46 protein-coding genes are annotated in these 53,951 nt (G+C 69.8%); 15 read left to right on the top strand and 31 right to left on the bottom strand.

The window, feature by feature from the left end:
- Positions 1-303: 303 nt before the first annotated feature.
- The 4 genes from tyrS to Q7C18_RS15600 form a co-directional block, all read right to left on the bottom strand.
- A complete protein-coding gene (gene tyrS / locus Q7C18_RS15615; RefSeq protein WP_085437567.1) occupies positions 304-1,632 on the bottom strand; it encodes a tyrosine--tRNA ligase in 1,329 nt (442 codons plus the stop codon).
- Between the two features lie 52 nt (positions 1,633-1,684).
- The gene (locus Q7C18_RS15610; RefSeq protein WP_311026161.1) at positions 1,685-3,958 is read right to left on the bottom strand and encodes an ATP-binding domain-containing protein; all 2,274 of its coding nucleotides are present in this window, start codon (positions 3,956-3,958) and stop codon (positions 1,685-1,687) included.
- A 173-nt stretch (positions 3,959-4,131) separates the two neighbouring features.
- Entirely contained in the window at positions 4,132-4,836 is a 705-nt protein-coding gene (locus tag Q7C18_RS15605; protein ID WP_083277365.1) for a DNA-3-methyladenine glycosylase, read from the bottom strand.
- Positions 4,837-4,861: 25 nt separating this feature from the next.
- Positions 4,862-5,917: a GTP-binding protein gene (locus tag Q7C18_RS15600; RefSeq protein ID WP_311026160.1), complete on the bottom strand. Its 1,056-nt coding sequence runs from the start codon at positions 5,915-5,917 to the stop codon at positions 4,862-4,864.
- A 67-nt stretch (positions 5,918-5,984) separates the two neighbouring features.
- Between Q7C18_RS15600 and ykgO the strand changes: the two genes are divergently transcribed.
- Positions 5,985-6,107, top strand: coding sequence for a type B 50S ribosomal protein L36 (gene ykgO / locus Q7C18_RS15595; protein WP_070159154.1), 123 nt, complete (start codon positions 5,985-5,987; stop codon positions 6,105-6,107).
- 4 nt (positions 6,108-6,111) lie between these two features.
- The gene (locus tag Q7C18_RS15590) at positions 6,112-6,876 is read left to right on the top strand and encodes a class I SAM-dependent methyltransferase (protein WP_311026159.1); all 765 of its coding nucleotides are present in this window, start codon (positions 6,112-6,114) and stop codon (positions 6,874-6,876) included.
- Here Q7C18_RS15590 and Q7C18_RS15585 read toward each other — a convergent pair.
- The 5 genes from Q7C18_RS15585 to Q7C18_RS15565 form a co-directional block, all read right to left on the bottom strand.
- Positions 6,830-7,636 (bottom strand): hypothetical protein, encoded by an 807-nt coding sequence (locus Q7C18_RS15585; RefSeq protein ID WP_311026158.1) that lies wholly within the window; start codon positions 7,634-7,636, stop codon positions 6,830-6,832. The two genes, Q7C18_RS15590 and Q7C18_RS15585, sit on opposite strands and share 47 nt — an antisense overlap.
- Before the next feature lie 24 nt (positions 7,637-7,660).
- On the bottom strand, positions 7,661-9,106 hold the full coding sequence (gene argH, locus Q7C18_RS15580) for an argininosuccinate lyase (RefSeq protein ID WP_311026157.1): 1,446 nt from the start codon (positions 9,104-9,106) through the stop codon (positions 7,661-7,663).
- Positions 9,107-9,117: 11 nt separating this feature from the next.
- Positions 9,118-10,353 (bottom strand): argininosuccinate synthase, encoded by a 1,236-nt coding sequence (locus tag Q7C18_RS15575; protein ID WP_070159150.1) that lies wholly within the window; start codon positions 10,351-10,353, stop codon positions 9,118-9,120.
- A gap of 144 nt (positions 10,354-10,497) precedes the next feature.
- The gene (locus Q7C18_RS15570) at positions 10,498-11,502 is read right to left on the bottom strand and encodes a bile acid:sodium symporter (protein ID WP_311026156.1); all 1,005 of its coding nucleotides are present in this window, start codon (positions 11,500-11,502) and stop codon (positions 10,498-10,500) included.
- Entirely contained in the window at positions 11,490-12,611 is a 1,122-nt protein-coding gene (locus Q7C18_RS15565) for an NAD(P)-binding domain-containing protein (RefSeq protein WP_311026155.1), read from the bottom strand. Before Q7C18_RS15565 ends, Q7C18_RS15570 begins: the two co-directional genes overlap by 13 nt.
- A gap of 122 nt (positions 12,612-12,733) precedes the next feature.
- Between Q7C18_RS15565 and Q7C18_RS15560 the strand changes: the two genes are divergently transcribed.
- Positions 12,734-13,195 carry an ankyrin repeat domain-containing protein gene (locus Q7C18_RS15560; protein WP_083277363.1) on the top strand — a complete coding sequence of 154 codons (462 nt, stop codon included), beginning with the start codon at positions 12,734-12,736 and terminating at the stop codon, positions 13,193-13,195.
- Between the two features lie 10 nt (positions 13,196-13,205).
- On the opposite strand, the gene Q7C18_RS15555 is transcribed toward Q7C18_RS15560, so the two are convergent.
- The 10 genes from Q7C18_RS15555 to argC form a co-directional block, all read right to left on the bottom strand.
- Entirely contained in the window at positions 13,206-14,510 is a 1,305-nt protein-coding gene (locus Q7C18_RS15555) for a guanine deaminase (protein WP_311026154.1), read from the bottom strand.
- Positions 14,507-15,337, bottom strand: a complete 831-nt coding sequence (gene xdhC / locus Q7C18_RS15550) for a xanthine dehydrogenase accessory protein XdhC (protein WP_311026153.1) — start codon at positions 15,335-15,337, stop codon at positions 14,507-14,509. The genes Q7C18_RS15555 and xdhC overlap by 4 nt, the downstream gene beginning before the upstream one ends.
- 2 nt (positions 15,338-15,339) lie before the next feature.
- Positions 15,340-17,736 (bottom strand): xanthine dehydrogenase molybdopterin binding subunit, encoded by a 2,397-nt coding sequence (xdhB, locus tag Q7C18_RS15545; RefSeq protein ID WP_311026152.1) that lies wholly within the window; start codon positions 17,734-17,736, stop codon positions 15,340-15,342.
- Positions 17,733-19,253, bottom strand: coding sequence for an FAD binding domain-containing protein (locus tag Q7C18_RS15540; RefSeq protein ID WP_311026151.1), 1,521 nt, complete (start codon positions 19,251-19,253; stop codon positions 17,733-17,735). The genes xdhB and Q7C18_RS15540 overlap by 4 nt, the downstream gene beginning before the upstream one ends.
- Positions 19,254-19,384: 131 nt before the next feature.
- Complete coding sequence (locus tag Q7C18_RS15535; protein WP_311026150.1) at positions 19,385-19,918, bottom strand: arginine repressor; 534 nt, start codon at positions 19,916-19,918, stop codon at positions 19,385-19,387.
- Positions 19,915-20,907, bottom strand: a complete 993-nt coding sequence (argF, locus tag Q7C18_RS15530; RefSeq protein WP_311026149.1) for an ornithine carbamoyltransferase — start codon at positions 20,905-20,907, stop codon at positions 19,915-19,917. The genes Q7C18_RS15535 and argF overlap by 4 nt, the downstream gene beginning before the upstream one ends.
- Positions 20,904-22,208, bottom strand: a complete 1,305-nt coding sequence (locus Q7C18_RS15525) for an acetylornithine transaminase (protein ID WP_311026148.1) — start codon at positions 22,206-22,208, stop codon at positions 20,904-20,906. Before Q7C18_RS15525 ends, argF begins: the two co-directional genes overlap by 4 nt.
- Entirely contained in the window at positions 22,205-23,149 is a 945-nt protein-coding gene (argB, locus tag Q7C18_RS15520) for an acetylglutamate kinase (protein WP_396954382.1), read from the bottom strand. Before argB ends, Q7C18_RS15525 begins: the two co-directional genes overlap by 4 nt.
- Positions 23,150-23,175: 26 nt before the next feature.
- Complete coding sequence (gene argJ / locus Q7C18_RS15515) at positions 23,176-24,342, bottom strand: bifunctional glutamate N-acetyltransferase/amino-acid acetyltransferase ArgJ (RefSeq protein WP_311026146.1); 1,167 nt, start codon at positions 24,340-24,342, stop codon at positions 23,176-23,178.
- The gene (gene argC, locus Q7C18_RS15510) at positions 24,339-25,370 is read right to left on the bottom strand and encodes an N-acetyl-gamma-glutamyl-phosphate reductase (RefSeq protein WP_311026145.1); all 1,032 of its coding nucleotides are present in this window, start codon (positions 25,368-25,370) and stop codon (positions 24,339-24,341) included. Before argC ends, argJ begins: the two co-directional genes overlap by 4 nt.
- A gap of 107 nt (positions 25,371-25,477) precedes the next feature.
- Here argC and Q7C18_RS15505 point away from each other — a divergent pair, with 107 nt between their 5' ends.
- A complete protein-coding gene (locus tag Q7C18_RS15505) occupies positions 25,478-26,485 on the top strand; it encodes a quinone oxidoreductase (protein WP_070159143.1) in 1,008 nt (335 codons plus the stop codon).
- 89 nt (positions 26,486-26,574) lie between these two features.
- Here the strand turns inward: Q7C18_RS15505 and pheT are convergent, their stop codons facing one another.
- The 3 genes from pheT to Q7C18_RS15490 all read right to left on the bottom strand — a co-directional run bounded on the left by pheT (position 26,575) and on the right by Q7C18_RS15490 (position 31,625).
- Positions 26,575-29,112 carry a phenylalanine--tRNA ligase subunit beta gene (gene pheT / locus Q7C18_RS15500; protein WP_311026144.1) on the bottom strand — a complete coding sequence of 846 codons (2,538 nt, stop codon included), beginning with the start codon at positions 29,110-29,112 and terminating at the stop codon, positions 26,575-26,577.
- A gap of 4 nt (positions 29,113-29,116) precedes the next feature.
- Entirely contained in the window at positions 29,117-30,217 is a 1,101-nt protein-coding gene (gene pheS, locus Q7C18_RS15495; protein ID WP_311026143.1) for a phenylalanine--tRNA ligase subunit alpha, read from the bottom strand.
- A gap of 250 nt (positions 30,218-30,467) precedes the next feature.
- A complete protein-coding gene (locus tag Q7C18_RS15490; RefSeq protein WP_311026142.1) occupies positions 30,468-31,625 on the bottom strand; it encodes a helix-turn-helix domain-containing protein in 1,158 nt (385 codons plus the stop codon).
- A 192-nt stretch (positions 31,626-31,817) separates the two neighbouring features.
- Between Q7C18_RS15490 and Q7C18_RS15485 the strand changes: the two genes are divergently transcribed.
- On the top strand, positions 31,818-33,239 hold the full coding sequence (locus Q7C18_RS15485) for a GntP family permease (protein WP_311026141.1): 1,422 nt from the start codon (positions 31,818-31,820) through the stop codon (positions 33,237-33,239).
- A 62-nt stretch (positions 33,240-33,301) separates the two neighbouring features.
- The gene (locus tag Q7C18_RS15480; RefSeq protein WP_311026140.1) at positions 33,302-34,798 is read left to right on the top strand and encodes a long-chain fatty acid--CoA ligase; all 1,497 of its coding nucleotides are present in this window, start codon (positions 33,302-33,304) and stop codon (positions 34,796-34,798) included.
- Between the two features lie 658 nt (positions 34,799-35,456).
- On the opposite strand, the gene Q7C18_RS15475 is transcribed toward Q7C18_RS15480, so the two are convergent.
- Positions 35,457-35,897 carry an NUDIX domain-containing protein gene (locus Q7C18_RS15475; protein ID WP_311026139.1) on the bottom strand — a complete coding sequence of 147 codons (441 nt, stop codon included), beginning with the start codon at positions 35,895-35,897 and terminating at the stop codon, positions 35,457-35,459.
- The gene (locus tag Q7C18_RS15470) at positions 35,894-36,445 is read right to left on the bottom strand and encodes an SRPBCC family protein (protein WP_139827711.1); all 552 of its coding nucleotides are present in this window, start codon (positions 36,443-36,445) and stop codon (positions 35,894-35,896) included. The genes Q7C18_RS15475 and Q7C18_RS15470 overlap by 4 nt, the downstream gene beginning before the upstream one ends.
- A gap of 41 nt (positions 36,446-36,486) precedes the next feature.
- Here Q7C18_RS15470 and Q7C18_RS15465 point away from each other — a divergent pair, with 41 nt between their 5' ends.
- The gene (locus Q7C18_RS15465; RefSeq protein WP_070159139.1) at positions 36,487-37,068 is read left to right on the top strand and encodes a GNAT family N-acetyltransferase; all 582 of its coding nucleotides are present in this window, start codon (positions 36,487-36,489) and stop codon (positions 37,066-37,068) included.
- A gap of 238 nt (positions 37,069-37,306) precedes the next feature.
- Positions 37,307-38,923, top strand: coding sequence for an ABC-F family ATP-binding cassette domain-containing protein (locus Q7C18_RS15460; protein WP_311026138.1), 1,617 nt, complete (start codon positions 37,307-37,309; stop codon positions 38,921-38,923).
- Positions 38,924-39,367: 444 nt separating this feature from the next.
- On the opposite strand, the gene Q7C18_RS15455 is transcribed toward Q7C18_RS15460, so the two are convergent.
- Positions 39,368-40,939 (bottom strand): cation:proton antiporter, encoded by a 1,572-nt coding sequence (locus tag Q7C18_RS15455; protein WP_311026137.1) that lies wholly within the window; start codon positions 40,937-40,939, stop codon positions 39,368-39,370.
- Between the two features lie 53 nt (positions 40,940-40,992).
- On the opposite strand from Q7C18_RS15455, the gene Q7C18_RS15450 reads away from it, so the two are divergent.
- On the top strand, positions 40,993-41,520 hold the full coding sequence (locus tag Q7C18_RS15450; protein ID WP_311026136.1) for an O-acetyl-ADP-ribose deacetylase: 528 nt from the start codon (positions 40,993-40,995) through the stop codon (positions 41,518-41,520).
- Between the two features lie 20 nt (positions 41,521-41,540).
- On the opposite strand, the gene Q7C18_RS15445 is transcribed toward Q7C18_RS15450, so the two are convergent.
- A complete protein-coding gene (locus Q7C18_RS15445) occupies positions 41,541-42,128 on the bottom strand; it encodes a DUF664 domain-containing protein (RefSeq protein ID WP_311026135.1) in 588 nt (195 codons plus the stop codon).
- Between the two features lie 85 nt (positions 42,129-42,213).
- Here Q7C18_RS15445 and Q7C18_RS15440 point away from each other — a divergent pair, with 85 nt between their 5' ends.
- From Q7C18_RS15440 to Q7C18_RS15425, 4 genes are read left to right on the top strand one after another with little or no spacing between them, the layout of a single operon-like run.
- On the top strand, positions 42,214-43,203 hold the full coding sequence (locus tag Q7C18_RS15440; RefSeq protein ID WP_311026134.1) for a YafY family protein: 990 nt from the start codon (positions 42,214-42,216) through the stop codon (positions 43,201-43,203).
- Positions 43,204-43,208: 5 nt separating this feature from the next.
- Positions 43,209-44,876: a phenylacetate--CoA ligase family protein gene (locus tag Q7C18_RS15435; protein WP_311026133.1), complete on the top strand. Its 1,668-nt coding sequence runs from the start codon at positions 43,209-43,211 to the stop codon at positions 44,874-44,876.
- A 2-nt stretch (positions 44,877-44,878) separates the two neighbouring features.
- A complete protein-coding gene (locus Q7C18_RS15430; RefSeq protein WP_311026132.1) occupies positions 44,879-45,439 on the top strand; it encodes a hypothetical protein in 561 nt (186 codons plus the stop codon).
- Positions 45,439-47,634 (top strand): hypothetical protein, encoded by a 2,196-nt coding sequence (locus Q7C18_RS15425; protein ID WP_311026131.1) that lies wholly within the window; start codon positions 45,439-45,441, stop codon positions 47,632-47,634. The genes Q7C18_RS15430 and Q7C18_RS15425 overlap by 1 nt, the downstream gene beginning before the upstream one ends.
- Here Q7C18_RS15425 and Q7C18_RS15420 read toward each other — a convergent pair.
- Entirely contained in the window at positions 47,518-48,093 is a 576-nt protein-coding gene (locus tag Q7C18_RS15420) for a protein-L-isoaspartate O-methyltransferase (protein WP_311026130.1), read from the bottom strand. The genes Q7C18_RS15425 and Q7C18_RS15420 overlap by 117 nt on opposite strands.
- Before the next feature lie 56 nt (positions 48,094-48,149).
- On the opposite strand from Q7C18_RS15420, the gene Q7C18_RS15415 reads away from it, so the two are divergent.
- Complete coding sequence (locus Q7C18_RS15415; RefSeq protein WP_311026129.1) at positions 48,150-48,974, top strand: aldo/keto reductase; 825 nt, start codon at positions 48,150-48,152, stop codon at positions 48,972-48,974.
- Positions 48,975-48,985: 11 nt separating this feature from the next.
- Here Q7C18_RS15415 and Q7C18_RS15410 read toward each other — a convergent pair whose 3' ends face one another.
- The 3 genes from Q7C18_RS15410 to Q7C18_RS15400 form a co-directional block, all read right to left on the bottom strand.
- Positions 48,986-49,921, bottom strand: a complete 936-nt coding sequence (locus Q7C18_RS15410; RefSeq protein WP_311026128.1) for an aldo/keto reductase — start codon at positions 49,919-49,921, stop codon at positions 48,986-48,988.
- 34 nt (positions 49,922-49,955) lie between these two features.
- A complete protein-coding gene (locus tag Q7C18_RS15405; RefSeq protein ID WP_311026127.1) occupies positions 49,956-51,548 on the bottom strand; it encodes an NAD-dependent epimerase/dehydratase family protein in 1,593 nt (530 codons plus the stop codon).
- Between the two features lie 106 nt (positions 51,549-51,654).
- A complete protein-coding gene (locus tag Q7C18_RS15400) occupies positions 51,655-52,389 on the bottom strand; it encodes a sulfite exporter TauE/SafE family protein (RefSeq protein ID WP_237090074.1) in 735 nt (244 codons plus the stop codon).
- A 95-nt stretch (positions 52,390-52,484) separates the two neighbouring features.
- On the opposite strand from Q7C18_RS15400, the gene Q7C18_RS15395 reads away from it, so the two are divergent.
- Positions 52,485-52,814: a VOC family protein gene (locus Q7C18_RS15395; RefSeq protein WP_311026126.1), complete on the top strand. Its 330-nt coding sequence runs from the start codon at positions 52,485-52,487 to the stop codon at positions 52,812-52,814.
- 4 nt (positions 52,815-52,818) lie between these two features.
- Here Q7C18_RS15395 and Q7C18_RS15390 read toward each other — a convergent pair whose 3' ends face one another.
- Positions 52,819-53,880 (bottom strand): zinc-dependent alcohol dehydrogenase family protein, encoded by a 1,062-nt coding sequence (locus tag Q7C18_RS15390; RefSeq protein WP_311026125.1) that lies wholly within the window; start codon positions 53,878-53,880, stop codon positions 52,819-52,821.
- Between the last annotated feature and the right edge of the window lie 71 nt (positions 53,881-53,951).

Here is a 53,951-nt window from a genome sequence, read left to right as displayed (position 1 = left end):
GTCTATCCTACCCTATCCGTCTGACCCGTGCAAACTCGGTGTCTCACCGAATGCTCTGGGCCATCCTCAAGGATGAGCGTCAAGAAGCCCTGTGACGTGACCGCCACAGTGTGCTCTGCACCGGGTTTCTGCCTTTCGGCTGTCTTCCCTGTGCCCTGAGCACGAGTAGAAACTTTACACAGCACCTCGCCCCCGCGCAAACCGGATCGGGGGTGATGTGCGTCTCAGACGAGAACAGCCGCGGCGCCGGCGTCCCAAGGGACGTCCGGGCCGCGGCTGCCGTGCCGGTCTGGGTCTCGGTGATCAGTCGCCGTTCCGGCGCACGATGGCCAGATTCTTCTTGCCGCGACGCACCACCAGGTACCGGCCATGGAGCCAGAGCTCCGAACCGGCCGGGGTCTCGCCGTCGTCGACCTTGGTGTTGTTCACGTAGGCACCGCCGTCCTTGACGGTGCGCCGTGCCTCGGACTTCGAGCTGACCAGACCGGTGGAGACCAGCGCCTCCACCACGGAGGCTGACTGCGGGTCGAGGTCTGCGACCGGCAGCTCAGCGGAGGCCGCGCGCAGGGTCGGTTCGTCGATCTCGGCGATCTCCCCCTTGCCGAAGAGCGCCTCAGAGGCTGCAATGACCTTTCGGGTCGCCTCCTCCCCATGGACCAGCGTGGTCACATCCCATGCCAGAGTCCGCTGCGCCTCCCGGGAGAAGGGGCGCTCCTCCACCTCGCGAGCCAGGGCGTCGATCTCTTCCCGACTGCGGAAGGTGAACACCTTCAGCCGCTCGATCACATCGGCGTCGGCCTGGTTGAGCCAGAACTGGTAGAAGGTGTACGGCGAGCACAGCTCGGCGTCGAGCCAGATCGCGTTGCCCTCCGACTTGCCGAACTTGGTGCCGTCCGAGTTCGTGATCAGCGGCGTGCCGAGGGCGTGCACCTGGGCATTCTCCACCCGCCGGACAAGCTCCGTTCCAGCGGTGATGTTCCCCCACTGGTCGGAACCCCCGAACTGGAGCGTGCAGTCGTAGTCGCGGTACAGCTGCAGGTAGTCCAGACCCTGGAGGATCTGGTAGCTGAACTCCGTGTAGGAGATTCCCTCATCAGAGTTCAGCCGCTTGGCCACCAGGTCCTTCTTGATCATGGTGCCCACACGGAAGTACTTGCCGATGTCCCGCAGGAACTCGATGGCGGTGATCCCCTGGGTCCAGTCCAGGTTGTTCACCATCTGCGCAGCGTTCTCCCCCTCGAAGGAGATGTAGGGGCGCACCTGGTCCTGGATGCTGCGCACCCAGCCGGCCACGGTCTCCGGAGTGTTGAGCACCCGCTCCCCCGACTCGCGGGGGTCGCCGATGAGGCCGGTGGAGCCGCCGACGAGCGCCAGGGGCCGGTGACCGGCCAGCTGGATGCGTCGCATCGTGAGCAGCTGCACCAGGTGACCCAGGTGCAGAGAAGCCGCCGTCGGATCGAATCCGCAGTAATAGGTGATGGGGTCCCCCGCGAGGGCCTCCTCCAGTGCAGACTCCTCCGTCGACACGTGCACCAGGCCGCGCCACTTCAGCTCCTGCCAGATGTTCTCGAAGCTGTCATCGTTGCGCTGGGTCTCCAGCGCCGCTGGGTTCTCCACGAGGTTCTTCTCCATCACAACTCGTACGGTAGCAGTGTCGGGCCCTGGTCCGGGGCCCGGTGTCGTCTCACCGCGCGTCGAACCCCGCCGGGAGCTCGCCCGAGTGCACGACGTGCAGCGACTGGGTGGGACGGGTGAGCGCCACATACAGGCTGCCGATCCTGCCCGCGGCCTCCTCGCGCAGCTCGGCGGGCTCAACCACCACCACGGCGTCGAACTCCAGACCCTTGGCGTCATCGGCGGTGAGGACCACGATGTCCTGGCTCAGTGAGCCCGCGCCGTCGCCGACCCGTTCGCCGAAGCGTTCCCGCAGGGCGCGCCGGGCGGACGCGTGGAGCCGCTCCGGGACGATGGCCGCCACCAGGCCGTCTCCGACCTTGCCGAACTCGGCGTCGACGGCCTCCACCACCGCCGGCACCACGGCATCGTCCGCCACCTGGTCCACTACGGGAGCATGGTCGCCCTCGCGGACCGTGCGCAGCGAGGTGATGTCCAGTCCTTCGGAGCGGGCCACGGCCTCGGCCAGATCCACGATCCGGCGCGGGGTCCGGTAGTTGACCGTGAGCTCCTCGACGCGCATCCGCTCGCCGACGAAAGGCTCCAGGGCGGCCTGCCAACTCGTCGCCGCCGACGCCGAGGAACCCTGGGCGATGTCGCCGACCACGGTGAAGGATTTCAGGGGGCACCGCCGCATGAGCACATGCCACTGCATGGGTGAGAGCTCCTGGGCCTCATCGACCACGACATGGCCGTAGGTCCAGGTGCGGTCCACCTGGGCGCGCTCAGCAGCACTGAGGCGGGCGGCGGTCTCCTCGTTGAGGCTCACCACGTCCTCCGCGCTCAGGAAGCCTTCGATGCCCATCTCGGCCATCGCGGGGGTGGCGTTCTCCACGGCCTTGCGGGCGTCCTCGAGCTGCCGCTCCCGGGCGGCCTTCTGCCGAGCCTCCTCCCGTCCGGCGGACTCGTCGAGGTCGCCCAGCAGCTCGGCGGCCTCGTCGAGCAGCGGGACGTCGGCGACGGTGAACGGCTCCCCGGGTTCCCGCCGCAGCAGGTCCCGCTCGGTCCGGGTCAGCATCGGTGCGGCCGCCTCCAGATAGGCCGGCCGGCTCCACAGGTCCTCCAGCAGATTCTGCGGCGTCCGCGGCAGCCAGCAGAGGTTCAGCAGCACGCGCACGTCGCGGGCGGTGCGGACGTCCTCCACCAGATAGGAGCGGTCCGCCTCGTTGCCCTCGGACCGCTTGGCCAGGATGCGCTCGAGCTTCTCCGCGATGTCCTTCACCACGACCTTCACGAAGGTCGTCCGCGCCTCGTTGTAGGGCTTGCCGGTAGCCCGGGCCCGTTCCCGGGCGCGGTTGATCATCGCCGGGGTGACCGAGACCTTGACGCCGTCGACGTCCACCTCTCGCGGCTCCGCGATGGTGCGTTGACGCTGGGCCACGGCCGCACCGATGACCTCCGCCATCTGCAGCCGCCCCTTGATCTCAGCGACCCGGGAGTCCTGCTCCTCGACGCCGCGCACCCCGGGGTACAGCTCAGCCACCGACGACATCACCACGCCGGTCTCGCCCAGCGAGGGCAGGACACGGTCGATGTAGGACATGAAGGTGGAGTTCGGCCCCACGATCAGCACCCCGGCGGACTTCAGCCGCTCCCGATGGCTGTACAGCAGATAGGCGGCCCGATGGAGGGCCACCGCAGTCTTCCCCGTCCCCGGCCCACCCTGGACCACCAGGACTCCCGGCAGGTCCGAGCGGATCACCCGGTCCTGCTCCGCCTGGATGGTGGCGACGATGTCGCCCATCTGACCGGTGCGCCGGGCGTTGAGCGCCGCGAGCAGAGCCCCGTCCCCGTGGTTCTCCGCCGTCTCCTCGAGCAGGTCTGGGTCCAGGACCTCATCCTCCACGCCCTGGACGTCCCGACGCCGCAGCATCAGGTGCCGGCGTCGTCGCACGCCCTGCCGATCGAAGGCGGTGGCCTGGTAGAAGACGCCGGACTCCGGGGCTCGCCAATCCAGCATGAGCCGCTGCCGCTCGGCGGTGGTCAGCCCGATGCGGCCGATGTACCGACAGTCGCCGCCGTCGAGATCCAGGCGCCCGAAGACGAGCCGATCGTCCACGGCGTTGAGCTGAGCCAGCCGATCCTCATACATGGTGGCGAAGGCGTCGCGCTCCGAGACGTTCTGCATGGTGCCCACCGCCCCGGTGCTGCGCACCTCGGAGAGCTGGGTCTCCTTCTCCTCGCGGAGCTCGTCGAGCCTGCGGTACAGCAGGCCCACGTACTCCCGCTCCTCCTCGACGCCGGCGTCGAGCGCCGGGACGGGGACCTCACCGTCGGTGGGCATGTCTCCGGAGGGCCCTCCGGAACGGCCGTTGCGCGCGGCCGGACGATCCGGGATGACCTCGGATGCGCTCGAGCTGGTCGTGTCACTCATCAAGCAGTACGGCTCTCGTGTCTGAAACAGATGACCACCTATCCTACCCGCAAGAGGGTGAACAGGACATGACGGCGTCGCCGTCAGCTCTGCCGACGCTCCAGCACCTCCCGAGCGGGCACATCCCGACCCGGCCGGTAGGCCGAGACACTGGCTTCACCGGCCAGCCAGCAGCGCCAGGGGAACTCCGGGCCTCCGCCGACACCGGAGACGCCCACCCGCGGGCCCCAGAGCCTCTCGCCGACCGGCTCCCCGGGCGGCGAGAGGAGGAAAGCGACGTCTTCGGGGTCCGGATCCGCAGGCTGCGGCGCCTCGGGCGGCACCAGTGTCACCGGCGCGGCGTCCATGGTGAGCGTGATGCCCAGCCCTTGACCCAGACGCCCGGGCCCCGAGAGCAGCTTCACCCCGGTGTCCCGCCCCCGGCGCTCGACTGCGAGGCCGCGTCCGGCGAGCACCTCGCCGGCGCGCAGCAGCACTCCCCCGGCCGTGCCCTCGGGTCCGCAGGCCAGGTTCAGACAGCGATGGATCCCGTAGTTCAGGTAGACGTAGGTGCGCCGCGGAGGCCCGAACAGGGAGTCATTGCGGGCCGTGCGGCCGCGGAAGCTGTGCGCTCCGGGGTCCTCGCCCTGGTCACCGTAGGCCTCGACCTCAGTCAGCCGGACGGTGACAGCACCCTGTACGGTCACCACGGTCAGGCGGCAGCCCAGCAGGGCCGGAGCGAGCGCCGTGGCGTGCCCGTCGAAGAGCGTGTCAAGCTGATGAAGGTCCACGGCCGACCATTCTTCCATCCCGCACCGGTGGGACTCACTGTGCTCACAGATTCGGTGCGGTGCGCCAGTCCGGGAAGGGATCGGGGAAGGTGGACCAGGCCATGGGACCGGCCGCGAGCTCGTCGTCGTCCAGAGCCGCCTCGTCCAGGGCCGCGGTGAGCCTCCGGGTGTCCAGACCGAGCCCGACGACGGCGACGTCCTGCCCGAAGGCCAGCACTTCGTCCTCCTCCCGTATCTGGTGGTCGAAGCTCACCGGCTCCAGGGCGAATCCGGCCCCCACATGGTCCCACTGGGCGGTGACATGTGGCCGGGTCGCCAGTCGGCAGAACCCGGCGGAGCGCAGCACCTGCCCGGCGCCGCGTTCGAAGAAGAAGGTCTCCAGGACTGCATGCAGCCGGCCCGGGTGGAAAGGTCGCAGCTGGTCGTACCGCATCACCGTGACGTCCTCGGTGGTCACTTCCGGGGCGAAGTCCCCGTTGAGCTGGCAGATCCACCCGGCCCTCGTCTGCTCCTGGGAGTACTCCGTGCTCCGCCGAGGCCATCCGTCCGCGACGCCACCGTCGCGTCGCACCGTGGCCCGCGGACTCAGCGCGCTCAGCAGCGCCTCGAGCGTGCGGAGCCGGTGAGCCGGAAGGCCGGAGGTGTTGACCAGCACGATGTCCGAGGCGTATTCGATCTGCTGGACCATCAGTTCCGCCCGGGCCGCGTGGTGGGCCCCGTCCTGCAGCGGCACGAAGTCCTCCGCCTCCAGATCGTCGAGCAGATGCGCGGCGTCCACCACGCAGACCACGGCGGAGAGCCGAGTGGCCATGGTGGGGTCGGCCAGAAGGCCGATGATCTCCATGGCCGGCGTCTCCAGCGGGTGCTCGACCACCAGGCCCTGCGCCGCACGCATCCGGCCCAGGAGCGTCACCGCCTGATCGAGCACCTCCGGCTCGGCGCGCATCCTGCGCGCAGGCAGCAGCACCCGGTTCTCGGCGCGGGCCAGGCGCGCCGCGAGCTCCTGCCGCTCCGGTGCGCAGGCTCCGACGACGGCGACGACGTCCGCCCGCCCTCCGATGCTCGCTCCCTGCGGCTCGTCCTCCGGCGTGATCTCCATTCGCGTCCTTCCAGGGTTGAAGCGTATGATCACTGCTAATGCTACTCATTATCACTAGGAGGATGCCATGAAGGTCCGCAAGTCCCTGCGCTCGCTGAAGAACAAGCCCGGCTCCCAGGTGGTGCGCCGCCGCGGCAAGACCTACGTCATCAACAAGAAGAACCCCCGCCTCAAGGCCCGCCAGGGCTGACAGCATGCCTAGGTCCCAGCTCGACGAGTACGAGCTCATCGGTGAGCTCCATGATCTCTTCCTGAGCGAGGAGACGTGGAGCCCCATCAGGCCTGTTCTCCAGGAGCTCTTCGGAGAGCTGGGAGACAGCGCCGTGGTGATGGACATCGGCGCCGGCACGGGGCTGGGAGTCGACGCCCTGTCCCGGGTGTTCGACGGCCGCATCACCGCCGTCGAGCCTTCGGCCATGATGCGGGCCGGCCTGCTGACCAGGATCTCGACCGACGAGGACCTGGCCGGGCGCGTCCGCATCATCGCCGAACCTGCACCCGCGGCCTTCGCCCAGCTCACCGGGCCCATCGACGGCTTCCTCTGCACGCATATGCTGGGCCACCTCAGCAGCCACCAGCGCCGGGAGATGTTCGCGCAGCTGGAACAGCGTATGGCGCCCGGAGCGTCCGGACTCGTCACCGCCGACCGGCACCTCGCACCGCCGTCGGGTCGGTCCGTGGAGCAGCATCGGCGCCTCGGCGGACTGGACTACGTGGCGCGCTTCCTCCCCCAGCCGGACGGCCTAGTGCAGCGCTACGAGGTCCGCGACGGCGGCACGGTGCTGCGCAGCGTGGAGGCTGTGAGCCGATGGCAGCCCGTCACACAGGCCGCGCTCGCCGCGGAGGCGGCGCCGGCCGGCTTCGAGCTGGTGAGCCGGGGCGACGGGCTCGCCACCCTCAGAAGGAGCCCGTTCAGAACGCCCCCGCGTACCGCTCAGCCCACCGGGCGACGTCATTGATGTAGGGCACTGAGCGGTTGTAGGCCCCCACCGCGGTGGCGAAACCCTCATCCTGCGTCAGCGGCCCACCACGCTCACACAGATAGACCGCGGCGGTCAGCGCGGCGTCATCGATGTTCTGCGGGTCCGGGCCCTCTTCGCGTGCCCCGGCAGAGCCGTCCTGAGCGTAGAGCCCCCAGGTGGTCGGGATGAACTGCATCGGTCCGACGGCTCTGTCCCACTCATCGTCGCCGTCGAGCTCGCCGCCGTCGGTGTCCCGGATCTCCGCCACACCCTCACCGCCGTCCAGGGCGATGCCGATGATCGGCGGTGAGGCCGTGCCGTCTTCCTCCAGGCTCGAGCCTGCGTAGGTGCCGTGCAGGGACTCCACCTGCCCGATCCCCGCCAGGGTGTTCCAGCCCACACCGCATCCGGGCCTCTCGGCACGCTGCCGCAGGGCGGCACCCGCATAGGCCTCCAGCGCGCGCGGCGGAATCTCCTCCGACTCGGCCGTCGCGGCGACCCAGTCCGGGTCGGCGATCTCGCGCACGGGAAGATCCGCCAGCGAGGCCGCCTCACGCGCCTGCGCGGAGAACGGGGCCTGCCGCTGGACCGGAGCCTCCGGCAGCTCGGCGGACGTCTGATCGTCAGGCTCCTCCGGAGCTCCCCCGCAGGAGGTCAGGAGCACGACGACGCAGGCGGCCGCCCCGAGGAGTCGGGGCCGCCGCCTGCGCTGCGTCGTGGGATCTGAGATCGAGCGTCCGGAGGCCATCTCAGTCATCTGCGTCGCGCCGACCGCCGATGGTCAGCCTCCCAGCGCCGCGCGGCGCCGTGCCGACTCGGCGGCGGCCGCCTCGAGCTGCTCGGCGACCCGCACCGGAGCGGTGCCGCCGACGGCGTCACGGGAGGCCAGGGAGCCCTCCACGCTGAGCACGTGACGCACCTCGGGCGTGAGAGCCGGGTGGATGGCGGCCAGCTCCTCATCGGTGAGCTCGTGCAGCTCCTTGACGGGCGCATGCTGCTCACAGGCCCGCACACATTCTCCGGCCACCTCATGGGCCACCCGGAACGGCACACCCTGCCGGACCAGCCACTCCGCGACGTCCGTGGCCAGGGAGAACCCCTGCGGGGCCAACTCGGCGAGTCGCTCGGGGTGGAACTCGAGCGTGGCGATCATCCCGGAGACCGCCGGAAGGAGCAGCTCGAGGGTGTCGACGGCGTCGAAGGCCGGCTCCTTGTCCTCCTGCAGATCCCGGTTGTAGGCCAGCGGCAGCGCCTTGAGCGTCGCCAGCAGACCGGTGAGGTCACCGATGAGCCGGCCGGCCTTGCCGCGGGCCAGCTCCGCGATGTCCGGGTTCTTCTTCTGCGGCATGATCGAGCTGCCCGTGGAGTACGCGTCGTCGAGCGTGACGAAGCCGAACTCCTTGGTGGCCCAGAAGATGACCTCCTCGCTGATCCGGGAGAGGTCCACCCCGATCATCGCGGTCACCCAGGTGAACTCCGCCACCAGGTCCCGCGAGGCGGTGCCGTCGATGGAGTTCTCCGTCGGCCCGTCGAAGCCCAGCTCGGCGGCCACCTGCGCCGGGTCCAGACCCAGCGAGGAGCCGGCCAGCGCTCCGGAGCCGTACGGGGAACGCGCCAGACGACGGTCCAGGTCCGCCAGACGGTCGACGTCGCGCAGCAGCGGCCACGCATGGGCGAGCAGATGATGGGCCAGCAGCACCGGCTGCGCATGCTGCAGATGGGTGCGGCCCGGCATTGGCGCCGTCGGGTGCCGCCGCGCCTGGGAGACCAGGGCCTCGACGACGTCGAGGACGCCGGATGAGATGACCGCGACCTGATCCCGCAGGTACATGCGCACCATCGTGGCGATCTGATCATTCCTCGACCGTCCGGCGCGCAGCTTGCCGCCGAGCTCCTGGCCCGCCCGCTCCAGCAGCCCGCGCTCCAGCGCCCCGTGGACGTCCTCGTCGGACTCCGCGGGAGTGAAGGCCCCGGAGCGGACGTCCTCGGCGAGGGCGTCCAGCGCCGAGAGCATCCCCTCCAGCTCGGACTCGGTCAGCAGCCCCGCCCGGTGCAGCACTCGGGCGTGCGCCCGGGATCCGGCGATGTCATAGGGGGCGAGCTTCCAGTCGAAATGCGTGGACTTGCTCAGCGCCGCCATCACATCGGCCGGCCCGGAGGCGAAGCGCCCACCCCACAGGGAGCCCTCGTTGGTGCCGTGCGTCTGGCTGGTCGACTCCGTTCCCATGCCGGCTGCGCTCACTTCTCGACGCCGGCGCCGGAGAGGTCGGGCTTGCCGTGGATCCGCTCCTCGCGCTGCGAGGCCGTCCGGGCGGACAGCCCGAAGATGTCGATGAATCCGGGCGCCGACGACTGATCGAAGGAGTCGCCTTCGTCGTAGGTGGCGAGGTTGAAGTCGTACAGGGAGGTCTCGGAGCGCCGGCCCTGCACCGTGGCGCGGCCGCCGTGGAGCTCCAGGCGGATCTCCCCGGAGACGTACTTCTGGGTCTCGTCGATGAAGACGTCGAGGTTGTTCTTCAACGGCGAGAACCACTGGCCGTCATAGACCAGCTCGGTCCACCGCTGATCGACCGTCTTCTTGAACCGCGCCTGCTCGCGCTCCAGGGTGATGTTCTCCAGCTCCCGGTGGGCGGCCATCAGGGCCATCGCGCCCGGCGCCTCATAGATCTCCCTCGACTTGATGCCCACCAGTCGGTCCTCCACGATGTCGATCCGCCCGATGCCCTGGGCGCCGGCGCGGCGGTTGAGCTCCTCGATGGTCTCCAGCGGCGTCACGCTGCGTCCGTCGAGGGCCACCGGCACGCCCTGATCGAAGGTGATGGTCACGACGTCGGCCGCCGGCGGGAAGGCCGGGTCTTCGGTGTAGTCGTAGACGTCCTTGGTGGGGCCGTTCCAGATGTCCTCCAGGAAGCCCGTCTCCACGGCCCGTCCCCAGACGTTCTGGTCGATGGAGAAGGGGTTCTTCTTCGTCGTCTCGATCGGCAGGTCGTTCTTCTCCGCGTACTCGATGGCCTTCTCCCGGGTCAGGGCGAGGTCGCGGACTGGGGCGATGCACTTCAGCTCCGGGCCGAGCGTCTGGATGGAGACCTCGAAGCGCACCTGGTCGTTCCCCTTGCCGGTGCAGCCGTGGGCGACAGTGGAGGCCCCGAACTGCTGAGCGGCGGCGACGAGGTGCTTCGAGATCACCGGTCGCGAGATGGCCGAGACCAGCGGGTAGGCGTCCATGTACAGCCCGTTGGCCTTCAGCGTGGGCATGCAGTACTGCTCGGCGAACTCGTCGCGAGCGTCGGCCACGTAGGCCTCGACGGCGCCGCAGTCCAGGGCGCGCTGGCGGACGGTCTCCAGGGACTCTCCGCCCTGTCCGACGTCGACGGCGACGGCGACGACCTCGGAGCCGGTCGCCTCGGCGATCCAGCCGATGGCCACTGAGGTGTCGAGGCCGCCCGAGTAGGCGAGAACGATGCGATCGGTCACGGGTCCAGCTCCTTGCATGTCGTCCCTGGGCGGCCAGGGAGGTGTGGTGGTCGGCTCACCGAGGAGTCTACATAAATATTCAGTCCATTGCATACTCACGCAGTGGGGCTCGGGGAACCGCCGTCTCCCTGGCAGGCTATCGCCTCAGGACGCGGCCGTCAGCGGCTCCGCGACACCGAGCCTCCGACTCCGACGACGATCCCTGCGACGACGCCGGCGCATCCACCAGGACACCGCCGCCAGATGCGGGAACTCCAGCAGCATGCCGAGCACGATCACCGCAGTCACCACGGGATCCTCGCCCAGCACCAGGGCCGTGACGGCCAGCATCAGCGGCGCATTCCGAGCCGCCGTCGTGAAGATGACCAGGATCAGATCCGGCTCGGCCAACGCGGCACGCCGCGACACGGCCACAGCGAGCCCCATGCTGAGCGCGAAGAACAGGGCGACCACGATCAGCACCTGGACGAAGACCCACGGCACCAGGACCGCCTCCGACGCCCCGGCGGCGAAGAGCACCAGGATCAGCGCGGCGATCACCCAGGGCAGGGCCGCGCCTCCGGCCCGCTGAACGGCGGCGAGCGCGTCACGGCCGGCCGCCCGACCGACCAGCAGGCGCACCAGCACCGCCGCTGCGGCCGGAATCAGCAGGCCTTCTGTGACAGCCGGCCACAGCGCCTCCATCACTCCAGGGAGGCTGCGCCCGGTGACCAGCGAGATCCACACCGGGTAGAGGAGCAGCTGCAGCACCAGGGAGACCGGGATCAGCGCCGCCCCCAGCACAGCGTTCCCACCGGCCACCCGGGTGAATCCGAGGAACCAGTCCGTGCAGGGGAACAGCAGATAGATCAGCAGCCCCAGACGCACGGCCTCGCTGTCGGGAACCAGCAGCGTCACCAGCCCCAGGGCGGCCGCCGGCAGCACGAGCATGTTGAGCACCAGCGCCACGACGGCGGCGCGGCGCGAGCGCAGCAGCTCCCGCGCCCCACCGACTCGCAGCTCCAGGAACACCAGCCCGAGCAGCAACATGATCAGCGGATCCGTCGCATGCTCCGCCCAGGCGGCGTCCGAGCCGGTCAGTCCCAGCAGCAGGCCGCCGGCGATCGCCAGCAGGAACAGCCAAGGCGGCGAAGCACTCAGCACGCGCATTCGGCCCCGCAGGACTCGACGTCCTCGGCGAGCATGCCGGCCTGACGCCAGGCCTCGAGCGCCGTGCAGTCCTTCCCGAGGGACTCGCCGACCACGCGGGCGACATGGGCGAAGCGCTGCCGGAACTTGTAGACGAAGCAGAAGCGCTGCGACCCGTGACGCAGCGCCGCTCCGGCAAGGAAGAGCCCGGGGGCTCGGGTGGACTGATCGTCGGCGTCCACCAGGGGCCAGCCGTCCTCCCTGCGGTCGAACAGATGCGCCGCGGGTCCGAGACCAGGCCCGAACCCGGTGCCCGCCAAAGGTGCCGAGTCGGCCTCCAGCACGGTGCCGTCGCTGAGAGAGACCGACCAGCGGTCTCCGTCGCGGGCCACCGACGAGGCATGCCGAGCCAGCAGGCGGAGCCTGCCGGTCTGCTGGGCGCGAGCCAGCCGCATCCTGGTGCGCGGCGCCAGGCGGAAGGACGGATCGGACCCTTCGCCGGCGTCCCAGGGATGGTCGGCATCGAGCACAGTGACCTCCGCGCCGGCCTCGACATGGTGGCAGGCGACGTCGAGGCCGGACTCGTAGCCGCCGAGCACCACGAGGCGACCCTGCCGCGGCCCCCAGGCCTCGTGGCGGGAGGTGTGGACCAGCGCGCCCTTCCCCGCCATCTGTGGCACGGCGGGGTCTTGGAACTCCCCGCCGGCCCAGACCACCGTCCGCGCTGGGATGGGCCCGTGCGGGGTGGTGGCGACGAAGCCGCCGTCGTCCTGCCGCAGCGAGGTGACCTCACACTCCGGAGCGACCGGCACCTCGAAGACCCGGGCGACACCGCGCAGGTACTTCGCGTAGCCGCGCCCGTCGGGATAGTCCACACCGAGGCTGAAGGCGGGAGAGGTCTCCGGGTGCACGGAGTTCAGGTCCGTGGACCCGTAGCCGTTGCCGGTGAAGGACGGGGTGAGGAATCGCTGCTCCTGCGGCCATCGCCGGAAGGTCTCGCCGATCTGGCCGCGGTCGACGACGCCGACGGTCAGTCCGTCGACGGCGTCGAGGGCGAGGGCGCACCCGATGCCGGCGGGGCCCGCCCCGACCACGAGGGTGTCGAGGGCCTGCGCTGGAGAGGGGGTCATGGAGCGACCTTCCTAGTTATTGAGAATGACTTTCAATAACTCAGCATACGCGACGGCGTCGATGACCTCGGACGACATGACACGCCGCCGTCGCCGGCTCGGCCTCCGATACACTCGGGGCCATGCCACACGACTCCTCCCCCGCCGCCGGACAGCCCCAGGACACCGGCGACGTCCCCGAGCTGACCGACGAACAGCTGGAGTTCCTCAACTCCATGTTCGACCTCGCGCGGCAGGGCCGTGGCGAAGAGCTGCTGGGCCTCATCGACCAGGGGATCCCGGTCAACCTGGCCAACGCCAAGGGCGACACGCTGCTGATCCTGGCCACCTACAACAACCACGTCTCCCTGGTGAAGGGCCTGCTCGACCGGGACGCCGACGTCGACCGGCTCAACGACCGCGGCCAGTCCGCCCTGACCTGTGCGGTGTTCCTGCAGAACGAGGAGACGGTGCGCCTGCTCCTCGACGCCGGCGCGGACCCCCGCCACGAGGGCCAGAACGCCTATGCGGCCATCGAGATGTTCGGCCTCGACGCGATGCGTGCCGTGCTCGACGAGCACCAGGGGAACCGCTCCGGGAAGTGACGAGGCCCCGTCATCCCACGGGAGCCCCGCCGATCCAGACACCGGCCACATCCGCCGCTGAGCCCAGCGAGAAGATCTTCGCCACCACATCCTGCGCATCACGGGCGTAAGGCAGGACCTGCTCCAGCGTCCCGCCCGTCTGGGGCCGCACCAGCACCGCGTCGAAATGACGTCCCACCGACAGATCCCCGATCTCCTCGGCCAGTCCCAGCACCTGAGCGCCGGAACGTGTCGCCAGATGCAGCAGGTCCGAGGGGCGCAGGTCCAAGCCCTCAGCACCGAGCAGACGCTGCCCGAAATAGGCCTGCAGGCCTTCCGCCACCAGGAAGAACCCCGCCCCGGCGCCGACATCGGTGCCCAGCGCGACCGGCACGCCCGCGTCCCGATGGCGCCGCCAGGGGAACAGCCCGCTGCCGAGGGAGAAGTTCGACGTCGGGCAGTGGGCCACCGCTGCACCCCGCTCCCCCAGGATGACCAGCTCCTCCTCCGTGGGATGCACATCATGGGCCAGCACCGCACGTGAGCTCAGCAGCCCGGCCCGGTCATAGGTGTCCACGTAGTCCCGGGCCTCTGGAAACAGCTCGCGCACGGCGGCGATCTCCGCCGGGTTCTCATTGACATGCGAGGTGAACCAGAGACCCTCGTCGCCCGGCCCCGTGCCCGCTCCCGCGGCGAGCAGCTCACCGCACGACCGCAGCATCTCCTGGCTCGCCGAGAGCGAGAACCGCGGAGTGACCGCATAGCGCAGCCGTCCTCGGCCATGCCATCGCCCCGCCAGGGTCCGGCCGGCCTCCAGAGCCCGCTCCGGGGTGACCAGCAGGCTCTCCGGGAGGAGGCGGTCGCTGACCACCAGGCCGGAGGTCATCCGCAGTCCGATCCGCTCCGCCTGCGTGAAGAGCACGTCCATCGCCGCCGGGAAGTGGGAGCCGAAGACCAGCGCCGACGTCGTCCCGGACCGCACCACGGAGGAGAGGAAGTCCTCGGCCACCGCCTGGGCATGCGTCGCCTCGGCCAACCTCTCCTCCTCGGGCAGCGCGCACTGGTCGAGCCACTCCAACAAGGGCATCCCGAGCCCGCCGATGACGCGGATCTGGGGGAAGTGGACGTGGGTGTCCACCAGGCCGGGCAGCAGAACGCCGTCGCGAAGATCCACGACCTCGTGACCGGGATGGCCGGCGACGGCGGCGTCGAGCCCGGTCCGGGCGACGATCACCCCGTCCTCGACGACCAGGGCGCAGTCGTGGTCCGCCCGCAACGCGTCAGGGTCTCCCAGCTCCCCTGGAGTGTCCAACACCTGCGCCCGATAGATCGTCATGCGCTCGCTCCCCCAGGAGCTCCGACGGACCCACGGCGCAGATAGTCCGCCACGACGCTGACCGCGATGCTCACCGGGTCCTTGCCGGGCACCTCAGAGAGCCCGATGGGGCAGGTGATGCGGTCGAGGTGCTCCTCGGGGTGCCCGCTCTCCTGCAGCCGACGACGGAACCGGGCCCATTTCGCCCGTGACCCGATGAGCCCCGCGTAGCCGAGATCCTCCCGCCCCAGGGCGGCCTCACACAGGAACAGGTCCTCGGCGTGGTCATGGGTCATGATCAGCACGTGGGCCCCCGCGGGCAGCTGCGCCATCACCGTCTCCGGGGCCGGGGCGTGGTGGACCTCCACCTGGGCCCGAGACTCCGTCAGGTCCAGGGCGCGGGCCCGGCCCGCCTGTTCCTCGCGGCTGTCCACCAGGTGCAGGGTCACGGACAGGCGAGAGAACATCCGCGCCGTCTCCAGGCCTACGTGGCCGACGCCGAAGATCGCCACGACCGGCGGCGCACCGATCCGTTCGAAGAGCAGCGAGACCTGCCCACCGCAGCACTGACGACCGTGGACGGCAGGCGCATGCTCGGTCAGGGACAGCTCCAGGATCTGGGGGCTCTCCGACCCCGGGGCCAGCAGGGATCGGGCATGCTCGATGGCGGTCTGCTCGAGGTTCCCTCCCCCGATGCTGTCCCAGGAGCCGTCCGCGGCGACGACCATCTTGGCCCCCGCCTCCCGCGGGGCGTGACCGCGGGTGCTCAGCACGGTGACGAGCACGCCCGCCCGGCCCCGAGCCCGCAGCCGGCCCAGCTCCTCATGCCAGTCACCCGTCAGCTCCACCGTCAGCCGCCGCTCACCGGCTCTGCGGCCTCATCCCGCGCCGCCTCGTCCCCTGCCGCCTCCCGGGCACGCCGCAACGCCCAGAACACCGCCTCCGGGGTGGCCGGACTGGGCAGCTCCACCGAGGATCCGCCGGGGCCGAAGGCGGCCACCGCGGCCCGCAGCGCCTCCCGGACGCTGAAGGCCAGCATGAGGGGAGGCTCCCCCACCGCCTTGGATCCGTACACCACCCCGGGCTCGGTGGCGCGTTCGTAGAGATGCACCGTGAAGTCCTCCGGCATCTCCGAGAAGCTGGGGAGCTTATAGGTGCTCGCCGCCTGGGAGAGCACCCGGCCGCGTCCCGGCGAGTCGCCTTCGTCCCAGCGGAGGTCCTCCAGGGTCAGCCACCCGACGCCCTGGACGAAGCCGCCCTCGATCTGGCCCACATCGATCAGCGGGGACAGCGAGTCGCCGACGTCGTGGAGGATGTCGGTGCGGAGCAGCCGGTGGGCTCCGGTGAAGCCGTCCACCTCGACCTCGCTGACGGCCGCACCGTAGGCGAAGTACTTGAACGGTTCGCCTCGCATCGCCACCGGGTCCCAGTGGATGCCCTCGGTGCGGTGGTAGCCGGCGGCGAAGAGCTGGACCCGCTGCAGATAGGCGTCCCGCACGACGTCGGCGAAACTCACCGGCTCGGTCCCCAGCCCCCGAACCTCGCCGTCGGAGAATCGGACGTCATGGGAGTGGACCCCGAGCCGCCGAGAGGCCACCTCCGCCAGCCTCTGGCGAATCTGCTCGCAGGCGTTCCTCACGGCTCCGCCGTTGAGGTCCGCGCCCGAGCTGGCCGCCGTGGCGGAGGTGTTGGGCACCTTGTCCGTGCGGGTCGGGGCCAGACGCACCTGCTCCAGCGGCAGGCCCAGAGCCGTGGCCGCCACCTGCCGCATCTTGGTGTGCAGCCCCTGGCCCATCTCCGTGCCGCCGTGGTTGATGAGCACCGAGCCGTCCTTGTAGACGTGCACCAGGGCGCCGGCCTGGTTGAAGGCGGTGAAGTTGAAGGAGATCCCGAACTTCACCGGGGTCAGTGCCAGTCCGCGCTTCCGGTGGCCATGCCGGGCGTTGAACTCCTCCACCTGCCGACGTCGGGACACGACGTCGGCGCGATCCTCCAGCTGGTCCCAGATGTCGCCGAGACGTTCGGCGTGCCGCACGGGCTGCCCATAGGGAGTGACGTCTCCGGGGCGGTAGAGGTTCCGGCGCCGCAGCTCGTCCGGGGCCAGCCCCAGCAGCGGCGCGCACCGCCCCAGGATGTCCTCGATGATGAGCATCCCCTGCGGCCCTCCGAATCCGCGGAAGGCGGTCTGCGAGGTCTTATGCGTCTTCGCGATCCGGCCCAGGACCTCCACGGCCGGGATGAGATAAGCGTTGTCGATGTGGCACAGGGCCCGCGAGAGCACCGGCTCGGAGAGGTCCAGGGACCACCCGCCGTCCGAGGTGATGACCGCCTTCAGCGCCCGGAGGCGGCCGGCGTCGTCGAAGCCCACCTCCCACTGCGCGGCGAAGGGGTGGCGCTTGCCGGTCATCGTGATGTCCTGGGTGCGGGTCAGGCGCACGCGGACCGGGCGGCCCGTACGCACCGCTCCGAGCGCGGCGACCGCGGCCAGACCATGGGGCTGCATCTCCTTGCCGCCGAAGCCTCCGCCCATCCTCAGCGCCTGGACCGTCACCTCATGGGAGGCGACCCCCAGCACGTGGGCCACGATCTCCTGCGTCTCGGTGGGGTGCTGGGTGGAGCTGTGGACCATCACCTGCCCGGCCTCGTCCACCAGGGCGAGGGACGCGTGGGTCTCCAGGTAGAAGTGCTCCTGGCCGCCGAAGGAGAACGTCCCCGAGAAGCGGCGGGGCGCCTCCGCGAGACCGGTGCCGACATCGCCGCGGCGCAGCACCGGCTGCCGGCCCTGGAAGCTCTCCGCGGCGATCGCCTCGTCCAGGGTGATCAGCGCGTCCAGGGGTTCGTAGTCTACGACGACGGCCTCGGCACCCCGCCGGGCGGCCTCCTGGGTCTCCCCCAGCACCCAGCACACGGCGTGCCCGTGGAACATCACCACCCGCGGAAAGAGCGGTTCGTCACCCTTCACCCCGGCGTCGTTGATGCCGGGGACGTGCTCGGCGGTGAGCACCTCCACGACGCCGTCGACGGCGCGAGCACCCGCAGTGTCCAGGGCCAGCACGCGAGCATGGGCATGCGGAGCCTGGACGGGCCAGGCGTGCAGGGTCCGCGGGTCGCGGACGGCGATGTCGTCGGTGTACTGGGCTGCTCCCGTCACGTGCAGGGCCGCGCTCTCATGCGGTTCGGCGGCGCCGACGCCGCGGTGCTCGGACGGGGACTCAGGCCGGATCTGAGGGTCGGTCTGCGACGTCATGGCCTCGTCTCCTCCTTCACGGGCTCCTCGGGACGATCCTCGCGGTCCTCCCGCTCGGCGAGGAACCGGTGCAGGCTCTGGGCGAGCATCTCGGCGCGGTAGTCCGCACTGGCCCGCAGATCGTCCATCGGCGTGCCCTCGGCCCGCAGGACCGACGCCGCCTCGTCGACGGTCGCGGGCGTCCACTCCCGGCCGCGCAGGGCGTCCTCCGCGGCCAGCGCACGCAGCGGCGTGGCGGCCACCCCGCCGAGTCCGATGCGGACATCGTCGACGTGCCCGTCGCGCAGCGTCACGGCGTAGGCCACGGCCACCGAGGAGATGTCGTCGAACCGCCGCTTGGCGATCTTGTGGAATGCGGTGTGCGGCTGCAGAGGCAGGGGGATCCGCACCGCCCGGATGAGCTCCCCGGCCGTCCGCACGGTCTGCCGATACCCGGTGAAGAAGTCCTTCAGCGGGACCGTCCGCCGCCCGTCGGCGGAGACCAGGTCCAGCTCCGCATCCAAGGCGAGCAGTGCCGGGGCGGCGTCGCCGATGGGCGAGGCCGTGCCCAGATTGCCGCCGAGGGTGGCGCTGTTCCTGATCAGCCGCGAGGCGAACTGCGGGAGCAGCTGGGCCACCAGCGGGACGCGGCCGGAGACGGTGCGCTCGATCTCTGAGAGGGTCGCGGCCGCGCCGATCTCGACGGCGTCATCCGCCCAGGTGATCGCCTGCAGTTCGGGCAGATGGTCGATCGCCAGCAGGCTGCGAGGGCGGGCGTGCCGGATGTTCCGCTCCACTCCGAGGTCGGTGGCGCCGGCGATCACCACCGTCTCAGGGTCCTGGGCGAGCCGGTCCAGAGCCTCCGCCAGGGTCGCCGGACGGAGGAACCAGCCGTCCTCGGCGGCCACCGACGTCGTCGCGGCCGCAGGTGCGGCGGAGGCACAGCGGCGCGCCAGCGGGTCTTCAGGGTGCGGCCGACCCAGCGCATAGGCGGCGTCCCGGATGGGCCGGTAGCCGGTGCAGCGGCACAGGTTGCCGCTCAGGGCGTGCAGGTCGAAGCCGTTCGGGCCGTGCGAGTCGCCGCAGGGCGCGGAGACGCCGGACGAGCCGTCAACACCCTCGTCAGCATCGTCGTCGCCGGTGGCCCGCCGTTCGGGCCGGTAGAACTCGGCGGCCATCGAGCAGATGAATCCGGGGGTGCAGTATCCGCATTGGGATCCCCCGCGCTGCGCCATCTCCTGCTGGACGGGGTGGAGGCCGTCCGCGCCGTCGGCGAGGCCTTCCGCGGTGACGATCTCTTGGCCGTCGAGAGCCGCAGCCGGCGGCAGGCAGGAGTTGACCGCAGTCCACCGGACGGAGGCGCCGCCGTCGGGGCGGGCCACCAACACGGCGCAGGCGCCGCACTCTCCCTCGGCGCAGCCCTCCTTCGCGCCGGTCAGTCCGAGCCCGCGCAGCCAGTCCAGCAGGCTCATCCGAGGGGGCGCCGCCTGCACCCGCTCACGAGCGTTGACGGTGATCCGGATCGGGTTCGTCGTCATCCTGTGCTCCTGGTCGAGGTCGTCGGCCGAGCCCCCGCCAGGGTCTGCGGAGCGACCGACGAGACCAGTATCACACGTGACGATCCAGAACGGAGAGCATATTCCGCGATGCGGAGATGCAGTGTCGCGGGTCAGGACGCCTCGTCCGCTTCAGGGTCCCGTCCTTCCGCGAAGGCGCGGAAGCGTTCCGCGAGCACCGGACCGCTCTGCGGCCCGGCGGTGACCAGCATGATGGTGTCATCCCCGGCGATGGTGCCCAGCACGTCCCGGAGACCGGCATGGTCGACCGCGCTGGCCAGGAACTGCGCGGCCCCCGGCGGCGTCCTGAGGATGACCAGGTTGGCGCTGGCCTCCGCCGAGACCAGCAGGTCCCGACACAGGCCCACCAGACGGGCCAGCGTGGTGGCCTCCGTCTGATCCGCCTGGAACTCACGCTCATGGCCTTCGGCGGGGACGGCGTAGATGAGCGCCCCGTCGGCTCCCCGCACCCTTGCGGCGCCGATCTCCACCAGGTCCCGGGACAGCGTCCCCTGGGTCACCCGCACTCCCTCCTCGGCGAGCTGCTCCACCAGCTCGCCCTGCGACCGGACGGTGCCACGAGTGATCAGCTCCCGGATCTTGGCATGCCGGGCGGTCTTGGTGGTGGGGGTGCTCTGCGTGCTCATCGTCGCGGCAGCTCCTCGCCACGTTCGCCGGCACGCACCAGCGCCACCGTCTCCTCGTCGGCCAGGCCTGACTCCACCAGCAGCCAGGCCATGAGGGCCTTCTGCGCGTGCAGCCGGTTCTCCGCCTCGTCCCAGACCACCGACTGCGGGCCGTCGATGACCTCGGCGCTGATCTCCGCCTCCCGATACGCCGGCAAGCAGTGCAGCACGATCGCGCCCTCGGCCGCCTGCGCCAGCGCGGCCGCATCGACCCGATAGTCCCCGAAGAGCTGCAGCCGCTGCTCCTTCTCGTCCTCCTGCCCCATGGAGATCCAGGTGTCGGTGGCCACGACGTCGGCCCCAGCCAGCGCCTCGGAGGCCTCGGTGGTGATGGTCACCGAGCCGCCGGTCTCCGCGGCCCGCACGCGGGCGGCGGAGACGATCTCCTCGGCCGGCTGGTATCCCTCGGGTCCGGCGATGCGCACGTCCATGCCGGCGTTGGCTCCGGCCAGCAGGTACGAGTTGGCCATGTTGTTCGCCGCATCCCCCAGATACGCCAGGGAGCGCCCCGTCAGCTCGCCCAGATGCTCTCGGACCGTGAGCAGGTCCGCCACCAGCTGGCAGGGGTGGTAGTCGTCGGAGAGCGCGTTGATGACCGGCACGCGGCTGTGGGCGGCCATCTCCTCCAGACCGGACTGCTCATAGGTGCGCCAGATGATCAGCGAGACCATGCGCTCCAGGACCTTCGCGGTGTCGCTGATCGACTCCTTGTGGCCCAGCTGGGACTCCCCCGGATTGATGATCAGCGGCGCCCCACCGAGGGCGGAGATGCCTGCGGCGAAGGAGATCCGGGTCCGGGTGGACGTCTTGTCGAAGTAGACGGCCGCGGTCTGCGGTCCCGCCAGCGGCGTGATCGCGTAGGGGGCGGCCTTCATGGCCGCTGCCAGGGTCAGGACCCGGCCCAGCTCCTCGGGGCTGAGGTCCAGGTCGGTGAGGAAGTGGCGGGTCATAGGGTCTCCTTCGCAGCGCGGTGGATCCCGGGCAAGGCGTCCACGAAGCGCATCATCTGGGTCTCGGTGATGGTCAGCGGCGGGGCGAGCCGCAGCGTGTGCGGTCCCGGGGCGTTGATGATGAAGCCGGCTTCCAGCGCGGCCGACACCATCGCCGGGGCGAGGGCGGGGCCGCCGTCGTCCCCACGATCGCCGCCGTCGACGTCGAAGCCGATCAGCAGGCCATGGGCCCGGACCTCGGTGACCAGCTCCAGCTGCTCCAGAGCCGCCGCCGTCGCCGCGCCGACCCGACGCACGTTCTGCAGGACGTCCCCGGACTCCAGGGCGTGGATGGTCGCCAGCGCCGCCGCCGTCGCCACCGGGTTCCCACCGAAGGTGGTGCCGTGCTGTCCGGCGGAGAGCAGCCCGCTGACCTGCTCGCCGAAGGTGATCATGGCACCGATGGGGAATCCGCCGCCGAGGCCCTTGGCCAGCGTCATGGCGTCGGGCCGCGCGTCGGTGGACGCGAACCACTCCCCGGTGCGGCCCACCCCGGTCTGGACTTCGTCGACGATCATCAGCGCGCCGGCCTCCCGGGTGATCTCCCGGACGGCCTGGAGGTACCCCTCCGGCATCCCGCGGACCCCGGCCTCTCCCTGGACGGCTTCGACGACGACGGCGGCCACCGTGGGGTCGACCGCCTGGCGCAGCGCCTCCACGTCACCGGCGGGCACCCACTCGACACCGCCCGGCAGCGGTTCGAAGGGTTCCCGATGGGCGGGCTTCCAGGTCAGCGCCAGGGCTCCCATGGAGCGACCGTGGAAGCCGTCCTCCAGCGCGATGATGCGCGGACGGTCCGCCCCGCCATGCCGTCGGGCGAGCTTGAAGGCGGCCTCGTTGGACTCGGTGCCGGAGTTGGTGAAGAACACCTTGGAGCCCTCGGGTGCCGCAGACAGCTGCAGAAGCTTCTCGGCCAGGGCGACCTGGGTGGGACTGGTGAAGAAGTTGGAGATGTGCCCCAGGGTGGCCGACTGGCTGGCCACCACGGAGGTGATCAGCGGGTGGGCGTGGCCCAGCGCGTTGACCGCGATCCCGGCCAGCAGGTCCAGGTACTCTCGTCCGTCCGCGTCCCACACGGTGGCTCCGGAGCCGCGCACCAGGACCCGCTGCGGGGTCCCGAAGACGCCCAGCAGGGACTCCCGGTAGCGCTCCAGCAGGGCCTGGTCGGGCTGCGCCTCGGCCAGGGCGGAGGTGGTGAGCTCCTCCGTGGTCGGACGGTGAGCGCTCGGCTGGTGGCTGCTCGGCTGATGCGGCGCGGTCATGGGGTGACCTCCTCGTCCGGGACCACCTGGGTGCCGACGCCCTCGGTGGTGACGATCTCCAGCAGCATCGAATGGGGGGCGCGGCCGTCGACGATGTGAGCCCTCGGGACCCCGCCGTCCACGGCGGTGAGTGCGGCTGTCATCTTCGGGATCATCCCGGACTGCAGCTCCGGCAGCATGGCGCGCAGGTCGGAGGCGGACAGCGAGGAGATCAGCGACGACCGGTCCGGCCAGTCAGCGTAGAGGCCCTCCACATCGGTGAGCATGACCAGCTTGGCGGCTCCCAGGGCGGAGGCCACGGCGGCGGCCGCCAGATCCGCATTGACGTTGAGCACCTCGCCGGTGGGCTGACCGGCGTCGTCGAACTCCGGGGCGACGGTGGAGATCACCGGGATGCGCTTGGCCGCGAGCAGATCCTCCACGGCGGCGGGATTGACCCCGGTGACCTCGCCGACCAGGCCGAGGTCGATCTCCTCCCCACCGAGGTGGGCGGTCTTGCGCCGGGCGCGCAGCAGGGCGGCGTCCTCCCCCGAGAGACCCACCGCATAGGGGCCGTGGCTGTTGATCAGGCCGATCAGCTCCCGTCCCACCTGGCCGGTCAGCACCATGCGCACCACATCCATGGCCTCCGGCGTCGTGACCCGGTAGCCGGCCCGGAACTCGGACTCCACGCCGACGGTCTCCAGCATGGCGTTGATCTGCGGGCCGCCGCCGTGGACCACCACCGGGTTGACCCCCACGTGGCGCAGGAAGACCACGTCCTCGGCGAAGGCACGACGCAGCTCATCGTCGACCATGGCGTTGCCGCCGTACTTGATCACGATGGTCTCGCCGGCGAACTTCTGGATCCAGGGCAGCGCCTCGATGAGCGTGGCGGCCTTGGCGCCGGCGTCGGCGCGCGGATCCCGCTCGCGGGGCTGCAGGCTGGTGGTCTTCTCGATCACGGGTTCCCCTCAGGTGGATCGGCTCAGCTGGAGTAGGCGCTGTTCTCGTGGACGTAGTCGTGCGTGAGGTCGTTGGTGAGGATGGTGGCCTCGGCGTCCCCGGACTTCAGGTCGATGGTGATCTCCACCTGGCGTCCGCTGAGGTCCACCAGGGAGCGGTCCTCCCCGATCCCGCCGCCGCGGCAGATCCACACGCCGTTGACCGCGACGTCGATCGTGGCCGGGTCGAAGGCCACATCGGTGGTGCCCACGGCGGAGAGGATGCGCCCCCAGTTGGGGTCCCGGCCGAAGATCGCGGTCTTGAAGAGGTTGGACCGGGCCACCGCGCGTCCGGCGGTCTCAGCCTCGTCCTCGTTGGCGGCATGGATCGTGGTGATGGCGATCTCGTGATGCGCGCCCTCGGCATCGGCGATCAGCTGCGCGGCGAGATCACGGCAGACCTCGGTGAGCGCCGCCTGGAACTCGCTGAGGTCCACACCGGAGGCGTCAGCCTCAGGGTGTGCGCCGGAGGCCAGGGCGACCACGGTGTCGTTGGTGGACATGCAGCCGTCCGAGTCGGCCCGGTTGAAGCTGACCCGCACGGCCTCGCGCAGTGCGGCGTCCAGATCCGGCTGGGTGATCACGGCGTCGGTGGTGAGCACCGCGAGCATGGTGGCCATGCCGGGGGCGAGCATGCCGGCCCCTTTGGCCATGCCGCCGACGACGAAGCCGGTCCCGCCGGACTGGGCCGTCTTGGAGACGGTGTCGGTGGTGCGGATCGCCTCGGCAGCGGCGGCGGCCGCGCCGTCGTCATCGGTCAGGGCCGCGGCGGCCGCATCCACGGCGGGCAGCAGAGCGTCCATGTTCAGCCGCTCACCGATCAGCCCGGTGGAGCAGACCAGCACGTCCTGGGCGGAGATGTCCAGGGCCTGAGCCACCCGTTCAGCAGTGTGGTGGGTGTCGGCGAAGCCCTCCGGCCCGGTGCAGGCGTTGGCGCCGCCGGAGTTGAGCACGACGGCGTCCGCTCGGCCGTCGCTGACGGCCTGTCGGGACCACAGCACGGGCGCGGCGGCGACCCGGTTGCTCGTGAACACAGCCGCGGCGTGGCGCTGCGGACCGGTGTTGACCACCAGGGCGAGGTCGCGTCCGGCGCTCTTCAGACCGGCGGTGACGCCTGCGGCGGTGAAGCCGGCGGCTGCGGTGACGCTCATGGGGAGACTCCCAACAGGTTCAGCCCGAGGGTCTCGTCGAGGCCCAGGGCGAGGTTCATGGACTGGACGGCACCGCCGGCGGTGCCCTTGGTGAGGTTGTCGCTGGCCGAGACCACGATCAGCCGTCCTGCGCGTTCGTCGACGGCGAGCTGGACGGTGACGTGGTTGGACCCGACCACCTGCTTCGTAGCAGGCCACTGCCCCTCCGGCAGCAGATGGACGAAAGGCTCGTCGTCGTAGCGGGTGGCATAGGCCTCCCGCAGGGCGGAGGCCGTGGCGCCGTCGGCGAGCCGGGCGGTGGAGGTGGCCAGGATGCCGCGGGCCATAGGCGCCAGCGTCGGGGTGAACGAGATCTTCACCCCGGTGCCGGCCACGGTGCTGAGTCCCTGCTCGATCTCCGGGGTGTGGCGGTGCACGCCGCCCACGCCGTAGGGGCTCATCCCGCCCATCACCTCGGATCCCAACAGATGGGGCTTCAGCGACTTCCCAGCTCCGGAGGTCCCGGTGGCGGCGACGATGACGACGTCGGTGGGCTCGACCAGGCCTGCGGCGAAGGCCGGCGCCAGGCCGAGCAGGATCGTGGTGGGATAGCAGCCGGGTACGGCGATGCGTCGGGCCCCGGTGAGCTTCTCGCGCTGCCCGGGCAGCTCCGGCAGTCCGTACGGCCAGGTTCCCTGGTGCGCGGAGCCGTAGAACGCCTCCCAGGCCTCAGCGGACTCCAGTCGATGGTCGGCTGCGGCGTCGATGACGAGGACGTCCTCGGGCAGCTGGGCCGCGATCTCGCCGCTGGCCCCGTGCGGCAGGGCGAGGAAGACGACGTCGTGGCCGGCGAGGTTCTCGGCCGTGGTCTCCAGGATGGTCTTCTCCGCCAGCGGTCGCAGATGGGGCTGGAGGGAGCCGAGGGCCTCCCCGGCCGAGGAGTGCGCGGTGACCGCGCCGATCTCGACCTCGGGATGCCCGGCGAGCAGGCGGAGCACTTCGCCTCCGGCATAGCCGGAGGCGCCGGAGACAGCGATCGAGTACGTCATGCCTGCCAGTCTACGCACATGTATGCAGGCATATCAATATTTATGCATGGGGGGCGCGGGCGGGATCTCGTTCTTCATGTCCAGCCGACTTCGATAGTCTGACCCGCATGAACGAACAGAGCGTCTTCCCCGAGGACCTGCCCAGTGCCGCACGCGTGACGCGCACCGAGCAGGCCGGCGGAACTGAAGTGTTCAGCACGGTGGAGGTCTCCCTGCCCGAGCCCGGCCCCGGCCAGGTCCTGGTGGAGACCGCGGCCGCGGGAGTCAACTTCATCGAGACCTACCAGCGCAGCGGGGTCTATCCCGTGGAGCACCCCTTCGTCCCCGGTGGCGAGGGCACCGGCACCATCATCGCCGCCGGAGAGGCCGTCGAGGGCCTGGAGATCGGCCGACGGGTCACCACCAGCGAGGCGGCCACCGGCACCTACGCCACCCATTTCCTGATCGACGCCGCCAAAGCCGTCCCGGTCCCCGACGAGGTCACCGACGAGCAGGCCGCCGCCCTCCCCCTGCAGGGCGCGACCGCCCACTACCTGATCAACTCCACCTACCGGGTGGCACCGGGCGAGACCGTGCTGACCCACGCCGGCGCCGGCGGCGTCGGCCAGATCCTCACCCAGCTGCTCAAGGCCAAGGGCGCCCGGGTCATCACCACCACCTCCACTGCCGAGAAGGCGGAGATCGCCCAGGCCGCCGGCGCGGACTACGTGCTGAGCTACGACACCTTCGCCGACGAGGTCCGCGAGATCACCAAGGGCGAAGGCGTCTCGGTGGTCTACGACGGCGTCGGCCGCGACACCTTCACCGGCTCCCTCGAGAGCTTGGGCGTGCGCGGCACCCTGGTGCTCTTCGGCGGGGCCTCCGGCCAGGTCCCGCCCTTCGACCTCCAGGAGCTCAACCGCCGCGGAGGGCTGTTCGTGACCCGCCCGTCACTGCAGTGGTACCTCCGCAATGCCGAGGAGCGCGCCTGGCGGTTCTCCGAGCTCTTCAAGGCGCTGACCTCCGGGGACCTGACCCTGAGCATCGGCGGAAGCTACCCCCTGGCCGAGGCCGGCCGCGCCCATGACGACCTCGAGAACCGCAGGACCACGGGCAAACTGCTGCTGGTCCCCTGACCCCGCCTTCCCACACATACCCCGCAGACGACGTCGGACCCTCTCCCTGGATCACCAGGGCGAGGGGCCGACGTCGTCTGGGCTGGGTCTCAGCGCTGGACGGCGCCATGGCGTGCGGTCGCCAGCGCCACGGCCGCCTCCCGGGCCTCGGAGGTCTCTTCGGCGGTCAGGGTGCGGTCCTCGGCCCGGAATCGCAGGGCATAGGCCAGCGACTTCCTACCGGGCTCAATCCCCTCTCCGGAGTAGACGTCGAAGAGCCGGATCTCCTCGAGCAGCTCGCCGGCGCCCGATGCCAGCGTGGACTGCAGCTCGCCGGCGGGCAGGGACTCCTCCACGATGAGCGAGACGTCCTGTGTGGACGGCGGGAACGTGGAGATCTGCTCCGCCACCACCTTCTCCGGTGCCGCCGCCAGCAGGGCACTGAGGTCCAGCTCCATCACGGCGGTGCGCGCCGGAAGGTCCCAGCCCTCGGCCACCTTCGGGTGCAGCTCGCCCGCGTGACCGACGACGGCGCCGTCGACCACCAGCTCCGCGGTGCGCCCGGGGTGGAAAGCCTGGTGATGCCCCTGCCGCACCGTGAGGTCCACGCCGAGAAGCTCTGCGGCGGTGCGGGCGGCGTCCACAGCGTCGGCCCAGTCTCGGACACGCCCCGGCTGCCCGGGGGTGGGTGCCGGCTCCGAGCCGGCCACCGCGACGGCCAGATGCCACGGCTGGCGGGGGATCCCCGCCTCCAGCCCGGCCAGCGCGTCGTCACCCGGGCGGGCGCCCAGCGGCGGGATGCTCGGACTGCCCACGGTCTCGCCCGGCAGATACACCAGCCCCGCCTCATAGAGCGCGAGGTCGGCGAATCCGCGGGAGACGTTGCGACGCAGCGTGTCCAGCAGCCCCGGGAGCACCGTGGTGCGCAGGGTGCCGTGCTGGGCGGCGATCGGATTGGCCAGGCGCAGCATGTCCAGCTCGCCCTCGTCGGCGCGACCGAAGAGGGAATTGGCCTCCTCCGAGTAGAACGGATAGCTCAGCGTCTCGGTGAAGCCTGCCGCCGCCATGCCGCTGAGCACCTGGCGGCGCCGCTGCTGCTCGCGGGTCAGGCCCCGGCCGGCCGGGGCGACCGGAAGCCGGGAGGGGATCTGGTCGTAGCCGATCAGGCGTGCGATCTCCTCGACCAGCGCCTCCGGGATCGTGAGGTCGGGACGCCAGCTGGGCGGGGTGACCCGCAGCGTCTCCCCGGCGTCCTCCACCTGGGCGCCGATCTCCTCCAGCGTGGCCACGACCTGGTCTCGGGTGTAGTCCACGCCGACGACCCGGGCGGGCAGCGCCGGATCCAGCGCGATGGGCTCGGGCAGCCGGGGAGCTCCGACTGCGGTGACCTCACCGGTGTCCGTCCCGCCTGCCAGCTGGACCAGCAGGTCCACCGCCCGCTGAGCGGCGACCGCCGGCAGCAGCGGGTCCACGCCGCGTTCGTTGCGCTTCGACGCCTCGGAGGGCAGCTTGTGGCGGCGCTTGCTGCGGCTGACGCTGACCGGGTCGAAGTGTGCCGCCTCGATGAGGATGCTGGTGGTGCCCTCCCCCACTTCGGTCTCCGCGCCGCCCATGACCCCGGCGATGCCGATCGCGCCGCGGTCGTCGGCGATCACCAGGTCCTCGGCATGGAGCTGACGGGCTTTCTCGTCCAGGGTGGTCAGCGTCTCGCCGGCCTGAGCGCGGCGGACCCGGATCGGGCCGCGCAGCGTCTCGGCATCGTAGAAGTGCAGCGGCTGGCCGAGCTCCCACATCACGTAGTTGGAGATGTCCACCGGCAGGGAGATCGGCCGCATCCCGGCCAGTCGGAGCCGGGCTGCCATCCACGGCGGGGTGGGCGCATCGACGTCGACATCCTCGACCTTGCGCGCGACGAAACGGTCACAGCCGGCGACGCCGTAGATGGGCGCCTCGTCCTCCAGCAGCACCTCGTGCCCCGGGGTGCCGTCGGTGCGGACCTCGACAGTGGAGGCCGGATCCGTGAAGGAGGTCCCCGTGGCGTGGGCGTATTCGCGCGCCACACCGCGCATGGAGAACGCGTAGCCGCGGTCCGGGGTCACGTTGATCTCCGCGGCGGAATCGTCCAGCCCGAGCAGCTCCAGAGCATCGGAGCCGATCTCCGGGTCCAGTCCGAGGGTGGAGAGCACGAGGATGCCGTCGTGGTCCTCGCCGATGCCGAGCTCACGGACCGAGGCGATCATGCCGGCCGAGACGTGTCCGTAGGTCTTCCGCGCGCTGATCCGGAAGTCACCTGGCAGCACGGCGCCGGGCAGGGTCACCACGACCTTGTCCCCGACCTCGAAGTTGTGGGCGCCGCAGACCACGCCCTGGACGCCGTCGGGCGAGATGCCGTCCCCGGTGAGGGCCTGTTCCTGGTCCTCCGGGACCACGCGGACCCGACACCAGTTGATGGTCTTGCCGTTGCTCTGCGGCTCGGGGGTCTTCTCCAGGACCTCCCCGACGACGATGGGCCCGGAGATCTCGTCGGAAGGACGGTGGACGTCCTCCTCCTCGAGTCCGACGCGGACCAGGTCGGCCATGAGGTCCTCCGGCGTGGCGTCCGCCGGGAGCTGGGTGAGTTCACGAAGCCAGGACAGGGGGATGCGCATGCCCTCAGACCTCCATTCCGAAGTGCTGGCTGAAACGGACATCGCCTTCGATCATGTCGCGCATGTCGGAGACGTCGTTGCGGAACATGAGCGTGCGTTCCACACCCATGCCGAAGGCGAACCCGGTGTAGACCTCCGGGTCCACACCGGCCGCCCGCAGGACGTTGGGGTTGACCATGCCGCAGCCTCCCCATTCGATCCACTGCGGGCCACCTGTGGCCCCGGGGTGCCAGATGTCCATCTCCGCGCTCGGCTCGGTGAACGGGAAGTAGGACGGGCGCAGGCGGATGGCCGCCTCCGGTCCGAACATCTGGCGGGCGAAGTGCTCCAGGGTGCCGCGCAGGTCGGCCATGGTGAGACCCTTGTCCACGGCGAGGCCCTCGAACTGGTGGAACACCGGAGTGTGGGTGGCGTCCAGCTCGTCGGTGCGGAACGTCTTGCCGGGGCACAGCACGTAGACCGGCAGCTCCCGTTCGAGGAGGGAGCGGACCTGCACCGGAGAGGTGTGGGTGCGCAGCACCAGATGGGAGTCCTTGGGCTCCACGAAGAAGGTGTCCTGCATCTCTCGGGCCGGGTGGTCCGGGTCGAAGTTCAGCGCATCGAAGTTGAACCACTCGGACTCCACCTCAGGCCCTTCAGCGATCTCCCAGCCCATGCCGACGAAGACGTCACAGACCCGCTCCTGCAGAACGGTCAGGGGGTGGCGGGCTCCGAGGGGGCGACGTCGGGGCGCGGCGGTGACGTCGACGGCTTCCTCCACGAGGATCCGCTCGGCATGCTCGGTTTCCAGCACCTCGGTCCGGACGGCGAGCGCCTTCTGGATGCGGCCGCGGGCGCCGCCGAGAAGCTTGCCGGCGTCCTTCTTCTCGTCTTTGGCGAGGTCCTTGATCTGCCGGTTGGCCAGCACGATCGGGGACTTCTCACCCGTGTGGGCCAGTCGCGCCTCCTTGAGCTGGTCGAGGTCTGCAGCCTCGTCGAAGGCGGCGAGGGCATTCTGGACGCAGGTCTCGACGGCGTTCTCGTCGAGCGGATGCGGCGCCGCGCGGTCAGCGGCGGACGCGGCCTCCTGCTCCTGGACCTCGGGGCTGGTGTCAGTCCTGGACATGCTTCTCCAACTGTGAGCGGAATGGGGACGATCCCGGTCAGTTTATGCGCTGGCCCGCCAGGCTGCCGAGTCGAGTCACGACGCCGTCTCGAACCCGTGTTCTGACAGCTTCCGCGAAGGTGCTGCGCGCGTCCCGCTCATGGCGCGCCACCGATCTCTGATGTGACGAGGATGTGGGATCTTCTCGTCTAGGACGTCGGATCGACGTCACCTCCGAGCGTTGAGCGGCCGACCGAGTCCGGTCTTTGCGTCACGGCTCCCGGAAGTGGCGCCAGGCCCTTCCTGCGGCGACCAGTTCCGCGACATCGCTCGGATGAGTGAGACTTCGCTCCGTGACCTTCTCTATCCTCTTCAGGCGCTTACGAATCGTGTTGGGGTGGCAGTACAGGATGTCCGCAGCACGACCGGCGGAGCCGCCCGCCTCCACCCAAACGTCCAACGTCTCAAGCAAGAGCTCCCGGCGGTCCGCACCCAGTCGCAGGATGCCACCTAGGACGGATCGAGCCGCCTCCATGGCAGCCCCGGGTGAAGCCGCCACCAGAAGATTGAGTGGATTGAGCTGGAATTGCTGGACAGCGGGTGAACCGGACGCCTGCCTGAGAGCTACGCGTGCGAGATTCAGGCCCCAGGGCGCCCGTGAGAGCGTTCCGAAGACGGGGCTGACCCCCACTGCCGCGGACGCATTCTCCCCCACGATCCTGACGGCGGCCTCGCTGGACCCCGGGCCCGGCAGGTTCAGAAGGCCGACGGAGATTTCTCGGTGCAGGCGCCATACGGAAGGGACGCCGATCAGTACGAGGGCTGGCTCGATCCGGGGCATAGGATCCCGTCCCAGTTCGCTCTCGCCGGCCACCACGAGGAACGATCCGTCCATCGGCAGGCCCAGCGACCGCGCCGCCTCAAGCAAGGTGCCCGGGCCTACATCGTCGGAGAACAACACGTCGACCATCGCGGTGCGCTCTCGCTCGCGGGTCAGCAGGATGTGCTGGGTCTCAGCGTGGAACGCATGGGTCAACGCCTCGGACTCCATGTTGTGCAACCTGAAGATGGCCGAGGAGAGGTCGACCAGAGCCTCCGCCGGGATGGTCGGAGTAGTGCGGGAGACTCGGACCGCCTCGTTCCAGATTTCGCCGAATGCCAGCCGATAGGCACTCAGGACATCCGCCAGAGGCGCCTCCTGCTGAGCTCTGAGGCGTCCGGTGGCCATCGCCTGAGTCGGATCGTGGCGACGGTGATTGAGCGCCTCCACCGCGGCGCCGATGTTGTTCGACAACCGCTCTCGGATCTCGCCTTCCTCACCCACCGCCCCGGAGGCGTAGAAGGGGATGTCGCTGAGCATGATCCCGAGGACCCGGTCGGTCAGGCTGGGCAGCACTTCCTTCACTCGGGCTACGACTGTCCGGGTCATCTCATTGAGGGACTCCTCGGTGAATTCAGTCATCTGTGCAGACTACTCCTCTACTCGGACGATGGTGTCTGCCGAGACACTTTTCTCCAAAGAATTGGGTCATCAAGGACGCCGACGGTGTGCCCAGACTCCCGCTAGCCTGAATGAGTCGTGACGAACGTCACGTGCAATCGAGTCTCGAGGAGTTGGCTCATGACCCTAGCCATCGCGGGAGTCCTCCTGTCCCTTGCCACTCTGATCACCTTGGCGTATCGGGGGATGCCGGTGATCTTCGCAGCGCCCATCGCCTCGACTGTGGCCGTGCTCTTCTCCGGGGCACCGATTCTGGCCTCGTACACCGAGGTCTTCATGCCCGCCATGGGTGGATTCATCGGAAGCTTCTTCCCCGTCTTCCTGCTCGGGGCGATCTTCGGGGTGCTGATGACTGTCACCGGCTATGCGGCAGCCATCGCGAAGGCGGTGGTCTCCGTCGTCGGGAGCCGCAGTGCCGTTGCCGCGACCGTGATCACCTCGGCACTCATGACCTACGGCGGAATCAGCGTATTCGTCGTCGTATTCGTGATGTACCCGCTGGCGCGGGAGATCTTCCGCGCCGCCGACTTCCCTCGACGACTGATCCCTGCCGCGATCGGGCTCGGTGCTGGCACTTTCACTCTGACTGCGTTGCCGGGAACGCCGGCCATCCAGAACATCATTCCCGGGCAGTTCTTCGGGACCAATGCCTACGCCGCTCCAGGTGTCGGCCTCCTGGGAGGCACGGCCATCCTCATCCTGGGCCTCCTCTACTTGGAGCGTCGCAAGCGATCGATGGTCATCGCCGGCGAGCATTTCGACAGTCCGGAGAGTGCTCCTGCCACGAGCGGTTCCTCCGACGCTGACTCCCCCCGGAAGGGGCAGAACGAGAGCCTCGTCGCACCGAACAAGCTGTTCCCGTTCCTTCCCCTGCTTGCAGTCGTCCTGGTGAACTTCAGCTGCACGTTGCTGATCTTCCCTGCGCTCGAGTGGTCCTCCCTGGAGGACGAGAGATTCGGCGGCATCACGCTTGATGATCGGGCAGGCCTGTGGGCCGTCATGGTGGCGATCCTGTCCGGAATCATCGTCCTGGTCGCCCTCAACTACCAGCACGCGGCCACGATCAAGGACTCTATCGTCGACGGGATGAAGGGCTCTCTGCTGCCGGCATTCAGCGTCGCCTCCGAGGTCGCCTACGGCGCCGTGATCGCCTCATTGGCCGCATTCGCTCTGATCCGCGACTCGGTACTCGATGTCGGCTTCAATGCGCTGTGGACATCAGTCATCGCCAACAACGTCACGGCCGGGATCACCGGATCATCCTCCGGGGGCATGACCATCGCCCTCAATGCACTGGGCGCGGAACTGCAGGACCAGGCGGCCACAGAGGGCATCAGCATGGAGGCGATGCACCGACTGACGGTGATGGCTGCCGGCGGATTGGATTCGCTTCCCCATTCTGGGGCGGTCATCACCATCCTGCTCGTCTGCGGTCTGACCCATCGCCAGTCCTACCGGGATCTCGGCGTCGTGACGATCGTCCTTCCGCTGAGCGTCACGGTCGGGTTGGTGACACTCGTCACCGCAGTCGGGACGTTCTGATCGGATGGGCCCCATTCCTCATGGCCCGAGAACCTCATCACCTCAGAGACTAGGAGCACCTGATGAACCTCGCCGATGTGCTGGTCGCCTCGGCCACGCGGTCCGCCGACAGCACCGCCCTGGTGATGGGCCAGCGACGCACCTCATACGCGAAGATCGAGCACGCGAGCCGGCGGGTCGCTGGCCTGCTGGCCCATCACGGTGTAGGGCCGGGTGATCGGGTGGGTGTGATGTTGCCGAACGTCCCGGAGTTCACTTTCTACTACTACGGGGTGCTGCGAGCTGGAGCAGTCGTCGTACCGATGAATCCGTTGCTCAAAGCTCGGGACGTCGCGCACTACCTCGCGGACTCGGGTGTAGCACTGCTCCTTGCATGGGACACCGCCGCCGATGAGGCGGCCGCGGGCGCCGCCCAGGTTGGGGAGCCGGTGCCCGTCATCCTCTCCGACGATGCTTCTCTGGAATTTCTGGATGAGTACGAGGCGATCGATGCAGTGGTCGACAGGGATCCAGAAGACACCGCAGTCATCCTCTACACCTCCGGAACGACAGGCCAGCCCAAGGGGGCCGAACTCACCCATCGCAACTTGCTCCGCAACGTCGAAGTCACCCAGCACGACCTGCTCCGCCTCGGGGACGAGGACGTCGTCTTCGGCGGACTGCCGCTCTTCCACTCCTTCGGGCAGACGGTCACCCTCAACGCCACAGTTGCAGCAGGCGCGAGCCTGGTCCTCCTCTCCCGGTTCGCTCCGGCAGCTGCACTCGAACTCATGGTCGAACACGGGGTGACTGTCTTCGCCGGCGTGCCCACCATGTACAGCGGCTTCCTCGCTGTCGATGGGGCACCAGCACTGCCGACACTGCGCATCTGCGTCTCCGGAGGCGCCGCATTGCCGGTGAAGGTCCTGCGTCACTTTGAGGAGAGGTTCGGCTGTGAGGTGCTCGAGGGCTACGGGCTCTCGGAGACCTCGCCGGTGGCGTCTTTCAACAAACCCGGAACCGCGCGCAAGCCAGGATCCATCGGCACCCCCGTCACCGGGGTCGAGATGCAGATCGTCGATGAGGACGGCACGCCCCTGGGAGTCGACCAGGTCGGCGAGATCGCGATCCGCGGTCACAATGTGATGAAGGGTTACTGGGGCAATGGAGAAGCCACCTCAGCGGCGATCTCCGAGGACGGATGGTTCCGGACCGGGGACATAGGCCGCGTGGACGACGACGGCTTCTTCTTCGTCGTGGACCGCAAGAAGGACCTGGTCATTCGTGGCGGCTTCAATGTCTACCCGCGAGAGATCGAGGAGGTCCTCCACGAGCACTCCGCAGTGGCGGAGGCCGCGGTGGTCGGCTTGCCGCATCCCGAGCTCGGCGAAGAGGTCGCCGCACTGGTCACCCTTCGCCCCGGGGCGAAGGTCACTGAGTCCGAGCTACGGGACTTCGTGAAGGGGCAGGTGGCGCCGTACAAGTACCCGCGCCTGCTCTGGCTCGTGGACGAGCTGCCGAAGGGCCCCACCGGGAAGATCCAGAAGCGTGAGATCACGCTGCCCGACGTCGACTCGTAGGCCACCACCATTCCCGGTGACAGCCCCGTCGCAGAGCGAACATGCCCAATGGTCGGGGCTATGGGCACCATTGCGCGCACAAGTTGAACTTGACCGGCTCGCTTTCGCTGATGACGGTCCTTTCGCGATTACCCATCATGCCGCGGAGAGGGCCTGCTCCTCTTATTCGCTCACCCCATCGGTGCTGTCAACAACGCCAAGCCCCGCAGCATCTAGGTGGTCTACATGCGCTGGAGAGAACGACTAGGGTGCCCGGTGAGTGCGCACATGGCACCGCGGATCGGGAGCCCATCCACGGGGTCCCACTCTTCTCCCACTCTTCGTCGTGACATTGGGGGGGGGGATATCGAAGAAATCTTCGAGGACGTCCGTGCGGGCCGGGATGAGCGGGATCGCGAGCTGAAGCCCGGCATTCCGGGGATCCGACGGGAACTTCACGCATCTGACAGTATTCTCACAGACTCCACGAGTCGAACGAATCTTCGATGAAGCGCACCGAAGGCTTGCGGGGCGTGTAGAATACGTGTTCTAATGGCTGTGCGCGATGGGAAGCGCGACGCGCGCAGAAGCCCTCCTCACTGCTTCTGCGCGCGTCTCCCATGTCTGGGGGCTGCGTGACAGGACTGCCGGGCGTGTCAGAGCGCGGATCCCGGCAGCGTCAGGCGTAACGCCGCAGCAGCTCCTCCACGATGGGCCGGTCCGCCGGAATCCACGGGTGATCGAGCAGCTGAGGGTTCACCGGTGCCCAGTCCAGACGATCATGATCCTGCAGGGGCCATGGGACACCCTCGATGAGCTCCCCCTGGAACAGGCGCATCACCGCGGTGCCGGAGAGCCGCCAGCCGAGTCCGGGCACGCCATTCTCTCCCGATGCGCAGATCTCCTCACCGAGGGCCACCTGGATGCCCAGCTCCTCGGCCAGCTCCCGGTGCACGCCGTCGCGGGCGTTCTCTCCCGGCTCCAGCTTCCCTCCGGGGAACTCCCAGAGCCGACGCATCGCCTCAGGTCTGGTGCGGCGGGCCATGAGAAGCTCGGGCGGTCCGTGGGCCGCCTGGCGGAGGACCGCGGCGGCGACGACAGTGGTGATGGGGCCCGTCACGCGGACTCGGCGAGTGCCTTCAGGCGGCTGACCGAGGCCGCAAGCATCTCTGCGGTCGTGGTGCGCGCCCGCTCCACACGGGCCTCGTCGGTCAGCTGCGACCAGTCATAGGTGTGGGTGACCTCCACTCCGCCGGAGGACAGCTCCGCCAGCGACCACCGCCACAGGTGTCCCGCCGGCGGCTCACCCATGGTGGCGGGCCGCCAGGCGATCAGTTCTCCCTCGAGGAATTCCACCACGTGGTTCTCCCGAGTCTTGCCGTTGGTCAGTGTCATCCGAAAGACGTCACCGACCGCCCTGACCCGCTGCCCGGGCTCCGCGTGCGCGAGGTTCTCATTGCCGTCCCATGCGGACTGCTGGGAGGGGTCCGCAATGAGCTCGAAGATGGCCGCGGCATCCGCGCGGACGACGTCATGCGCGGTGACCACACGGCCGCAGTGGTCTGGGTCGTAGCCCAGGTCCTGCGCACCGTTCTCGCCATAGGCGGCACACTCGCGCGGCGCCTGACCGGCGCCCTGATGGTGGGATCCCCGCTGCTCTGCGCTCATACGCTCCAGCCTACGCGAACCCGCCGGTAGGGTCAGGAGCCATGGGTGAATTTGACGAGCTGAGGAGCTGGGCTGCGAACCTGCTCACCGGAGACAAGGTGGCGCTGCGCGCCACGATCGAAGACGACCTGCCGGTGCTGGCCGAGTGGTGGAACGAGCCGGACGTCGCGCTGTTCCAGCAGACACGGATCGTCCAGCAACCTCAGACCCACGTGCGGGAGCTGATCTCCGCCTGGGCACGGAACGACTCCCCCGGGGCCGTCGGCTACACGGTCACCCGGGTCGACGACGGCACGGTGGCCGGGCACATCTCCCTGCACGGACTCACCGTGCCGGCGCGCATTGCGACCCTGGGCGTCGTGCTCGGTCCGCCCGCCCAGGGCCAGGGCCTCGGAGAGGAGGCGGTGCGGCTGATGCTGCGGCTGGCCTTCGACGAGATGGGGGCCCGGAAGGTGGAGCTCACGGTCTTCTCCTTCAATGCCCGTGCTATGAGCCTCTACGAGAGGCTCGGCTTCGGCGTGGAGGGTCGACGTCGGGAGTCCGTCCTCCACCGCGGACGATTCTACGACGAGGTCTCCATGGGGCTGATGGAGTCCGAGTACCGGGCCTGGCCTTCGTCCTGATCCGGGGCTATTCTGAACTCGGCCCTGTCGTCGACCACGAGGTGACCGGTGAAGAACTGACGTCTGAGACCTGCACAGCCTGTCCGCCGTCGCGCGGCGAGGTCATTGTGCTCTCTGACGGTTCGGTGCTTCACCTGCGTTCGGTCCCTTCTGTGGCACGACGCCCTCCGCCCGACAGCCGCCCCGCTGTGCAGCGTCTCCACGCATCCCCCGCCCCTGCGCACCCCGGAGACTCCTCATGTTGCACATCACTGGTGCTCTGACCTGCACCGATCTCACCTTTCGCGTGCCTGACGGCCACACGATCCTCGACGGCGTCACGTTCAGCCTCGGCCCTGGGCGTCACGGGATCGTCGGCGACAACGGCGCCGGAAAATCGACGCTGCTGAAGATCATCACGGGGGAGCTCGCCCCCACCGGGGGTCACGTCCGGCTCTCTGGCGAGCTCGCAAGCCTCCCCCAGGATCCGGCCATCGACCCTCGACGTCGGGTCGCAGCCCTGCTCGGCGTCGAGACGACCCTGTCGGCGCTGCGCCGGATCGAGGCCGGTTCGGTGGAGGTCCGAGACTTCGACCTCGTCGGCGAGGACTGGGACATCGATCAGCGACTCACCGCGGCCCTGTCTCGGATCGGTCTCGACGCCATCGACCTGGACCGGCCCGTCGGATCGCTCTCCGGCGGGGAGCTGATGCTGCTGAGCCTCACCGCGCAGCTGCTGCGGCGCCCCGACGTGCTGCTGCTCGATGAGCCGACGAACAGCCTCGACTCCGCGACTCGGAGCCGCGTCCATGACCTCATTCTGGACTTCCCCGGCACCCTGGTGGTGGTCAGCCATGACCGTGACCTGCTCGAGCGCGTGGACAGCATCGCAGAGGTCCGCGACGGCGGCATCCACTGGTACGGAGGAGGCCTGTCGTTGTTCGAGGCGGCAGTGGCCGCCGAACAGGAGGCGGCCGCCCAGGCCGTGGCGACCGCGCAGTCAGACGTTCGGCGACAGCAGCGCGACCTGACCGCCCAGCACACCAAGCAGGCCCGTCGGGACCGCCAGGGACGGAAGAAGGCGGACAGCCTGCCGCCCATCGTCGCCCACGCCTACCGGCGTCGCGCCGAAGAGTCGGCGGGTCGGCTCAAAACCCTCCACGAGGGCCGGCTCGACGAGGCCAGGGAGACCCTGCGGTCGGCGGAGCGCCGGGTCCGGGAGGATGCAGAGATCCGTATAGACCTGCCGGACACCGCCGTTCCCGCCAGTCGGGATGTCCTGAGAGCACGGTCGCTGCGTCCGGCCTACGGCTCCGCTGTGCTGGATCTGATGCTGCGCGGGCCTGAGCGCGTGGCGCTGACCGGGCCCAATGGCGTGGGCAAGACGTCCCTGCTGCGGTGCCTCTCCGGACAGGAGGACCCCGCCGACGGCGAGGGCGAGCTGCTGGTGCCGCACCGCCTGCTGCCGCAGAACCTCCAGGTGCTGGACCCCGGGCTGAGCGTGCTGGAGAACGTGCACCGCCACGCACCGGAGGCCGACCTCACTCGGATCCGGCATCAGTTGGCACTCTTCCTCCTGCGGGGCGACGCCGTCCATCAGTCGGCAGGCAGCCTTTCCGGCGGCGAACGATGGCGGGCGACGCTGGCGAGTCTGCTGCTGGCCGAGCCCGCACCCCAGCTGCTGATCCTCGACGAGCCGACCAACAATCTGGACTTCGCCAGCGTGCGGCACCTGGTGCAGGCCCTGCGGTCCCATCAATGGGCTCTGCTGGTGGTCAGCCACGATGAGCACTTTCTGGAGCAGCTCGACCTCGACCGCAGGATCCTGGTGGCCGACGGGAACATCGACGACGGGAGGATGACCGCCGATGCCTGAGCTCCGGTGTGGTCGCCCGCGCGGCCGGCTTCATCCAGGAGGGCGTGGAGAGGGAGAAATTCCTGATCGCCGGAGCCCGCGTGGATGTGCTGACCTGGGGTCGACTCCGTGATGATCCAGTTCCTTCCGGAGACAGGATGATGATTAACACGAAGGAAACATGATTGTAGCGATTCACTGAAGCACTTTTGCCAGGATGGTTCTGTCACCGCAGCTGCGGTGACCGACACAATATCGACACCCGACGAAAGGTGCTCCACCATGATCTCTGGCCTGCTCGACACTGTCCTGGCCATCGCCGGCGGACTGACCGACACGATTCTCGACCTGCTGGCCGGCCTGGGACTCTGAGACCACGCAGCCTGCCGGGCCGCCTCTCCCGGCTTCACGCCTTGGGAGAGGCGGCCCGCTTCGCGTCACGGCCCGGAAGCCGGTCCCACTTGGTCAGCGCAGATCGCTGCAGGCGGCATCGGCGAGAGCCACCCCTGCTCCCTCGTAAAGGTTGAACACCGCCTGGACTCCGCGCGACTCCAGGGCCTGCGCCTGCTCCTCATACTGGACGACGGCGGCCACCCGGCCGTCGAAGCTGGACTTCTCCAGCTGTGACAGGGCGAAGGAGTTCGAGTCATGGACCGGCATCGCCAGGATCACCAGCTCGACGATCCCCGAGTGAGACACCCGGTCCCAGAAGCTGTGGTCAGTGGCGTCCCCCTCCACCAGGTCATATCCCTGGGAGCGCAGACGCTCGACGGTCACATGGTCGTTGTCGATCCCGACGACGCGGAAGCCTCTGCCCTGCACCCCGTCATAGGCCGCCCGACCCACCCGGCCCATGCCCAGGACGAGGACCTGCGCCTCACCGGTCTCGATGGGCCGGTCCGAGGGGCGCAGGCGATCCGGATCCTCGCCCGGCAGCCACGAGGCGACGCGATCCACTGCCTCGTGACCACGACCGTTGAGCAGCGAGGACAGGATCATGGAGAGCGCGACAGCCACCGCGATGACGACGAGCTCCTGCTCCTCCAGCAGTCCGACCGAGACCCCCACGACAGAGACGATGAGGGCGAACTCCGAGAAGTTGCCCAGCACGAGCCCAGACATGGCCGCAGTGCGGTTCCGCTGACCGAACGCCCGGCCCAGCAGCATGAACCCGGCGGTCTTCAGCGGCAGCAGCACCACGCACAGGGCTGTGGCCAGGCCGAGGTCCGCCCACGTGGGCGTGGTGCCCATCCCGATGGTCAGGAAGAATCCGACAAGGAACAGCTCCTTGACGCTGAACAGGCCCTTGGCCAGCTCGCCGGCCCGCGGGTGGGTCGCCAGCAGCAGGCCGATCACGAGAGCGCCGAGGTCGCCTTTGATCCCGAAGCTGGAGAACAGCCAATAGCCGGGCCCCAGGGCCAAGGCGGCGCCGAACAGCACCAGCATCTCTCCATGGCCGACCCGTTCCAGGAGCTTCCGCAGCAGCCAGGAGGCTGGGACCAGAAGCACCAGCGTCAGCGCCCACGGGCTGGGCCACTCTTCCCCGGTGGCGGTGATGAACACGACGGCGGCCACATCCTGGAACACCAGGATCGCGATGGCGGTCTGCCCGTAGTAGGAGCCGTCATCGGAGCGTTCCTCCAGCACCTTCACACACAGCACGGTCGAGGAGAAGGAGAGTGCGAAGCCGACAAGGATCAGAGTCCTCCAATCGCCATCGAGTGTGCTGAGCCCGACGACGGCCAGCAGCGCCAGGAACCCCGTGGCCACCAGCGCGAGGAACACCATATGGATGGAAGCCGTCCCCCAGGCCTCACGCCGGATGAGGGCACGGACGTCGAACTTCAGACCGATGGTGAACAGCAGCAGGATGACCCCGATGTCCGCGATGGTCTCCAACCCGGGAAACGGTTCAACCTCCAGGAAACCCAGCACGAAGCCGGCTGCCAGGAACCCGACCAGCGGAGGGACACGACACACCATGGCGAGCAGTCCCGCACCGGCGGCGACGAGCAGGGTCAGGGCGATCTCATACACGGTGGGCCTCCAAGGATCCTGCACAGGGACGTCGGCCCCCTATCCTAGGGCGCATGCGCATCACCGTGGTCGAAGGGGACATCACCGAGCAGGACGTGAGCGCGATCGTCAACGCGGCGAACTCCTCCCTGATGGGCGGCGGCGGCGTGGACGGCGCCATCCACCGCGCGGCCGGCCCGGGGTTGTTGGAGCATTGCCGCGCGCTGCGCGCCACGCGCTGGCCCGAAGGCCTGCCGCCCGGACGCGCGGCGTCCACACCGGGAGCCCGACTCCCGGCGGACTGGGTCATCCACACCGTGGGGCCCAACCGTCACGCCGGCGAGACCGACCCGTCCGTGCTGGTCTCCTGCTTCCGGGAGTCTCTGCTGGAGGCCGTACGTCTGGGCGCCGACAGCGTCGCCTTCCCGGCCATCGGCGCGGGCGTCTACGGGTGGGAGGCCGGCGACGTCGCCCGCGCCGCCCGGCTCGCTCTCACGGAGGCTCCAGCCCGCTGGGACACGCTGGTGGAGGTCCGATTCGTCCTGTTCTCCGCACCGGTGGCCGCAGCCTTCCGCGACCACCTCTCCGACCTCTGCGGGTGATCACAGGCCGCGACCGACGATCACCCCGCGTACTCGGCCCAGTCGAAGCTCTCCCCGACGTCCCGGGCGTTGAGCGCATAGGCGATCTGTCCGTCCAGGTGCTCACGGATGATGTCCGCGTGTCCCGCATGCCGCGCGACTTCTGCCACCAGATGATGGGCCACCCAGCGGACGTTCCACGACTCGAGCTCCTTCGGGAACCAGGGAGCATCCGGGATCGGCACCCGCGCGTCGAAGTCCGCGTCCGCCAGCACGGGACGGACCAGATCCCGCGCAGTCAACAGGCGGTCACGCAGCTGCGTGCCGGTCTCCTCGGGGACCTCCTCGCCGGTCCAGAATCCGTCGAAGCCCAGCGCGAAGGACACCTCAGCAAGCCCACTGTCCTGCTCGGCGACTCCGTGGACGTAGACATGATGCAGCCAGCGGACTACGGCCTGCGCCACATGGGCGATCAGCCCGCCCAGGCTCAGCGTTCCGGCGGTGGGTGCCGCACGCAGTTGGGCGTCGTCAAGGTCCAGCGCGGCGATGCGCAGCTGCTCCAGCTGCTGGACGGCATAGGTGGCGCAGGCGTCCCGCTCATCGGACACCTCGGGGGTCAGGAAGGGCATGACGTCTCCTCTCGGGGTAGGTGCGACTCAGTGTTCCCGCTCATGCGGACAGATACTGTCCGCGTCCTGCGAGTACTGTGGAGCCATGCCCCGCGACACCACCGACCCCACCCGCCGCGCCCTGCAGATCCTCGCCTTCATGCAGGCACGGTCCTCGGCCAGCGCCGAGGAGATCGCCGAGCGGCTGGGTGTGACCACTCGCACGGTGCGGCGGGACGTCCAGCGGCTGAGGGACCTCGGGTACGGGATCGAGTCGACGGCCGGACAGGGCGGCGGCTATCGGCTCGTGGCAGGGTCCGACCGGCCGTTGCTGGTCCTGGAGCCGGAGGAGGCCTCCGCCGTCGTGCTCGGCCTGGCCCACCTGACGGACCTCGGCCTCTCCGGCCTGGAGGATGCGGCGCTGTCCGCCCTGGCCAAGGTCAGCCGCACGATGCCCCCACAGGTCTCTGCAGCCGCCGACAAGGTGCGCCGCGGCACCGCCGTCATCGGGAACCGCGACGCCGGGACCCCGGCAGAGCATGTGGCGCGGCTGGCCGAGGCCTCGGCGGAACGCCGCACCGTCACCTTCGCCCATCGTCGCGCCGGGCGTCCCACAGGCCGCAGAGTGGATCCCTACCGCGTGGTCTCCTTCGCCGGACGCTGGTACCTGTTCGCCTGGTGCCATCTGCGCCGAGACTGGCGGACCTTCCGCGTCGACCGGATCAGCGACCTGCATGTGACCACGCTGCGCTACACCGCGATCCCGTCCCCGGACCCCGTGGCCACCGTGAAGGAGGCAGTGCTCCGTTCCCCCTACGCCCTGGTGGCGCGAGTGATCGTGGAGGCGCCCGCGGACCAGGTGCGCGCCCGGATCTCGCCGCATGCCGCCGACGTCGTCCCCGCTGGTCTTGGCCGCTGCCTGATGACCGTGGGAGCCCACGAAGCCGAATGGGTGGCCGTGCACCTGGCGGAGCTGAGGCTGCCGATGCAGGTGGTCGATCCTCCGGAAGTGCTGGAAGCCATCCATCGGCTCGGCCACGATCTGATCTCGGTACGCACCGCCGCTGACCCTGACGTGGCACGCATCATAGACTGACCCTCATGGCGCCCTCCACCCTGCTGTCCTCGCTCAAGGCCCTCCGTCTGCGCCCCGTGGTGCCTGATGAGGCGCAGGCCCATCTGCGGCGCCTGCCGATCCGTCGCGGCCCGGTCAACATCGCCCGCCAGGTGATGCTGCGCTCGGCGAACCTGGGCCTGACGGCGGCCTACCGCCTCTACCGCGCCGACCCGCTGCTGTGGCGGTTCACCGCCCGGAACTACCACCCCGCCCTGGAACGCTTCGCCCAGCTCAACGCCTGGATGATCTGCCAGCACGCCTCCCTCGACGTGCCCGCATACCAGGACTATCTGGCCCGCACCGGCTACCGGTTCAGCTGGTGGGACCTGACCTCCTATACCCCGACGTCCAAAGATGAATACGTCCGCCGCTACGAGGAGGCGCCCCGCTGCTGGCGGGGACGCATCGACGTCGCCGGGACCGTGGTGGACGAGTCCTCCGGTTCCTCGGGCACCCCGTTCAACTGGATGCGCTCCAAGCAGGAGCTCGACACCGTGCACAAGAACGTGGCCGGCTATGTGACCATGCTCTTCGGCGAGGAGAACCTGTTCTGCATCAACGCGTTCTCCATGGGGGCCTGGGCCACCGGCACCAACACCGGTCAGGCGATGGCGAAGATCGCCATGGTGAAGAACACGGGTCCGGATCTGGAGAAGATCCTCGACACGCTGCGCCACTTCGGTCCCGGCTTCACCTACCTGATCACCGCCTACCCGCCGTTCCTGAAGCATCTGGCGGACCGGCTCGACGCCGCCGGGGAGGAGTTCGCCGACTTCCGGCTCAACGGGTTCGTCGGCGGCGAGGCGATGACGGAGGGTCTCCGGGATCACCTGGAACGTCGCTTCCACCGGGTCTACGCCGGCTACGGCGCCTCGGACCTGACCATCGGCATGGGTGGGGAGACCGATCTCTCGGTGACGCTGCGCCGCGAGCTGATCAGCAACCCGGACTTCCGCGAGCGGGTCCTCGGGGAGGAGGAGACCCGCATTCCGATGGTCTTCCAGTACAACCCGTTGGAGACCTTCCTGGAGACCACCGAGGACGACGAGCTGGTGGTCACCATCAACTCGGCAGCGGTGATGAGCCCGCGGCTCCGCTACAACATCGGCGACGAGGCCCGCCTGCTCACCTTCCCTGAGATGGTGGAGCTCACCGCCGACTTCCCCGACCTGGTCCCACGCCTCAAACGCGCGTACCGGCACCAACGGATGAAGCTGCCCTTCCTGCTGCTGTTCGGCCGCAGCGACTCGACGATCTCCTACATGGGGGCGAACATCTACCCGGTGGACGTGCAGAACGGCCTGTATCGGGACCCTGAGGTCGCCCGGCTCATCGAGTCCTTCCAGATCGAGCTGCAGCAGACCGGGGACCTGGAGCATCGGCCTGCATTGCACGTCCAGCTGCGAGACCCGGAGTTCTTTCCCGACGCCGCCCTCGCCGACGGCGCCCGCGAGCGCCTGGCGGAGACCATCGCCACCGGCGTGCTGGAGCATCTGGCCTCCGTCTCGCGGGATGTCGCCGAGTCTCTCGAGGAGGACCCCAGCGCCGCGGAGCTGCTCGTGCATGTCCACCCCTGGCGTTCGGGCCCCTTCACCGACGACGTCTCCCGACGGAAGATCAAGAACGTGTACCTCCGGCGCAGCGAGGGATGAGGATGCGCACCCGTGACTTCTCCGCCTGCCGCGCCCCGCAGGCCCGCACCGGGGCGCTGTTCCTCGGCTGCAACGAGTACCGCTCTCCCCGAGCGTTCCTGGAACAGCTGGTGACCTGGGGCCCTCTGGCGAACGCGCTGAAGAACGCGCCGGGCTACCTGTGGCATCGCAGCTACTACGAGTTCCCGCTGCGCATCGGCCTGGTGGTGTGCTTCGAATCGCGAGAGTCGCTGATGGCCTTCGCCAAGGCCCCGGAGCACCATGCGATCATGCACTGGCTGGTGGGCACCTCCCCGGAGACGGGCACCGGATCGGCCGACCCGTCGAAGGCGCCGGTGGTCGGCGGGTTCATTCGGATCCTGGAGGCTGAGGAGGTCGGCTACGTCAACGGCACCTGGCGGGCCGAGGGCGACGAGCTGCGCATGGTGGAGAACTGGCAGGATCGCTCGCCAGGTGCCCGTCGGCCCGGCGACCTGCCCGAGGACCTCCGCGCCACCATCACCGGTGCCGGGCGGGTGAGAGCTCTCGCCCGGGCGCTCAATCCGCTGCGCCGGAGACGCTGATGGCGGGGCCGCTGCTGCCAGCGACACCGATGCCGGCGTCACGGCTGACCGTCGAGGAGGTCCGCACCCGCACGGCCTGCAAAGAGTTCCTCGCTCTGGGTTCCCGCACGGCCCAGGCAGTGCCGCTGCTCGCCGATGACGTCCGGGCCTGGTTCCGCGGCGACCACCCCCATGTCGACGAGCTCTCCCTGCTGCTGGTCCGCGACGACGACGGCGTCCCGGTGGGCCGCTGCGTCACCCACTGCTCCGCCGAGCTCGACTCCGTGCTGAGCGCCTCGCTCGGCCCCGGCCCCTTCCAGCTCTTCGGCGCCGTGGAGGCGCCCTCACCTGCCGTGCTGCAGACGCTGCTGGGCGCCGTCGAGAACCGCGCGCTCCGCGCCGGCGCGACCGGTCTGCTGGGCCCGATGGAGCTGCTGCCCAATCAGCAGGGTGGCGCCCTGACCTCCGGGTTCGCCGCAGACGCGTTCTTCGACTCCCCCTGGACCCCGCCCGAGCTGGCCGACGGGCTCCGCGCCGCGGGGTTCTCCCCCTGGCATCCGGCGTCGACCTGGGAGGTGGCGGTGCGGGACATCCCGCCCGCGCGCCGTCGTCGTCCCGACCCCACCGAGCTGGAGGCCTCCGGGGTGCGCCGCGAGCCCGCCTCGCGCCTGCGGCTGCGCGGCCGCGGCGGCCAGGTGGAGCGGCTGCGGGAGGCACTGAACGACTCCTTCGCCCAGCTGCCGTACTTCACCCCGATCTCACGTCGCCAGATGGCCCGCCAGACCGCTGGCCTGGAGCTGCTGATGGACCCCCGGCTGGTGGTGCTGCTGACCGATGAGTCCGGGCGGATCGTCAGCTTCGCCCTGGTGGTTCCCGACCCGGCCCCGATGCTGCGCCGGTCCCGCGGCGAGCTCGGGCTCCGGGAGCTGCCGAGGCTGCTGGGCGAGAACCGGGATGCGGTGCTGATCGTCCAGGGCACCCGACCGGACCGCCAGGGAGAAGGCCTGCTGTCCCTGGTGTCGCGGGAACTGTTCGCGGAGCTGCATGACGGAGGCCGGGAGCATCTGCGGGTGACCAGCATCGGCGAGGACAATCCCGGCTCGTCCCGGGTCTTCGCCCACGCAGGCGGGCATCCGCTGCACCGGCTGAGCTTCTTCCACCGCCGGGTCGGCCCGGGCGACGGCGCGACGCTGCAGGGGCCTCAGTGCTGGTGCCAGGTGGCGGAGCGGGCGCCCAGCGCACACAACACCCAGCCTTGGGTGCCCCAGCCGGACGCCGCAGCGTCGGCGCTGCGCCTGACCGTGGACCCCTCGTGCACCCTGCCGGTGGGAGACCCGACCCATCGCGACCTGCATCTGAGCCTCGGCGCGTGGATCGAATCCTTCGCCGTCGCGGCCTCCGCCGAAGGCCAGCACGTCAGCCTCGAGGAGGTCACCGGGGTCGGCCCCGACATCAGGATCCGCCTGAGCTGGAGCCCGGAGGACGCCACCCGGCCCGCCTCCGGTACGGCAGCCGCCACCATCCAGGACGTCCTGGACCGGCGGGTCCACCGGGGGCGCCTGCTGCCTCCCGGGCCGCTGGACCTCCCGGAGGGCTTCCACATCCTGGACGCCCTCGACGCCGACCCGCTGGAGCGCCGCGCCGGTCGCCACCTGGCGGCCACTCCGGAGTTGGCCGCCGAGCTGCTGGACTGGCTGCGCCTGGACCCTCAGGATCCCCGCTGGCATGAGGACGGGCTCTCCGCCGAGTGTCTGCAGCTGCCCCGGGCGGTGCAGTCCCGACCCGTGCAGCTGCTGCTCTCAGGTCTCCGGCCGGCCCTCCCCGCCCTGCTGGGGCGGATCTCCCCTCCGCTGGCCGACGCAGGCACGGGCGTGCCGGTGGTGATGTCCTGCCCGGATCGCTCGCCGGCCGGCCTGGTGGAGGCGGGGCGGCGGCTGCAGCGCCTGTGGCTGCGCCTGCGCCGGCAGGGGCTTGCGGTCTCCCCGGCCTCGGAGGTCATCGACTGCCCAGCCACGGTGGGGAGGCTGGGTGTCGAGCACCCGGTGGCGTACTTCCGGGTGGGGATCCCCGACGACGTCCCGCCCCGCTCGGCTCGGCGCTCAGTGCAGCGGCACGAACCGATACTGCCCGTGTCGAGTGGTGTGGACGCCGTCCTCGGTGCGGCGGATCCGGTGCATCTCCCCCACCACGGGGGCCACCATGACCCCGTCCGGTGACAGCTGGTCGATCAGCTCGTACGGGGTCTGCGCCGCATCCGCTGAGACCAGGATCCGGTCGAAGGGTGCGACGTCGGGCAGGCCGAGGACGTCCTTCTCGGCGGGCCGCACCTGCACCCAGGGCATCGCCTGCAGCTCCACCGCCTGGCGCGCCCGGGAGGCGAGCTCGGGGATGAGCTCCACCCCGAAGACCCGACCGCCGGAGCCCACCAGGTGCCCCAGCAGGGCCGCCGTCCAGCCGGATCCGGAGCCGACGTCGAGCACGCGCTGACCGGCGCGCACGTCGAGGAGCCGCAGCATGCGGGCCACGGTGCTGGGCTGCGAGTTGGTCTGGCCGTGCCCGATGGACAGCGGCTCGTCGGCGGCGGCGAACCGGCGCTGCGGCCACGGGAGGAAATCGACGCGCGGCACCTCCTCCATCGCGCGGGCGACGGCGTCAGGTGAGTCCGACTCTGCCATGGTGTCCTCATGATACGTCGCTGCAGGCGGCCTGCCGTAGGTCCTAGGATCGAGGCATGACCAGCATCAGTCTTCCCTCCGGCTCCACCATCCCTCAGCTCGGCTTCGGCACTTACAGGACCCGTGACACGGCAGCAGCAGTCACCGAGGCGCTGCGCGCGGGCTACCGCCACGTGGACACCGCCCAGATGTACGCCAACGAGGCCGGCGTCGGCGCAGGGCTGCGGGCATCCGGTCTGCCGCGCGAGGAGGTGTTCGTCACCACGAAGCTGCGCAACGATCGCCACCGTCCCGAGGATGTCCGTCCCAGCCTGGAGGGCTCGCTGCAGGAGCTCGGCCTGGAGCAGGTGGACCTGTTCCTCATCCACTGGCCGCTGCCCACCCTCTACGGCGGTGACTTCGTCTCCACCTGGGAGGCGCTGATCGAGCTAGCCGAGGCGGGGCTGACCCGTGAGATCGGCGTCTCCAACTTCCAACCGCACCACCTGGACCGGCTCGTCGAGGCCACCGGCGTGGTGCCGGCGGTGAACCAGATCGAGATCCACCCCTATTTCACCAACGACGCCGTCCGCGCCCGCTGCGCCGAGCTGGGCACGGCGGTGCAGGCCTGGAGCCCGCTGGGCCGCGGGGACGAGTTCGCGGACCCGGTGATCGCCGACGTCGCCGCCGCCCACGGAGTCTCCCCAGCACGGGCCATCCTGCGCTGGCACGTGCAGCGCGGCGACGTGGTGATCCCCAAGACCGACAGCCCCGAGCGGATGCGGGACAATGCCGACCTCTTCGGCTTCGCCCTCTCGGAGCAGGAGATGGCGGCGATCACCGGTCTGGACAAGGGTGAGTCCGGGCGCCGCGGAGGGCACCCGGACTCGTTCGAGGGCTGATCGGTCCCGACTCAGGGGACCCGGTGGCCTGCGGCGCGCAGCAGCTCGTACCACTCCGGGCGGGTCAGCGGGATCTCGGAGCCCGACGCGGCCTCAGCGACCCGGTCCGCCCGGGTGGTGCCCAGCACCACCTGCATGCGTGCGGGGTGACGGGTGATCCAGGCGGTGGCGATCGCCGTCGGGGTCACCGCGTACTTGTGCGCCAGCCGGTCCAGCACGGCATTGAGCTCCGGGTACTGCGTGGAGCCGATGAACACGCCGTGCGGCGACTGATACGGGGACCATGCCTGCAGCGTGATGCCGTTGATCCGGCAGTACTCCACGATCCCTTCCCCGTTGGGTGAGACGGCCGAGGTCTGGCCGACGGTGTTGGCCATGATCCCTTCGGCCAGGATGGCAGCGTGCGGGATGGACAGCTGCACCTGATTGACCACCAGGGGCTGGTTCACGGCGGTGCGCAGCAGCTCGATCTGCGCCGTAGTGTGGTTGGAGACCCCGAAGTGCCGCACCTTCCCGGTGGAGGCCAGGTGGTCGAAGGCGCGGGCCACCTCCTCCGGCTCCACGAGGATGTCCGGGCGGTGCAGCAGGAGGATGTCGATGTAGTCGGTCTGCAGGGAACGCAGCGACTCCTCTGCCGAGCTGACGATGTGCTCATAGGAGAAGTCGTAGTACGGGCCGTCCTTGACGATCCCGGCCTTGGTCTGGAGGGTGATCTCTTCCCGTTCAGCCTGGCTCAGCCGCATCGCCTCCGCGAACCGGCGCTCGCACCCGTGGGTGGTCAGCCCTGTGCTGTAGATGTCCGCGTGGTCGAAGAAGTCGACGCCGGCCTCACGCGCCGCGGTGACGAGCTCGCGGATCTCCTCATCGGTCTTCTCCGCGATCCTCATCAGGCCGAGTGTGACGCTGGGGGCGGTGATGTCGGTCTGTGCGATCTGCTGTGTGCGCATGGTCACAACCCTATCGCGGCCCCTGGTCAGCGGGTCACAGACGCGCAGGGTCCTCCGGCATGCCGTCGCGGAAGGCGGTCTGCCGGGTGTGTCGATGCGCCTCACGCAGCGTCTCCAGCTGCGCGTGGGCATCCTCGATCAGCTCGGTGAACACGGCCGCCTCCACGCCCAGCTCCTCGGCATGCTCCCGGCAGACCAGCCACCCGTGGAGCTTGCCGGTCACCGCGCTGGACATCAGTTCGCACTCGAGCAGCAGCGCCGTGGGCGAGCGGCGCAGCGGGGCCCGCCCATAGGGCTTGAGCCGGGCGGCCTTCTCCCCCATCCAGGCCAGTGAGGCCGAGGGGCCCGGACGCGGGAAGCCCTGGCGCAGCATGAGGCCCTGCAGAAAGGCGTGCTCACGACGGATCGCACCCGCCACCTCGGAGATCTGTGGGAAGACGGGCGTGTCCTGATACGCCTCCGCCATCGCCTCGATCCGCTTGACCCCTGCCGTGGCGCCCGTGAGGTGATCAGCCAGGTACTGGCGCAGCAGCCCGGCGTCGACCGACCCGGTGAGCCGGTGACCGGCGTTCGGCAGATCGGGACTCTCCGGCTCCGGGCCGGAGCGGGGCCTCAGGGGAGGCGAGGCCACGCCGTCGCCGGAGATCATGCCCTCTAGGACGCTCTCCACAGCCTCGGCCGCGCTGCGCAGCGGACGCCAGCCCAGTTCCTGCCGGGCGCGCGTCGTGTCCAGCACCGGGGCGCGCAGGCTCAGGTCCAACCAGCCTTCGTCAGCGGGCACCATCCCCGCACGATGGGCGGCGCGCAGGGCCGAGCGCACAGGCTTGACCGGGACCGTCACAGCCCTGCCCCGTCCTCCGGAGAACACCTTCGCCAGCTGGTGCGCGTCCAGCAGGTCGTCGGCAGCGATGTTGAAGGGCCCCTCGGCACCACGGGTCACCGCCTCGGCGAAGGCTGACGCCACGTCGGCGGCATGCACGGCGTGGACCCGCAGACCGGCCGGAAGGGGGACCAACGGCGGACGGACCGCCCCGAGCACCTGCACCGGCGCCCATCGTCCGGCGAAGTACCGCTGGATCTCCGAGCCTGCGCAGCCCTGGAAGACCAGGCCCGGACGCAGGCGGGCGAGCGATACGTCAGGATGTGCCCTCTCGAATTCGTCCATGACGCGTTCCTGAGCGCATTTGTCCTCGCTGTAGTGCGAGCCGGGGATGCCGTCGGTCGGCCAGTCCTCGGCCCGGGGATCGTCGTCCTCCACCGGCGAGTAGGCACCCACCGACGAGGCCACGGCGACACGCCGGACCCCCGCCGCGGCGGCCGCCTCCAGCACGTGACGGGTGCCGTCGACGTTGACCCGGCGCAGCAGCTCCCGCTCCGTGTTCGGCTGGACGAGCCATGCCAGATGGACGACGGCGTCGACGCCGGCGAAGGCATCGGTCAGGGCGGCCACCGACTCGCGGAACTGGACGTCGATCGTGGCCCATTCGGGAGAGGCATAAGGCTCGACGTCGGTGTCGGGAAGGCGGCGGGCGATCCCGACCACGGAGGTGACCTCCTGACGGAGATGCAGCTCTCGGAGCACGGCCGAGCCTACGTTCCCGGTGGCTCCCACGACGGCGATGTGCACGGGGTCCTCCTTCGATCCGGCGGTGCTGTGCTGTCTCAGCACGCTGTGTGGTCACTCAAGGTGGTCTTCCACCAGACCATGCCTGCCGCCGGGGCACAAGGGGTGGTCAGAGGAGCAGGTTCACCGCACCGACGGCGGTGAGCACCAGCACCAGCCGGTCGAAGAGCCGCTGGGAGATGCGCACGGCGATCCACCGTCCGATGAAGGCCCCGATGACGACCAGCGGCACCAGCATCCCCGCGATCGCCAGCACCTGCAGGTTCAGCAGGCCCAGGCCCACCTGGAACGGCAGCTTCGACAGGTTGACCGCGAAGAAGAAGTAGGCGGTGGTGCCGAGGAAGGTCTTCACCGGCAGTCGCATGGCGAGCAGGTACATGCTCATCACCGGTCCCCCGGCGTTGGCGACCATGGTGGTGAACCCGCCCAGCCAGCCGTAGCCGTAGGCGGCCGTCCTGCCCAGCTCTGCGGCGTCGGCGGCCGATCGACGCCGCCACAGGGTGAAGGCCAGCAGCGCCAGCAGGATGGCACCGATCACTCGCCGGACGACGGCGTCAGAGGCCAGCCCCAGGAACACGGCGCCCACCAGCAGGCCCACCAGCACGGCGGGGACCAGGCGCCGCAGGGTGGCCCAGTCGACGTCGCGCCGATACATCCAGACCGCGAAGAGGTCACCCACCAACAGCAGGACCAGCAGGGCCGCGGTGGACTCACGGGCCGGCATCGTGGCGGCGAAGATCGCCACCGCCAGGGTGGCGGCACCCGGCACTGCCGTCTTGGACAGGCCGACGATGAGCGCGCCGACGGCGAGCATCGCCCACCCGAGAAGGTCGAGGTCGATCACCGTGACAGCCTAATGCGCCGCCGGCCGGGGTCGGGACGGCGCACCTTGCCAGCTGCGGGACGTCGTCGTTGCATGGATCCATGACAGTGCAGAGAGTGACACCCATCTTCACGGTGGACGACCTGCCGTCGGCCGTGCAGGAGCACCGGGCGGTGCTGGGACTGGAGCTGGTGATGGACCTGGGCTGGATCGCGTTCCTCGCCGACAGCGCCGGGGCCCAGATCGGGCTGATGACGCAGGACGCCTCCGCGCCGGTGAATCCGCAGGCGTCGGTGTTCGTCGACGACGTGGAGGATGCCTACAGGCTGGCTCAGGAGGCGGGACTCGAGATCGTCCATCCGCTGACGGTCGAGGCCTGGGGCGTACGCCGCTTCTTCTACCGCGACAGCTCCGGCACGGTGGTCAACGTGGGCATGCACCTGTGACCGCTCAGCGCCGAGGGTCGATCATGGTCATGCCCGCCTGTGGCGCACGGTCCATGAGGGGCAGCGCGGCGGCGGCCTGATCGAGGCCGATGGTCCGAGCGATGAGCCGCTCCGGGTCCAGGCGGCCGTCGGCGATCATCGCCAGCATCTCCGGGTAGGCGCCAGCAGCCATTCCATGGCTTCCCAGGACGTCCAGCTCCCAGGCGATCACCCGGTCCATGGGCACCCGTGGGTGCCCGGACACCGCGGGCAGCAGTCCGATCTGCACGTGCCGGCCCTGACGCCGAAGACTGTGGATCGCATCCGCGCAGGTCTGCTCGGAGCCCACGGCGTCGACGGCGACGTCGGCCCCGCCGTCGGTGAGCTCCGAGACCCTAGCTGGGACGCCCTCGTCCTGCCCTGGCGTCCCCGGGCCCTGCGGGGCGAGGATGGTATGCGCAGCACCCAGGCCACGGGCCAGGTCGAGCGCCGATTGACTGCGATCCACCGCGATCACCTCCGCGCCGAGCGCGCGTCCGATCATCACCGCACTGAGCCCGACCCCGCCGGCACCGATCACCGCCAGCGTCTCTCCCCCGCTGATCCGGGCCCTGCCGACAAGCCCTCGATACGCGGTGGCGAATCGACAGCCGAGACTCGCCGCGGCCTGTGAGCTCACGCCGTCCGGGATGGCGACGAGGTTGGCGTCCGCGGCGTGCAGGACGACCTGTTCGGCGAAGGAGCCCCAGTGCGTGAATCCCGGCTGCTGCTGGTGGGGGCAGACCTGCGGCTCCCCCTGAAGGCACCAGCGGCACCGACCGCAGCCGCACACGAACGGCGCCGTGACACGGTCCCCGGGCCGCCAGTTCTTGACCCCGGCGCCGACCGCCTGGATGATCCCCGCGAGCTCATGACCCGGCACATGCGGCCAGGCGATGTCCTCATGTCCTGCCCAAGCATGCCAGTCGCTGCGGCACAGGCCGGTGGCCTCCACACTCACGACGACGCCGTCCTCCGGCGCGTCGGGGGCGGGCACCTCTCGCACCTGAGGGTGGGCGCGGATCTCCTCGATGACGACTGCTCGCATGGGAAGAAGCATGGCACGGTTCGGTGCTCGGGCTCGATGGATATGTCAGAGGGTTCCGGAAGACTGAGCAG

The sequence above is a fragment of the Nesterenkonia sp. CL21 genome (genome assembly GCF_031705515.1).
Classification (GTDB): Bacteria; Actinomycetota; Actinomycetes; order Actinomycetales; family Micrococcaceae; genus Nesterenkonia; species Nesterenkonia aethiopica.
The sequence above is the reverse complement of the archived record's forward strand: the minus strand, read 5'-3'. Positions and strand labels throughout refer to the sequence as shown.

Excerpts from the sequence above, each read along its gene's own strand:
- tyrS (WP_085437567.1), bottom strand. The coding sequence starts at position 1,632 with ATGGAGAAGAACCTCGTGGAGAACCCAGCGGCGCTGGAGACCCAGCGC.
- Q7C18_RS15610 (WP_311026161.1), bottom strand. The coding sequence starts at position 3,958 with ATGCCCACCGACGGTGAGGTCCCCGTCCCGGCGCTCGACGCCGGCGTC.
- Q7C18_RS15605 (WP_083277365.1), bottom strand. The coding sequence starts at position 4,836 with ATGGAAGAATGGTCGGCCGTGGACCTTCATCAGCTTGACACGCTCTTC.
- Q7C18_RS15600 (WP_311026160.1), bottom strand. The coding sequence starts at position 5,917 with ATGGAGATCACGCCGGAGGACGAGCCGCAGGGAGCGAGCATCGGAGGG.
- ykgO (WP_070159154.1), top strand. The coding sequence starts at position 5,985 with ATGAAGGTCCGCAAGTCCCTGCGCTCGCTGAAGAACAAGCCCGGCTCC.
- Q7C18_RS15590 (WP_311026159.1), top strand. The coding sequence starts at position 6,112 with ATGCCTAGGTCCCAGCTCGACGAGTACGAGCTCATCGGTGAGCTCCAT.
- Q7C18_RS15585 (WP_311026158.1), bottom strand. The coding sequence starts at position 7,636 with ATGACTGAGATGGCCTCCGGACGCTCGATCTCAGATCCCACGACGCAG.
- argH (WP_311026157.1), bottom strand. The coding sequence starts at position 9,106 with ATGGGAACGGAGTCGACCAGCCAGACGCACGGCACCAACGAGGGCTCC.
- Q7C18_RS15570 (WP_311026156.1), bottom strand. The coding sequence starts at position 11,502 with ATGCGCGTGCTGAGTGCTTCGCCGCCTTGGCTGTTCCTGCTGGCGATC.
- Q7C18_RS15565 (WP_311026155.1), bottom strand. The coding sequence starts at position 12,611 with ATGACCCCCTCTCCAGCGCAGGCCCTCGACACCCTCGTGGTCGGGGCG.
- Q7C18_RS15560 (WP_083277363.1), top strand. The coding sequence starts at position 12,734 with ATGCCACACGACTCCTCCCCCGCCGCCGGACAGCCCCAGGACACCGGC.
- Q7C18_RS15555 (WP_311026154.1), bottom strand. The coding sequence starts at position 14,510 with ATGACGATCTATCGGGCGCAGGTGTTGGACACTCCAGGGGAGCTGGGA.
- xdhB (WP_311026152.1), bottom strand. The coding sequence starts at position 17,736 with ATGACGTCGCAGACCGACCCTCAGATCCGGCCTGAGTCCCCGTCCGAG.
- Q7C18_RS15540 (WP_311026151.1), bottom strand. The coding sequence starts at position 19,253 with ATGACGACGAACCCGATCCGGATCACCGTCAACGCTCGTGAGCGGGTG.
- Q7C18_RS15535 (WP_311026150.1), bottom strand. The coding sequence starts at position 19,918 with ATGAGCACGCAGAGCACCCCCACCACCAAGACCGCCCGGCATGCCAAG.
- argF (WP_311026149.1), bottom strand. The coding sequence starts at position 20,907 with ATGACCCGCCACTTCCTCACCGACCTGGACCTCAGCCCCGAGGAGCTG.
- Q7C18_RS15525 (WP_311026148.1), bottom strand. The coding sequence starts at position 22,208 with ATGACCGCGCCGCATCAGCCGAGCAGCCACCAGCCGAGCGCTCACCGT.
- argJ (WP_311026146.1), bottom strand. The coding sequence starts at position 24,342 with ATGAGCGTCACCGCAGCCGCCGGCTTCACCGCCGCAGGCGTCACCGCC.
- argC (WP_311026145.1), bottom strand. The coding sequence starts at position 25,370 with ATGACGTACTCGATCGCTGTCTCCGGCGCCTCCGGCTATGCCGGAGGC.
- Q7C18_RS15505 (WP_070159143.1), top strand. The coding sequence starts at position 25,478 with ATGAACGAACAGAGCGTCTTCCCCGAGGACCTGCCCAGTGCCGCACGC.
- pheT (WP_311026144.1), bottom strand. The coding sequence starts at position 29,112 with ATGCGCATCCCCCTGTCCTGGCTTCGTGAACTCACCCAGCTCCCGGCG.
- pheS (WP_311026143.1), bottom strand. The coding sequence starts at position 30,217 with ATGTCCAGGACTGACACCAGCCCCGAGGTCCAGGAGCAGGAGGCCGCG.
- Q7C18_RS15490 (WP_311026142.1), bottom strand. The coding sequence starts at position 31,625 with ATGACCCGGACAGTCGTAGCCCGAGTGAAGGAAGTGCTGCCCAGCCTG.
- Q7C18_RS15485 (WP_311026141.1), top strand. The coding sequence starts at position 31,818 with ATGACCCTAGCCATCGCGGGAGTCCTCCTGTCCCTTGCCACTCTGATC.
- Q7C18_RS15480 (WP_311026140.1), top strand. The coding sequence starts at position 33,302 with ATGAACCTCGCCGATGTGCTGGTCGCCTCGGCCACGCGGTCCGCCGAC.
- Q7C18_RS15470 (WP_139827711.1), bottom strand. The coding sequence starts at position 36,445 with ATGAGCGCAGAGCAGCGGGGATCCCACCATCAGGGCGCCGGTCAGGCG.
- Q7C18_RS15465 (WP_070159139.1), top strand. The coding sequence starts at position 36,487 with ATGGGTGAATTTGACGAGCTGAGGAGCTGGGCTGCGAACCTGCTCACC.
- Q7C18_RS15460 (WP_311026138.1), top strand. The coding sequence starts at position 37,307 with ATGTTGCACATCACTGGTGCTCTGACCTGCACCGATCTCACCTTTCGC.
- Q7C18_RS15450 (WP_311026136.1), top strand. The coding sequence starts at position 40,993 with ATGCGCATCACCGTGGTCGAAGGGGACATCACCGAGCAGGACGTGAGC.
- Q7C18_RS15445 (WP_311026135.1), bottom strand. The coding sequence starts at position 42,128 with ATGCCCTTCCTGACCCCCGAGGTGTCCGATGAGCGGGACGCCTGCGCC.
- Q7C18_RS15440 (WP_311026134.1), top strand. The coding sequence starts at position 42,214 with ATGCCCCGCGACACCACCGACCCCACCCGCCGCGCCCTGCAGATCCTC.
- Q7C18_RS15435 (WP_311026133.1), top strand. The coding sequence starts at position 43,209 with ATGGCGCCCTCCACCCTGCTGTCCTCGCTCAAGGCCCTCCGTCTGCGC.
- Q7C18_RS15430 (WP_311026132.1), top strand. The coding sequence starts at position 44,879 with ATGCGCACCCGTGACTTCTCCGCCTGCCGCGCCCCGCAGGCCCGCACC.
- Q7C18_RS15425 (WP_311026131.1), top strand. The coding sequence starts at position 45,439 with ATGGCGGGGCCGCTGCTGCCAGCGACACCGATGCCGGCGTCACGGCTG.
- Q7C18_RS15420 (WP_311026130.1), bottom strand. The coding sequence starts at position 48,093 with ATGGCAGAGTCGGACTCACCTGACGCCGTCGCCCGCGCGATGGAGGAG.
- Q7C18_RS15415 (WP_311026129.1), top strand. The coding sequence starts at position 48,150 with ATGACCAGCATCAGTCTTCCCTCCGGCTCCACCATCCCTCAGCTCGGC.
- Q7C18_RS15410 (WP_311026128.1), bottom strand. The coding sequence starts at position 49,921 with ATGCGCACACAGCAGATCGCACAGACCGACATCACCGCCCCCAGCGTC.
- Q7C18_RS15390 (WP_311026125.1), bottom strand. The coding sequence starts at position 53,880 with ATGCGAGCAGTCGTCATCGAGGAGATCCGCGCCCACCCTCAGGTGCGA.